Here is a 57,671-nt window from a genome sequence, read left to right as displayed (position 1 = left end):
GCCTTCGCCATAAATCTACCCTCACTTGACCCTCTTGGTAGGTGAAGTGGCGATTTCTAGAACAACCGGTTGTATCCGTTCAGCGCCGCCACGCGGTAGGCCTCGGCCATGGTCGGATAGTTGAACGTGGTGTTGATGAAATACAACAGCGAGTTCGCCTCGCCTGGCTGCGACATGATTGCCTGGCCGATGTGAATGATTTCGGACGCGCTCGATCCGAAGCAATGCACGCCCAGGATCTGCAGCGTCTCGCGATGAAAGAGGATCTTCAGCATGCCCACCTGTCGGCCCGTGATCTGAGCGCGGGCCAGGTGCTTGAAGAGCGAGTGGCCGATTTCGTAGGGGACCTTGTCGGCGGTTAGTTCGCGCTCGGTACGACCGATCGAGCTGATTTCGGGGCTGGTGTAAATGCCGGTCGGAATATCACGGATCAGAGCGCATTCGCTGCGCCCCGTAATGATGTGGGTCGAGGCGAATCGCCCTTGCACGTAGGCGGCGCTCGCCAGCGACGGGAAACCAATGACGTCCCCCACGGCGTAGATATGCGGCACCGCGGTTTGAAAGTTGCCGTTCACTTCCAATTGGCCGCGCTGATTGGGCTGCACGCCGACATCTTCCAGGCCCAGATCGGTCGCCTGGCCCGTGCGTCCGTTGGCCCACAACAGGATATCGGTTTTTAGCTGCTTACCGCTTTGCAGGTGCAGGACAACACCGTCATCGCGTGTTTCGACTTTTTCATAATGCTCGTCATGGCGAATCAATACGCCCAGATCGCGCATGTGATAAGCCATCGCGTCGATGATCTCGTCGTCGAGAAACTCCAGCAGCTTGGGGCGCGTGTTGATCAGATTGATCTTGATGCCCAGGTTGCGAAACATCGACGTGTATTCACAACCGATAACGCCGGCGCCGTAGATCGTCATCGACTGCGGTGTGAAGTCGAGATCGAGAATCGTGTCGCTATCGAATACGCGCGGATTGCCAAAATCGATATCGGACGGACGGTAAGGGCGCGAGCCGGTTGCGATGACAAAGGCGTTGGCCGTGAGGCGCTGCTTGCCCCCCGCGCCGTCAGAGACCTCGACGGTGTGCGAATCGATAAAGCGGCCACGCCCGACAAGAACGGGTACGTGATTGCGCTCGTAGAAGCTGGCGCGCATCTCGACTTGTTGCTCGATGACGCGGCGTGCCGAGCGGTGCAGTTCGGCGACGGAAAAGTGCAACGACGAGACGCCGCAATCGCGAAAGAGCGGATTCCGATTGGCCTCTGTCATCTGGAAAATGGCATAGCGAAGCGCCTTACTGGGGATGGTTCCCCAGTGGGTGCAGCCGCCGCCGACGCGATTGAATTGTTCGACGACCGCGACATGCTTGCCATGTTTCACGGCCTGCATCGCGGCCCCTTCGCCGCCAGGCCCGCTGCCGATTACCACGACGTCGAAATGCAGTTTGCTCATCAGGATCTCGCCACGCGGTTAGCAGGAGAAGAAAACAGTCCGTTGTTGCCGGTGATTCGCGCTTGCTTGGTCAATAATGACCTGTCCGGCGCGTATTCGTCCCCTCCTTGGGGGCATCTATGGGCGAGGGTATGCAGGGGTAATTCTAATCGGAAGGGGCGTCTTTGCCCACCGGGGCACCCACGCGCGGATCTCGCAGACTTAGCTGTTCGAGCCGCCAAACCAGCGGCGGACAGCGGTCCACCCGTGCCCCAGCAATTTGCCGCTGAGCAGTTCCTCGGTGATCGTTTCCTTGTCGGTGGAGAAGTTGTTCCATACGGCATCGACATACGGTCCGCTGGTTTCACGCACCGTGGCATACAGCCCGCGCTCGCGTATTTCGTTGATCGCGGACTCGTAATGATCGATCACGTGCCGATCGAAGAGTCGGCCGGCGACGCGCACTCCGGACAAGGCGCCACGCGCCACGGCCTGCATACGCGACAGTGTGAACATGGTCATCGCCCCGGAAACGGCCAGCGGGCTGACACCCTCGCGCTGCGCGATGTCGCGCATTTCGTCCCAGACGCGGGCTATCTCGGCCTGCGGAATGACGCTCTTGGGATCGATCGACTTGAGGGCCTCGCGCGTTTGCTCGATGGTTTCGCGTAAGCCTGCGATCGATAACGGGGGGGTATTGAAGGCATCGGCCGTTGTTTTCGAGGCATTGGCGACGGCGTTCAACAGGTCGTCGACGTGATGAATCGTACTCTCCTGGTCGATGACACCATCGCGCTTCAGCTCGTCGGCCAGTTCAGCCAGATAGGTTTGCGACCCATAGGCGACGTCACTGACCACGGCCAACAGCAGCGCCGGGGAAAGGTGAAACGTGGCCAGGTGGGCCATGTCGATAAAATTGCCGACGGCCTTGCGAGCGACGAAATTCTCGACGCGCGCCTCGCTCGTATCGGCTTCTCCCTTCTTTACCGTACCGCCGACATCCTCGGCCAGGAAGTCGAGCATCTGGCGGATCATTACCGAGTAGCTTTTGGAGTTCTGAAACGCTTGCGGCACCAACAGCGACGCCCCTTCGCGCGCGGCGCCAGCTACAACAGCCGTTCCGGAACGCAAGGCCCGCTCTGGCAGCGAGAGCGTGTAGCGCAGATAGCGCGAGATGGCGGTATAGCCGGGATCGGCATCGTCAGGCGGCCGGTTTTCGAGAGACATATTCTGCTCGGCACGCTCGCGGCGGAATTTTCGTTGCCGCGGCCGAACGGAATCGTTTCCCCCGGGCAAGCAACTGCCGGCAGTATAAGCGATCGGCAGAGAGCGAGCTGAACGGGAACTCGGGATAGCTGGCTTTCACCAAGTCCCCGGTATGAGATATTCGTGAACAGGCTCACGTCCTGGCGCCCGGGCACCGGGCCGCTACAGCATCAAAAAGAGTGCGACAGTCGCTAAAACACCAGCCAAAACATAAGCGGTGGACATGACATTTCTCACAGAAGGTTCAGCTTCGCGCCGGACTGCGCCCGGCTGCGAAGATGTGCAGACGCAAGCCACGTGCCGAATCGAAGTCGTACCGACTGGCAGCGGCCCGGGATGGGGCACCGAACCAACGTAAGTGTCTGTCCGCTGCGAGTCTACGAACGCCGTGGTGAATCGAAATGCAGAACGCACCGCGAGTAACGTGATTGACGGCGTGCCGCAAAACGACGTGTCAAAACGAGACACTGTCGCATGACGAGACGGTTGCCGCGATCAAGCCATCGGCTACGGTTGCGGCGGCAGCTTCGCTGGCAGACCGCCCCAGACCACTTGATCCAGTCGGCCGTCGTAGCCGTTCAAATTCTCGGCCGGGTTGTCGACGATGCTGCCCAGAATGATCACACGATCATGAACATTGATGGCCGGTTGGGCCGGGCGCCAACTGACGACGGTCACCACTTTCGGCAGGCCGAAGAGCACCACCTTCATCGCATACAGGTTGCCAACCTGCGACATTTCTTGCACGGTGCCGGCCAGGGCGATGCCCGGAGCGTTGTGTCGCGTCGGTTCGAGTTGAAAGCCGGCCAGGCGGCCGATGGATTCGGCCGACTTGGGGTCAGCACCCACATTAGACATTAGTTGCTGCACGGATTCGCGCTGGGTCCAACTGTTGGTGTCCCCCCGCGAAACAAATGTCACGACCTCGGCCAGATGGCACAGGCGCGTGTAAAGCTCCGGAGTCATCTTGGTGACGCTCTTTCCGGCGCAGACCGTGCATGGCAGGCGGCGATCGGCAATCGGCTCGGCCTTGATTCCCTTGCCATCGCGCGCGGCGGCTGACGCTTTGATATAGCCGGTTCCGTCGCAGGCCGAGCATCGCAGGGCCGAGGACATATCCGCCGTGGCCAACGAGAGATCTTCGGCCGAGTAGGCTGTGAAGTGCGCGGGGCCGTTGCGCGGCACTGGCGGGGTGCCAGACGGATTCTCTGGCGTCGGCGATGCAGCCGACGTTTCGGTCGGAGGAATCGGTTGAGCCGCAGTGGGCGAGGGCTCTGTCGCGGGCGGAAAATCACTGTCCGGATTTGCCTGCGGAGGAGTCGCGAAAGGGGGCGCCGCATCGGTGGGTGCCATCGGCGGCGCAGTAATACCCGGATCCGATGAAGGCGTAGCACGCCCTGGATCGAACGGGGACGGTGCAGTGCGGGACGGATCAAACGGCGGTGCCGCTCCGGCTGGATCGAACGGCGGGGCAACATTTTCCCCGGCTGGTCCTGGCGGAGCGTTCGGCATTTCTACGGGGGGCGGCTCGTCGGCCTTGTCGAGGAGCGCCTTCAGGCCACGATCGTTTGCGGGCTGGTCGTCGTCTTTCCCTTTGCCCTCCAGGAAGGGGAGGTTTATGGGGGCCGTTACCCAGGGGGGGAGTTTGTTCGCGATTTCGAGAAAGTCGTAGCGCGGTCCACCAAATCGCAGCAGGCCGATATAACCCAGCGACAGGCCGATCAAACCTCCGCCTACCACGCCGATGAGATGTGACAGCACGCCGGGCTGCCTTTTGGGGGGACGCGGCGCGATGTCGTCGATTGATTCAGTGTCGAGTTCCGCGGGAGCGGCGCTCGCGGCAGCACGAAACGCGGGAGCGCCCGTGATGCTGCCCGATGATCGCGGAACGAGGATCGCTTCTGGCGGGGCTGCAATACTGGCCGGAAGAATGTCCTGGACCGGGAATTGCGCATGGCACAGCGGACAGCGAACCTGATCCTGCGGCTGTGCAAGGCCGGGTATCAGGATATCGCCATGGCATGATGCGCAGGACGAAATGCGGGACATGCAGGGCTCCGGCACGAACCTTATCCATGTTCAGTCTATCAGCGACAGCGAAGATTCGCCTATACCGGCTTGGGGGTGCTCGCTTGCAAGAGGTGCAAGCAGTGCACGGTCGCGGATGCCGTTTAGGTCGATCGGGCGGTTCACGAATGCTGTCAGTGCGACGCTCCTATCCAATGACGTAATCAAATTGAGGGGTTAGTCATTCGGTGGTAGTCGGCGCGGCGCTCGCGAACGATTGCTGAGGTGTTTCTTTTTGCAGGGCCTGGTGAGTCAGGCGGCGACATCGTAGAGCGAAATTCCCGTTCGAAGTCTGGCCGCGATGACGTTCCAACGGGGAAGGGGAGTGCCATTCCCGACCTTCGGTCGCGTCGCGAAGGGCGTAATTGGACCTGAAGTCAATCGGGTCGAGTTGGCGTGCATGAATGGCCGTGAATGGCGAGACAAGTTTTTTGATCTCGCGCGGTGTCGCAAACTGCGGCGCGGCAGTTTGTCACAGTCGCCGCGCGGGGACGTTCACGGAGTGCGGCAGATTGGGTTAAAAACCCTAGCGATGCGCGAAGCGTAGAAAAGTTTCTAAGAATGCTGTTGAAATCGGTAATCGCGGTTTGGTAGAATCCGCTCACATTTCAAAGAACTAAATCGCGGTCGACCTGAAATTGTGCCTTTCCTAGGAAGATCGCTCGTCAGCCGGTGGTGGTGACACTAAAGGCGGTCGCCGTGATTGTCACAGCGTTAGCTGTTTTAAATAGCGCCGGTTGATCAGAGTCTCAATTGATCATGGCGAAAGTCCTTGTCGTTGATGACGAACTTGGCTATCGCGTCAGCTTGGAGTTCTTCCTTGCGCAGGCCGGGCACGAGGTGGCCGTCGTGGCGACCACGGCCGCTGCCATAGCACGTGCCCAGGATTTTCAGCCCGAGATTCTGGTCGTGGACTGGTTGCTGGGAGATAAGCAAACCGGTGCTGACCTGATCCGTGAGTTGCGGGTCCAATTGCCTGACATTCGGGTGATCGTGATGAGCGGATTGGGCCCTCAGATGGTGCGGCACCAGACCGAGGATCTGCGTATCTTTCGCATGGTCGAAAAGCCGTTCGAGCCCGGCGCGATTCTGGACGCCGTTCGCGAGGCGGGGGCCGGCTTGGATTCGGCTCATGGGTCGGTTGGCTCGTAACTGCAGCGCGATGCCTGTGCGCTCAACGCAAAACCGTGCGCACGGTCGGCAATCACGCCTTTCGCAAGTTGCCAGGGGCAATTTCCCCCCCCGTGGATCCAAAGTTGGCACGCATACACGCTTCTTTATACAATTGAGGTGTTGGCCGGCCGGTGCGTTCAAGAAGCGCGAACGCGCCCTCGAAATGCCGGCATCGCTGCTACCCTCCCGACGCGTACTCTCCCGCCAACGAATAGTCCCGCCGTTCGATCGTCATGCGTTTGTCTTTCGTGTCGCAATACATCGTTTGTTCACTGGCCTCAGTCGTGCTGTGCTGGATGCTGTTGTGCGCGCCGCGGGTGACCTGGGGAGCGGACACGTTTCTCGCCGAAAAGCTGCAGCCGTTTCTGGCAAAGTATTGCATCGATTGTCACGGAGGAGCCGAGCCCGAGGCCGATTTGGCCCTCGACCTGCTGAAGGACGAGAGTGTTATCAGTGAGGATCGAAACCGCTGGGCGCACGTCGTGGAATATCTCGAGGCGGGCATTATGCCGCCCGACGACCAGGTGCAGCCAACGCCCGAGGAAGTGGCGGCCGTAAACGCCTGGATCAGCACGCGATTGGCGAATCTGAAAGGCACCACAACGCGCGACCCGGGGCGAGTGACGATCCGCCGATTGAATCGCATCGAATACAACAACACGGTTCGCGATTTATTGGGTGTTGATTTTCAACCGGCCGATGATTTTCCATCGGATGATGTCGGTTACGGCTTCGACAACATTGGCGATGTATTGTCGATGCCGCCGATCTTGCTGGAAAAGTACCTGGCGGCAGCTGATAAAATCGCCGCCCGCGCCATCGTCGACCCGTGGCCCCCCGCGGCGGAAGTCCGCAAATTCACCGCCGCACAACTTATTTCGGGGCAACGCGGAAGCAAGGGGGTTGCGACCGGCCGGCTGGAGACCGAGGGAGAAGTCTTTGTCGCGCGCGAGTTTCTGGCCGAGGGAGATTATGTGCTGCGCGTCACGGCCCATGGCGAGCAAGCAGGGGACGAACCTCCGCGTATGGCAGTACGGTTGAATAACAAGGACCTGGCGACGTTTGATGTCCCGGCCGTGGCAGGTAGCCCGGCTGTCTTTGAAATGCGGGTTCGCATTCCGACAGGCAAGCAGCGCGTGGCGCTTGCCTACTTGAACAACTTCGTCGATCCGGAAAATCCTGATCCGGCGCGGCGCGACCGCAACCTGATTATTGATTCCCTCGAGATTGATGGGCCGCATGGCGAGGTTCTGCCGCCCGCTTCGCATCGGCAAGTGATCTTCCGCGAGCCGGCTGGGGATGACGAAGCGTGCGCCGAAGAAATCCTGACCCGGTTCGCCACGCGCGCTTATCGCCGGCCGGTCGCCGCCGAGGAAGTCGATCGGCTGATGGAGCTGGTGCGGCTGGCGCGCGATAGCGGCGACTCGTTCGAACGAGCGATTCGCCTAGCGGTACAGGCGGCACTTGTGTCGCCGCACTTTTTGTTCCGCGTCGAGCTCGATGCCGACAGCGGCGGCGACGTGCCGGTGCAGAAGATCGACAATCATCAGCTGGCTTCGCGGCTGTCGTACTTCCTGTGGAGCTCGATGCCTGACGAGGAGCTTTTTCGGTTGGCCGAGCAAGGAGCGCTCGGGCAGGACGAAGTGCTGGCCGCGCAGGTCCGTCGGATGATCGCGGATCCGCGTTCGCAGGCGATGGTTGAGAATTTTGCCGGCCAGTGGCTGCAAATCCGCAATCTCAGTATCGCGTCTCCGGATCGCAAACGCTTTAAAGGCTTCGACGAGTTCCTGCGCACCGCGATGCGTAAAGAGACCGAGCTGTTTTTCGCCTCGATCATGCGAGAAGATCGCAGCATCGTTGAATTAATCGATGCCGATTACACGTTCGTCAACGAACGTCTGGCAGAGCACTACGGAATCAAAGGCGTAAGCGGCGACGAGTTTCAACGCGTGAAGCTGACGGATCGACGCCGCGGCGGCGTCCTGACGCAGGCCAGCGTACTAATGGTCACGTCGAATCCGACGCGCACTTCGCCGGTGAAACGGGGCAAGTGGATCATGGAGCAGATTCTCGGCACGCCTCCTCCGCCTCCGCCCCCCGGCGTACAGGAGTTGGAACAAGTGAAGCTGGAAGGGACGTTGCGACAAAAGATGGAGCAGCATCGGGCAAACTCCTCCTGCGCGGTTTGCCATGCGCGGATGGATCCGCTCGGCTTCGCTTTCGAAAACTTTGACGCGATTGGCGCTTGGCGCGATCGTGACGACGAGCACGAGATCGATCCGTCGGGCATTCTGCCAGGGGGGCAAAAGTTCGCGGGCGCCGCGGAATTACGCGTTCTGCTGGCCGCGCGGCCCGAATTGTTCGCTCGCAGCCTGGTACGGAAGATGCTAACTTACGCGTTGGGCCGTGGGCTCGAAGCGTACGATACCCAGACAGTAGCCGAGATTGCCGAACGTTTGAAGTCGCAGGATTACAAGTTCTCGGCCTTGGTGCTGGAAATTGTACGCAGCGAACCTTTCCAAATGCGACGCGCGCGAGGAGCCGAGTGATGACTGAGCGCAGACACGTCACGCGACGAACGGTTCTCAAAGGGCTGGGCACGGCGCTCGCCTTGCCCATGTTCGATTCGATGTTGCCAGTGCGGGCACGGGCGGAAACAGCCGCGCTCACGGTTCTGCCGCGTCGGCTGGCGTTCATTTACATTCCTAACGGCGTACACCTGCCGGATTGGACGCCGAAGGCTGTGGGCACCGATTTCGACCTGCCGCCGATCCTGGCTCCGCTGGCCGAGCACAAGAACTACCTCACCATCTTAACGGGATTAGCCCAGGACAAAGGGCGCGCCAACGGAGATGGTCCCGGCGATCACGCCCGGGCGTTATCGAGCTTTCTGACCGGTTGCCAGGCTTTTAAGACCAACGGCGCGAATATTCGCATTGGCGTATCTGCCGACCAGGTCGCGGCCCAGCAGATTGGCCATCGGACGCGCTTCCCGTCTCTGGAATTGGGAGTCGATCGCGGCGCGCAGTCGGGGAATTGCGATTCGGGTTATAGCTGCGCGTATTCCTCGAATATGTCGTGGCGTTCGCCTAACACGCCGAATCCGAAGGAAGTCGACCCACGACTGGTCTTCGAGCGATTGTTTGGTGCCGGTACCAGCGTCGAGAGCGATCAGGCGCGCGCGACGCGTGCCAAGTACGAGAAAAGCGTTCTCGATTTCGTACGCGAGGACGCTGGGCGGTTACAAAAAAAGCTGGGCGCGACCGATCAGCGCAAGATGGACGAGTATCTGACGGCCGTGCGCGAAGTCGAACAGCGGATCGCGCATGCCGAGAAATCTTCGTCGCGCGAGTTGCCAAGCTACGCTCGCCCGGACGGTATTCCGCCGGATCATGCCGAGCACATGCGGCTGATGGCCGACTTGCTAGTGCTGGCGTTCCAGGCGGATTTGACGCGCGTGGCCACCTTCATGTTCGGCAATGCCGGCAGTAATCGTAGCTATTCGTTCATCGGTGTGCCTGAGGGGCATCATGATCTGTCACACCACGGCAGCGACGAGCAGAAGCAGGCCAAGATCAGCCAGATTAATCAGTTCCACACGCAAAGCCTGGCGTACCTGCTCGACAAATTGAAGTCGGTGCGCGAAGGGGATGCAACGCTGTTGGATCAGGCCATGATCGCCTATGGCAGTGGGTTGGGGGACGGCAACGCGCACAATCACGACAGGCTGCCGATTCTGGTCGCTGGTCGAGCCGGTGGCACCATCCAATCAGGCCGGCATCTGGAATTCGAAAAAGAAATGCCGCTCAACAATCTTTGGTTGTCGCTGTTGGATCGGGTCGACGCCCACGCCGATCATCTGGGCGACTCGACTGGCCGCCTCGCGGATCTGTAAAAAAGTTTTGGCCGCACGGCCATCTCGCTGGACGTAGGCTTTTCGCGCCGATAGGTTCAATGCGCATCGCGGCATTCTCGCCGCGGTCTTCGACGCATCACTTCTCGCACGTCAGGCGTTTTCATGCAAATCAAGGATCAAGTTGTCGTTGTCACCGGCGGGGCCCATGGAATCGGAAGGGCCATGTGCCTGCGCTTTGCCAGAGAGGGGGCCAAAGGAATTGTCGTGGCCGATCTGGACGAAGCGGCTGCTCGCGAGGTGGCGAAGGAAATCAACGGCCTGGCCGTGCAAACCGATGTCAGTAAACCGAATGACCTGGTGGCACTTGTTGGGCGGGCGATTGAAAAGTTCGGACCGATCGATTTGTTCTGCTCGAACGCGGGGATCGAAACCGGCGGCGGTATCGATGCGCCGCTCGATGCGTGGGAGCGTATCTGGCAAGTCAACGTCATGGCCCACGTGTACGGCGCGCGGGCTGTCCTGCCTGGCATGATCGCGCGCGGCAGCGGCTATCTGTTACAGACAGCATCGGCCGCCGGGTTGCTCACGCAAATGAGCTCGGCACCGTATTCAACCACCAAGCATGCCTCGGTCGGGCTGGCCGATTGGTTGGCGATTACCTATCGCGACGTGGGGATCAAAGTGTCGTGCCTGTGCCCGTTGGGCGTGCGGACGAACATGCTGATGTCGACCGATGATCCGATCGCAGTGTTCCTTCGTGAGGGAGCGATCGATGCCGAACAGGTTGCCGAGGCCGTGGTGCAGGGGCTGGCCACGGAGAAATTCCTGATCCTGCCGCACCCCGAGGTGGCCGAGTATTTTCGTCGCAAGGCGGACGATTACGACCGCTGGTTGCGCGGGATGATTCGGTTGCGTGCGAGCTTGCCGGGGATGCCCGATCCGAAGTCGTAAGCGCTTGGAACCAAACGATGCGCTTGGCTGCTACTCGCCGGTGGGGCCGCTCCAGCTATTGCCCCATTTCTTATAGAGCGACTGCAGCAACGATTCCCATTCCGCGGGGGTACGCGACTTCGGAAAGATCTCCGGCGCGACCGGGTTGCCGGAACTGGCCACCACGTCGAACTGTCCGTCGGCACGGACGCGTCCGATACGGGTGGTGCGGTGGGTATTGAGCAGCACCGGATCGACGAAAATCGGCCCGCCCGGACCGACGAAGCTCATGCCGCGTAGTGCCTGGCGAACTTTCACGACGTCGTCGGTGCCGGCTTTTTGTACGGCTTTTGCCCATAAATGGACGCCGACGTACGCCGATTCCATGGCGTCACTCACCACTCGTTGCCGGCCGTAGCGAGCCCAGAAACGTTCGAGGAATTTCTCGTTCTCGGGCCGATCGGTGGTTTGGAAGTAATTCCGCGCGGCGTAGTCGCCGACCACATCGTCAATCCGCATGCTGCGTAGCTCGGGCTCGCCGATTGAGAATGAGAGCACCGGTAACTTGTCAGGGCTCAGTCCGGCGGCGCGCATGCCGCGGAAGAATGCGATATTGCTGTCACCATTGATCGTGCTGAGCACGACGTCGGGCTTGCTCTCTTTAATCTGCCGAATCACTTCGGACGCGTCGTTGGTGCCCAGCGGCAGATAGCCTTCGCCGACCACCTCGCCCCCCATTGTCTTCAGTTCGTCGCTAATGACGGCATTCGCGATGTGCGGAAAGACATAGTCCGACCCGACGAGGAAGAATTTTCGCGCCGGACGATCCAAGAAGGCAAAGCACCACTTTACCGCCGGAATGATCTGCTGATTGGGCGTCGGGCCGACATACAGGATGTTGGGGCTTTGCTCGAGCCCTTCGAATTCGACAGGGTAGACCAGGAGATTGTCGTGCAGTTCGAAGATCGGCAGTACCGTCTTTCGGCTGGCCGAGGTCCAGCAGCCGAAGACCACCGCGACGTGATCCTCGTCGAGCAGCTTCTTTGCCTCGCGAGCGAACGTCGCCGGGTCGGAGCGGCCGTCGCGCACGATCGGTTCGATCTTGCGGCCTAGCAATCCGCCTTGCTCATTCAATTCGTCGATCGCCAAACGCGTCGTATCGACGACGGCCGATTCACTGATGGCCATCGTACCGGTCAGCGAGTGCAGGATGCCGACTTTGATCGGCTCGGAATCCACCGCGACTGGAAGATTCGTGAGACTGGCTTCGCTTTCCGGCATTTCGTCGTGGCGCAAATGCCGATAGCCGGCCGCGGCCATGACCACCACGAGCGTGGCCAGCACCAGGTTAGCGGTAAGTTGCCAATGCCGTTTTAGCCAGGGCTGCCGCCGCTTTGCGTTGGCCGTGGTAGCGCGGCGCTGCGTGCGACGGCGAACTCCGCTGGGGCGTTCGTTCTCGGCCGTGGGGTGGGCGCCATCTAAAAATAATGCCAGGTCATCGGCCAGGGCCTGAGCGCTCGCGTAACGATCCTGGGGGTGCTTTTGCAGGCACTTTAAACAGATTTTCTCGAGCCCGCGCGGTACCGTGGGTCGCAGCAAGCTGGGCCGGATCGGGTCTTCGGTCACGACTTGCCGCATTGTTTCAAAATTCGACTCGGCCGAAAACGGCGGGCGGCCGGTCAGCATTTCATATAGCAGGGCACCCAGGCCATAGACGTCGACGGCCGGCGAGATGTCGGCGGTGGGATTCTCGACCTGTTCGGGCGCCATGTAGCAGGGCGTCCCCAACACGACTCCGGACTGCGTTAAGCGAACGTCATCCTGCAGTTGGCGAGCCAACCCGAAATCGGTCAGCTTGGCAGTGCAGTCACGTAAGGACATGTCCTCGGCGCCGGCCATCAAGATGTTCGCCGGTTTCAAATCGCGATGGACGATGCCGCGCTGATGGGCATATTCGATCGCCAGGGCAACCGTCTCCATCACGGTTGCAGCCGTGACGTCATCGACGGGCTGTCCTTGCAGACGGCGGTGAAGGCTGGGGCCGTCGACAAACTCCATCGAGAAGTAGGGCGCACCGTCATGTTCGCCGACATCGTAGATTTGCACGATGTTCGGGTGCTGCAGACGTGCCACGGACTCGGCCTCGGCGGCGAAGCGGGCTCGCTCGCGAGCGCCGGCATGCGCGCCGGAAATGATCGTCTTAATCGCGACCGGCCGATTCAGCTTGATCTGCCGGGCTTTGTACACGACGCCCATCCCGCCGCGGCCAAGCTCGCCGACGATTTCATAGCCGGGTATCTCGGGATAGCGACTGCCGCTGGGACGAGGGGGCGGAGACAACTGCGCCGAGGGAGTCGAGCCGGCGGTCATATCTTCGGCCAGGGTCTCGTTCACCTGATCCGCGGGCTTTGCCAACAGCGCGACCTGTTTGCGCAACTCGTCGGCCAGCTCTGGGCAGTCGCCGCAGAGCTCTTCAATGCTGACGGGTTCGCCCCGGAAATTGAGCGATTCCCAGCGCGTGATGAGTTCGCTGATGCGAGAGTCGGTCGTCATTTGGTAGCGGTAACGGCAACTCGAGTCGTTAATCGACGCCTATCCTCGCTTCCTTCCTACATTTACGCAATGTATGTAAACCTAGCCCACGGCAAAGGCAAGAAATCCGCCAACGCGGCTGCACAGGCAGCAGAATGTGAATATTCGGCGGGACATCGCGAGACGAGCCAGATGTGCCCTGGAACCGGAGGATCAATCGGGGCTTGGGCTTAGGCGCAGAGTATTACCCGGAACCGATTCAAAAGTCTGAGTCGGCGCTAGGAAAGGCGATGCAACGGAGGCCGCGGCCGAGGCTTGCGATCGAGTAATCTCGAACCTCCGTAAGGGCCGTTTGTGAGCCCGCGGTGAGCAGCCAAGGCGCAGCACGGCCCGGGGGCGTTCGATCGAGCAGGGATCGCACGCCCGGCCAAGGTTTTGGCAGATTGGAAAAGTCGCCCCCTGGGGTGCGCTACTTCGTGGCTGGGGCCGGTTGATTGTTCTGCAAGTTGGCTTCAAGCACCTTGGCTTCGTCGATGACCTTCACCGCGGCTTGCTCGGCCTTTTGCTTGTCGACGGAGAACGTGGCGCTGCCGGTGTCCTTATTCCAACTGACGTGCAGAATGCCGGCGCTGACGAGAACCGCGCCGATGATGCCCAGAAAAACGATCGAACGAACCATGGGAGACCTCCTTGTCCAATGAAAGGCCGCTGGCGACGCGTGAAGCGCGACGGCAACCAGCGAGCGGGGCAGATTCTGGCGGATGGTCGCCCAACGGACAAGCCGAGTTTGCCGTGTCTGCGGACGAGTCGGCAAGGTAGGCTGAGAATGGCATGCTAGCGAGGGTTGCATGCTACGCATCGATCGCGAAATTCGCTCGATGCACTCGGAATTATGGGAAAGCCCGGGCCTAATCGCGTTCCCGCGAAAGATCACGGTTCAACAACCCGGTGGGGAGCACGAATTTTCGTTGCTCGAGTTCGTCGCTGGTGAGCAATTCGAACTCGTCGACGCTGAGTACGTGTTTACCTCGGAATAAGATGTCCAACTCGCTGGGTTTGGCGGCGCGCGGGGTGTGATTGGTTGTGGCTGATTTCAACAGCAGAGACTTACCACGCCCTGAAGGTTGGTAGCTGATGCGGAGATCATCAATCTGATCGCCTTGGTTGTTGATTGTGCGTCGATGCACGGGAAGAAAACGCGAGTTCGAGGCGAATTCGAAGATCGAACCGTTGCGCAGCCGGACGCGAATCGAATTCGGTCCAAACGCTTCGTCGTCGAAGCGTTCGGCCTTCGCAACCTTCTCCGATGTCAACACGTCCGTTAGGTACTGCCCCTGCCGGTCGGTGGCCAATTGACGCGGATCTGTCGGCCCAACATGCGCCAGCTGATGGGGACTCAACAGCACCAGGCGATTGCTAGCCGGCTGAAACTCGGTCCAGCGGCCTTTTTCCAGGCGAGATAGTTCGGCGAGTTCCCCTTTCGCATCGCGCCGGATGCATTCAAAGAAGCCGACATCCAATAAGAGCGGAAGCGTGCGAGACGAGCGCTCTTTCGCGATTTCAAATTCAATGCGACCGCCATTGCCAAACTCGCTAACGACCTTATCGGGAAGTTTCTTGGCGCTCTCATCAGGCAGGATCGTCCAGCGTAACTGAACGGCAACGGCGCCGAGTTCCTTCTCGTTCGCACGGTCGGCATCAATGACGACGTTTAGAAGATCACTCTCGGTCTCGGCACAGGACGGCGCTGCGAAACCGACCAAATAGCAAACGCCAACGCAGACGATCGCGACGTACTTGTGCATGTGCCGCGCCTGATAGATTGTGCATCGATTGCCGCTGCCCCCTGGCTGCGCGCTGGCGATGATTGTAACTTGTCGAGAGCCGTGGATACACGAATTTCACGAGTCGCCTGGGGATGGGAATATGACGACAATGGGGTTTAGTCGCGTAATCGTGCTGGTGGCCCTGACTTTGGCGGTTTTCAATACCTCTTCAATCGCGGCCGAACGAGCCATGCCCAAAATCGAATTTGCCATCGCCATTCACGGTGGAGCCGGCATCGAGCCGGAGAAGATACCGGCCGAGGAACGCCGACAAACTGAAGATGCCTTAGGCAAGGCGCTGGAGGTGGGCCATAAAATCCTGGCCGATGGCGGCACGTCACTCGATGCCGTCGAGAAGACGGTCCGTGTACTGGAGGATGATCCAATTTTCAACGCGGGCCGGGGGGCTGTCTTCAACAGCGCCGGCATGCACGAACTGGACGCCTCGATCATGGATGGCGCATCGCATAAAGGGGGGGGCGTGGCGGGCCTGATGACGGTTAAGAACCCGATTTCGCTGGCCCGTTTGGTGATGACGGAAACTCCGCACGTGCTGTTGATCGGCGCCGGCGCAGAACGCTTTGCGGACGAGATGCGCGATCGGCCGCAGATCGAACGCGTTCCGAATAGCTACTTCAGCACCGAAGCCAAACGCAAGCAGTGGTTGGAGGCGGTCGAACGCGAAAAACGAAAGCGTGCCAAGGCGAACAAGGGGACCGTCGGCTGTGTGGCCCTCGACAAGCAGGGCAACCTGGCGGCCGGCACCTCGACCGGCGGGCTAACGAATAAAAAATGGGGGCGCGTCGGGGATTCCCCCATTCTCAGTGCCGGCACTTATGCCGATAACGCGACCTGCGCCGTGAGCTGCACCGGCACCGGCGAATTCTTTATCCGCTCGAGCATTGCCTTCCACGTGTCAGCCTTGATGGCGTACAAAGGCCTGCCGTTGGACCAGGCGGTTGATTATGCAATCAACAAAGTCCTCGAGCCTGATACGGGCGGGCTGATCGCGGTCGATCACGATGGCCAGATCTCGATGCAATTCAATACGGCCGGCATGGCCCGGGCGGCCGCGGATTCGAGTGGTAAGAAGGAAATCAAACTGGGGAAATAGCTGCGTCCGTTGCCCGAGAAACAGGCCGGGACGAGTGAGTGAATCCCGTTCACGGCCAACCTGCCGAAAGCCCTGCTGTTACGAGGTTGGCCAGCGATCCATCACGATCAGCAGCACCGCCATCGCTACTCCGGCCACCGCAGATAATACGGCCAGGGCCAAAGCCAGCTTCCAGGTCGGCGGCAGGTCGGTTTCGCCCGTTCGCGTGCGGCGCAAATAGGGGAGATGCATCCAAGCAGCCAAGAGATTTACAAGCACTCCCAGCGCAAGCAGCATGATGCCGAACCAGAGCGAGACATGAAACGGCCGCGGATTCGCCTGCCGTGCGGACAACTCTTCGAGAAACAGCCCAAACCGCGCCAGCACGAATCCGAAGCCCATCAGCGCGAGCCCGGTGCGTATCCAAATCAAGAGCGTCGTTTCCATTCCCAGTCGGAGCCGCGAATCGGCCGGTTCGGCTGGCGAGAAGTTTGCTTTACCGCGGGCAGACGTTTTTGCCATTAATGATGCTCGCTGCTGGGGCTAACGCGTGTCGGCCTGCGCCATTCAGGTTGGAAGTAGCCCAATGGTCACACGCCGGCTCGCCGGAGTATAACAACAGCAGGACCGCGCAGGCGGGTATGCGCGATCACCGCGACAAGACTGTCCCGCGCTGTTGGTCGTTCCGAGTTTTCAGGCACGTATTCGATGTCGACCGCCAAACGTAAGCCCGCTGAACCCGCCGGAAAGCAACCGGCGGACTCACCTCGATCGGACGATTCGACTGCCAAGGGGGATGCATCTGCGCGGCAAGCCGGCGAAGGCTCGACAAAACCTGCACAACAACGCGATGCCGGCCTTGGATCCGGACATTCTTCGGGCGGTCGCGGGTTGCGGATTGTCGTATTGCTGGTGCTGGCAGCGCTCGCCGGTGGGGGCGCTTACGCCTGGTACCACTATGAGCAACAGCGGCAGGACGAACGGCAACTCGTACTGCAAGGGAACATCGACGTTCGCCAGGTGAACCTGGCCTTCAAGGTTGACGGTCGCATTGCGTCGCTGGCGGTCGATGAAGGGGACGAGGTCAAGGCGGGCCAGGTCATCGCAACGCTCGATAAGAAGTATTTCGACGATGACCTGCGCGTGTCTCACGCCCGCCGCGACAACGCGAAGGCGACGCTGGCCCGGCTGGAACATGGATCGCGCCCTGAGGAAATCGCCTCGGCCAAAGCGCAAGTCGCCGAGCAGCGCGCGGCGCTAAAACGCTCGGAGCAAGATTTCGAACGGGCCGAGCGATTGGTCGGGCAGGGGGCCGTCAGCCGTGAATCGTTCGATCAGGCCCACTCGGCTCTCGACGAAGCGCGGGCTCGCTTGAACTATTCGGAAGAGTCCGAACGGATGGCCGTAATCGGGCCGCGGCAAGAGGATATCGACGCTGCCCGCGCACAGCTCGCCGCCGAGGAGGCGGCCGTGGTCCAATCCGAGCGGAGGCAGGCGGATAGCGATTTGATCGCTCCCAGCGACGGCATCATTTTGACCCGCGCCCGGGAAAAAGGCGCAATCGTCGCGGCCGGAGAAACGGTCTTTACGCTCACGCTTTCTTCGCCGGTCTGGGTGCGCACGTACGTCAACGAGACCGACCTCGGTAAGATTCATCCCGGCATGGCCGCCGCCGTCACCACGGACTCGCAACCGGATAAATCGTATCCGGGCCGGATCGGGTTTATTTCGCCGGTGGCGGAGTTTACTCCCAAGACGGTCGAGACGCGTGAGCTGCGCACGAATCTTGTCTACCGATTGCGCGTTTTGGTCGACAATCCTGACAATGGCCTGCGCCAAGGGATGCCCGTCACGGTTACGCTGGACCTGACCTCGCGGGACTGAACGCCATGGCCGACGAAGCATTGGCTGTGGCCGTGGGCATCACGAAACGCTTTGGCGCCGACGCGCCGCCGGCGATCGACCATCTCGACATGCGCGTCGAGCCGGGACAGGTGACGGGGCTGGTTGGTCCCGACGGCGCAGGGAAAACGACCCTCTTGCGCTTGCTCGCCGGACTTATGGTTCCCGACGAAGGGCAAATTCGTATCTGCGGATACGATGCGTCAGGCGATCTCGCGCCGGTGCGCCGCGTGCTTAGTTACATGCCGCAGCGTTTCGGTCTGTACGAAGATCTGACCGTCCAAGAGAATCTGGACCTGTACGCTGATCTGCGCGGGGTCGTCGGCGAAGCCCGCCGCCAGGCATTCGATCGACTGTTATCGTTCACGGCCCTGCGACCATTTACCGATCGGCTGGCAGGCAAGCTGTCGGGCGGGATGAAGCAAAAGCTGGGACTTGCTTGCTCGCTAATCCATGCGCCGCGCGTGTTGTTGCTCGACGAACCGAGTGTCGGAGTGGACCCGATTTCGCGCCGCGAATTGTGGCAAATGGTTTACGACCTGGTCGATACCGGCATCGGCGTGGTGTGGAGCACCGCCTATTTGGACGAGGCCGAACGTTGCGCCACGGTGCTAACGCTCAACGAAGGAAAGGTCGTCTACGACGGCCCGCCGAAGGAACTGACCGATAGTGTCAGTGGCCGCACTTTTTTGATCCAAAATCTGGGAGCCGAGCGGCGCAAGGTGCTCGCGAAAGTTCTCACCGAACCTGGCGTGATCGATGGCGTCATTCAGGGGAGCAGCGTCAGGCTGGTGATGGCTCATGAAGGCCAAACGCCGGACCTGCGTGCATTCGGTATCTCGGCCGATTCGGTGGTGGCGACGCCGCCCCGTTTCGAAGATGCATTTGTTGGACTGCTGGGGGGCGGCCCAAAAGGGGAGGTCGCACCCGTCGTTGAAAAGACAACGAGCGCAGCTGTCTCGACTGAAATTATGGTGGAAGCCAAGTCGCTGACGAAGCGCTTCGGTGATTTTACGGCGGCCGACAACATCTCGTTCCGTATCAGTCGCGGCGAGATTTTCGGTCTGCTCGGCCCCAATGGTGCAGGCAAGTCGACGACATTCAAAATGATGTGCGGCCTGTTACGCCCCACGGCCGGCAGCGCGCGTGTCGCCGGTTTTGACCTGTACCGCGCGGGCGGCCGTGCCCGTCGCCGGCTGGGATACATGGCACAAAAGTTCTCGCTCTACGCCGATCTAAGCGTGCGACAGAATCTGAATTTCTTCGCGGGCGTTTATGGCCTGTCCGGCTCGCGGCGCTCGGCAGCGATCGAGCGTGTCATCGAGGCATTCAAGCTCGGCGTTTATTTGGAACAAAACGCCGGCGAGTTGCCGCTGGGTTTCAAGCAGCGGTTGGCGCTGGCCTGCGCGCTGATGCACGAACCGGCGGTACTGTTCCTCGACGAGCCGACGTCCGGCGTGGATCCACTGACACGGCGAGAATTTTGGGGGCATATCAACGCCATGGTCGATCATGGCGTGACGGTGATGGTCACGACCCATTTTCTCGACGAAGCCGAATATTGCGATCGCATCGGCCTGGTTTACCAGGGGCACGTCATTGCCGAAGGGTCGCCAGATGATTTAAAGGAGTCGGTCCGTCGCGACGACCGCACCGAGCCCACGCTGGAAGATGCCTTCATCGACCTCGTCGAAGCGTACGACCAGCGACGGGAGGCATCATGACCAGCACATTGACCGGGTCTGCCGCCTGGCTGCGCCGCGTCGCGGGCCTGGTGCGTAAAGAGACGTTGCAGATTCGCCGCGATCCAAGCAGCTATCTGATCGCTGGACTGCTGCCGCTATTGTTGCTCTTTATTTTCGGCTATGGCGTGACCCTCGACTTGAGGCGCGTACCGGTGGCCGTCGTGATCGAGCAATCGAATCCCGAAGCCGCCAGCTTGCTGGCCTCGTTCCGCAATTCTCCTTACTTCCATGTCATTCCGGCACATGATCGGCGCGACGTCGAGGATGAACTGGTCGCTGGAAGCGTGAAGGGGGTGATCGTGTTGGCCGCGGATTTTGCCGAACGCCTGGGACGTGGCGAATCGGCCCCCGTGCAAGTCCTGGTCGATGGCAGCGATCCCAATACGGCCGGCCTGGTCTTGAACTATGTGGAAGGCGTATGGAGCAACTGGCTAGAGCAAGAAACCGTTGCGCGCAGCGGCATGGTGGCCGGTCGCGCGCTGCCTGGCCTGGTGACGATCGAGCCTCGCTATTGGTTCAATCCCGATGTGCGCAGCCAGAACTTTCTGATTCCTGGTTCGATCGCGATCATTATGACCTTGATCGGCACGTTGCTGACGGCGCTAGTCGTGGCGCGCGAGTGGGAACGTGGCACGATCGAGGCCCTGATGTCGACGCCCGTCGGGCGGTCGGAATTCTTGATCGGCAAGTTGCTTCCCTATTTCCTGCTGGGCATGGGGGCGATGGGGTTGTCGGTCATTGCCGCGGTGTGGGTGTTCAGTGTGCCGTTTCGAGGTTCGATTCTGGCGCTGGTCATCGTTTCTGCCGCATTTCTATGCGCGATGTTGCCCCTGGGGCTGTTGATCTCGACATTGACTCGCAATCAATTCGCGGCCAGCCAGGCGGCACTGGTCAGTGGTTTCTTGCCGGCGTTCGAGCTGTCAGGTTTTATTTTCGAAATCGACGCCATGCCGTGGCCGATCCGCTGGTCGACCTACTTGTTGCCGCCGCGGTATTTCGTCGCCAGCCTGCAGACGATGTTCCTGGCCGGCGATGTGCTGTCGGTGTTGGTCCCGAATACGTTGGCGCTATTGACGATGGGTGCGGTGTTACTTGCTTTGTTGATACGTTCAACCCGGATGCGGCTGGAGTAGGACACCATGTGGCAGCGCATCTATACGTTGATCGTGAAAGAGTTTCTCGCCGTCTGGCGCGATCCAAAGAGCCGGATGATTCTGATCGTACCGCCGCTGGTCGAGCTCTTAATCTTTTCGTTTGCGGCTACGCAGGAAGTCAAGAACGTCCGCATCGCGATCCTGAATCGGGACCTGGGGACCAATGGCCGCGACCTCGTGGCGCTCTTCTCAGGCTCGCCGAATTTTTCCGAGATCGATTATCTCGACGACGAGAGTCAGATTGCGCCGGCCATCGACTCGCGTACGGCGCTCGTGGTCTTGTACATTCAGCCTGATTTTTCCCGCGAGTTGGCGGCCCATCGACCGGCCAATGTGCAGTTGCTACTGGATGGTCGCCGCTCGAACGCGGCGCAGATCGTCGAGGGCTACGCCAACGCGATTGTCGCGACCTACAATCAGCAACTTATGTCGGCGTCCCGGGCGTCGCCGCCGTCGACCATTGTCATCGGGCGGCTGTGGTTCAATCCCAACCAGACGGTCACGTGGAACACGGTTCCGAGCCTGGTGGCCATCCTTACGACGCTGATGGGATTGCTGGTCACGGCGCTCTCGGTGGCGCGCGAACGCGAGCTGGGGACGTTCGAACAGTTGCTGGTGTCGCCGCTGGGGCCGCTCGAAATCATTATCGGTAAGACCGTGCCGGCGCTCATTCTGGGCATCGCGCAGGCCAGCGGCATGATCGCCGTGGGCGTGGCCCTGTTCCGCGTCCCTTTCCAGGGTTCGTTACTGCTCCTATATGGCAGCATGATCGTTTACCTGTTCGCCGTGATCGGCGTGGGGTTGTTTGTTTCGAGCCTGGCAAAGACGCAGCAGCAGGCCATCCTGGGCGCCTTTGTATTCATGGTCCCGGCGATGTGTCTCTCGGGGTTTGCCAGCCCGATCGAGAACATGCCGGACTGGCTGCAGTATGCGACCTTGGCGAATCCGATCCGCTATTACATCGTGATCGTGAAGGGGATTTTCTTGAAGAACGCCCCCCTTTCCGTTGTCGTGGCAAACCTTTGGCCGATGGCGATTATCGCTCTGGTTACGTTGTCGAGTGCCGCCTGGCTCTTCCGGCACCGGATGGAGTAATGGGCCGACCGGACCTTGGCCTTTGATCATCGTGTTTTTGCGTCGGCGTCCTTGCCCTGTGGGCTGCCGTCGAGACAATACAGTCGCCACGGCGGGCTGCGGTGGCCTGATCTCAGTGTCGTGAGCCGAACCCGCGCCCTTGGGGCTAACCCATTACGTCTTCCGCCTGTTAGTGCCGAGGAGCGACCCATGACTCCGCACGATTCCCACGCGTCGCAAACGCCGGTGGCCGATCCGGCGCACGGCCCCACGACGGCAAGCGATAGTCACACGCCGCAATCCCCCGGCGGTCATGCGGCGCCTCCTGCGACGCCCATCGCGCCTGGACAGGTTAATGCACCAGCCAAGAAATCGCGCCGCGGGCTGTGGATCGGCTTAGGTATCGTGGCCCTCGCCGTCGGAGGATACCTGCTGGCGCCGATGGTGGTTCGTGCGTTCACCACCGTTTCGACCGACGATGCCTATGTGAATGGTCACGTGACGGTCGTGGCGGCTCGCGTCCCCGGCCAGGTCACCGAGGTGCTGGTCGACGATAACAATCGCGTTCACAAGGGGGATGTGCTCGTCAAGCTGGATCGGGAACCGTATGAGATTCAACTGGCGCTCAAGAAGGCGGCGCTGGAAAACGCCCATGCTGACATGGTGGCGACGCAAGATCGTCTGCGCGGTATTGCCGCTCAGGCACGCAGTTCGCGATTCCGCTTAGAGCACGCCATGGAGGATGTACGCAATCAGTTGGCATTGCTGCAATCGAATGTGGCACAACTCAAGGCCGAGCAGGCAAATCTCGCGCTCGCCGAACGCGATTTCGCACGTGGCGAATCGTTGGTTGGCAGTGGCGCGATCAGCAAACAACAATTCGATCAGTATCGCGCGGCGTTCGATGTCGCCAAAAATCGGGTCGCCAGCGCCAATCAAGCGGTACAGCAAACGCGCGCCGGTCTGGGGCTGCCCGGCAATAATGACGATCCGTTGAATGTCCCTGAAAACCTCGATCAAACGTTCTCAACCGTGCGCCAGGCACTGGCCGACGTGCTGGTCAATGCTGCGCCGCTAGGCATTGTGCCGACGACGTACGATGCCTCGCCCAAGCAGATCATTGAGGAGTTCTACAAGCGCGATCCCCAGGGAAACGTCGACAAAATCTACGCGAAGCTCGTCGCCGACGCGGCGCCGATCAAGCAAGCTGACGCCAAGATTCACCAAGCCGAGGCCGACCTGGCTCAGGCTGAGTTGAACTTGCGGTACTGCGACGTCCTGGCGGAAATCGATGGCGTGATCACACGCCGCAACGTGAATCCGGGCAACAATGTACAAGCTGGTCAGGCGGTCATGGCCATCCGCTCGCTGACGGACATCTGGATCGACGCCAATTTCAAGGAAACACAACTGGCCCGCCTGCGCATCGGTCAGCCGGTCGATGTGGAAGTCGACATGTATCGCAGCCGTCAACATTTCAAGGGACGGATCACTGGCTTTACGATGGGTACTGGATCAACGTTGGCGCTATTGCCACCGCAAAACGCGACCGGCAACTTCGTTAAGGTTGTGCAACGCCTGCCGGTGCGCATCGATCTCGAGGATTACAATCCCGACGAGCACACGCTGTTTGTTGGGCTTTCGGTCGTTCCCTATGTGCGCTATCGCGAAGCGCCAACCGGCCCCAACGCCGGTAAGAGATTGCAGGACATTCGTCCCGAGATGGCCCCGTAAGGCTCGACCGATTCATGAGCAGTCCGGCCCTTGCCCTGTCGACTTCCGCGGCGCCGCGCACGATCAATCCGTGGTTCGTGGCCGCGGCCGTGGTCGTGCCGACGTTCATGGAAGTGCTCGATACGACGATCGCGAACGTAGCGCTGCGCTACATCGCCGGAGGTTTGTCCGCGGCCGTCATCGACAGCGAGTGGGTCATCACCAGCTACCTGGCCGCCAACGCCATTATCCTGCCCATTTCCGGTTGGCTGGCCGCGCATTTCGGCCGCCGAAATTATTTTCTGGCCTCGATCGCGGTCTTCACGCTCAGCTCGGGGCTATGTGGCATGTCGACCAGCCTGGGGCAGTTGATCCTGTTCCGCGTGCTGCAAGGTTTGGCCGGCGGGGGATTGCAACCGTGTACCCAGGGGGTGCTGCTGGACGCTTTCCCGCCGGAAAAGCAGGGATCAGCGATGACACTGTTTGCCGTGGCCGGCTTGCTCGCGCCGATTCTCGGTCCTTCGTTGGGCGGGTACATCACGGACAATTATTCCTGGCGCTGGATTTTCTATATCAACATACCGATGGGGGCAATCGCGTTCGCAGCGTCTTACTTTCTGTTGCAAGATCCCGAATATCTGAAGAAAGAGCGCGCCGACTTGCGGCGGGGCCCGCTGAATTTCGATACGATCGGCCTGGTGCTGTTGGCCACGGTGATGATCTGTTGGGAAGTGGTGCTGAGCAAAGGGCAGCAATGGGACTGGTTTGGCGATCCCTTTTGGCGCGTGCAAACACTGACCGCGATGATGGTAGTGTCGTTGGTGCTGCTCATCTATCGCTCGCAAAGTGTCGCCGCGCCGATCGTCAACTTTCGGCCACTGGCCGAGCGCAATTTTGCGGTGGCCTCGATCGTGATCTTTTGCGCCTATGGCGTTTTATACGCCATCAGCACTTCGCTGCCGGGCTTACTGCAGTCGTTGTTTAACTACGACGCTACCAGTTCAGGCTTCGTCATGTCTCCGTCAGGTTTCTTCTCAGTGGCGCTGTTACCGATCGTTGCCATCCTGCTCGGCCGGGGTGTCGACGCCCGAAAGCTGATCATCGCCGGCCTGCTGGTGATGGGGGCCGGGTGCTACTGGATGTCGCAGATGAATCTGTCGATCAGCCCGTTCCTGGTGGTTTGGCCGCGCGTGCTATCGATCATGGGTTTGTCGCTGATTTTCGCGCCGATCAACGTGGCGGCCTACATGTACACGCCGAAACATTTGCGCGGGGCCGCCGTGGGCTTATTCAGCTTGTTACGCAACGAGGGAGGAAGCGTCGGCACCTCGATGGCGCAAACCATTCACGAGCGGCGCGACCAGTTTCATGCGTTGCGCTTGGGGGAATCGCTCGACCCGTTCAGTCCGAACGTCAACTCGTTTCTCGAAGGGGCTCAGACTTTTTTCTACGAGCACACAGGCGATGCCGCCACGTCGCAGGATATGGCGCTAGAGATGCTTGCCAATATTCGAGAGCAGCAATCCTCCTCGCTGGCCTACTTTGACGTCTTCTGGCTGGCCTCGATCCTGGCCCTTGCGCTCGTGGGCTTGGTCTTCTTCATGAAACGCTCGGTCGCCGAAAAGGGCGCCCACATCGGGGCCGAGTAGCGCGGCGATCGATCCGTGTCGGACTTCTCTCGGTGACTTGGCTGCTAGCAGAGCTTGCGCAGGCGGTAAGGTGGGGACACTTTGGCGGTCCTGGGGGGGCGGGCCGGTCCTGTCATGCCGGCTTTCGCGGATTGCCGAGTAATTCTGAGAGAAGCGCATTTAGCGACATTGTCAGCATCCTGCCTACGGCTGTCTTCACGGCCGCGCCATCCGCTTTCCTTACTCGCGAGTCATCCGGGGCCTGCCTGCTTCGACGTTGCCAACCGAATTGTGATCCGCTATGCGTAAACCGTCTTCGTCATCCGCACAGCGCCGGCGCGCCGCGCAACACTTGCGCCCGAAGCGCGCGCTCCGTGCGCGAGTCGCCGTTGCCCTGTTGTTGGTCATCGCGACGGGCATGGCCTGCGGCTGCACTTCGCTGCGTCAATGGTGGCGCAATGGGTTGAAGGTCGGTCCGAATTATGCCCGACCTCCCGCGCCGGTGGCGCCAGCCTGGATCGATAGCGCGGATCCACGCGTAATTAGCGAGCCCGCGGCTGACTGCGCGTGGTGGACCGTGTTCAATGATGCCACGCTGAACGGCATGATCGAGCAAGCCCGAGCGCAGAATCTCGACTTGCGCGCGGCGGGCACGCGCATCCTGGAAGCGCGGGCGCAGCGTGGCATCGCGGTGGGGAATCTGTTTCCGCAACAGCAAACCGCGGCCGCCACTTACTTCCACGGGCAATTGACTAACAATCTGGGCATTGCGCTTCCCACCTCGATCAGTTTGTATTCCACGGGCTTCAACGCCTCGTGGGAACTGGATTTCTGGGGTCGATATCGACGTTCGATCGAAGGGGCCACGGCGCAGGTCGATGCTGCCTTCGAGGGTTACGGCGAGACATTGGTCCTAATGCTCTCGGAAGTGGCGTCGAACTACGTGCGGATGCGCACCTTTGAGCAGCGATTATCGTTTGCCCGCCGCAATGTCGAGATTCAGCGAGGCTCGACTCAACTGGCTGAGCAGAGATTCAAAAACGGTGCCGCTACCGAGCTCGACGTCCGCCAGGCGCGTACCAGCCTGGCCCAGACCGAATCGCTTATTCCGCCGCTGATCGCCGGCCGGCGTCAGGCCGCCAATCAGTTGTGCATCTTGTTAGGAATGCCGGTTACGGATCTGGCCTCGTCGCTGTCACCGGCGCCCATCCCGCGGGCGCCGAGCGAGGTCGCGATCGGCATTCCGGCTGATTTGTTGCGTCGCCGTCCAGACGTGCGCCGTGCCGAACGCGAGGTCGCGGCGCAAAGCGCGCAAATCGGCGTGGCCGAGGCGGATCTCTATCCGCGCCTGCAGTTAAACGGGTTTCTGGGCTACGCGGCCAACAGCTTTCCGGCGCTGTTCCGCACGGACAGCTTTACGGCATTCATTCTGCCCAGCCTGCAATGGAATGTGCTCAACTATGGCCGCATCGCCAACAACATCGCCACGCAAGATATTCGCTTGCAACGCGAGGCGCTTGAGTATCAGCAAGCTGCCCTGACCGCGGGGCGCGAGGTCGAGGACGCCCTGATAGGCTTTCTGCAGTCGCAGCAGCAGGCCATGAGCCTAGGGCAAAGCGTGTTCGAAGCGAATCGGGCCGTCGAGCTGGTACTGCTGCAATACGAAGGGGGCGTCACCGATTTCAATCGCGTTTTTAACGCGCAATCGACACTTGTCGTTCAGCAGGACTCGCTGGCCCAAACGCAAGGCGACATCGGCCTACGGTTAATCGACGTGTATCGGTCGCTCGGCGGCGGATGGCGCTACTTTATCGGTGGCCAGATGCCGATGCCCACGGCACCTCCCGAGGCCGAGGTCGTGCCGCAAGGTCCGGCGAATGCGGCGCCGATCAATGGTGCCGACGGTAATCCGGTCGAGCCTGTAGAGAGAGTGCCCGCGCCAGCCGGGCCGGTCATCAATGGACCGGTGCTGGACAACGACAAGAAGCGACCGTAGTTAAAGCACTCGAAGTGAACCCCGTCGATACGCCTACGCGGCGATCTAGAATCGCGTGACATCGATCACTTCGCCGCCGGACCGCGTCACAATCGCATCGTAAGACGCCGGGTCGATCGTGTCAGAGATAAAACGCGCGGATCCGTCCCCGATCAAATGAACGGCGCCGCGCGGATGCATGCTCGACGGGCCGAACTGGGCGTCGATCCCTTGTCCGTTGCCGGCGAAGTAGGGCTGAAAGTTCAAGGCCACCTGCGGCAAGGCATAGCCCGGCGTGTTGGATTCGTCGTAAGGGTGCGCAGCGACGGCCGCCGTGCCACCATCGATCCATACGGCCACATCCGGTTCGCAGGTCTCGACCAGGATCACCGTGTTCGACAATCCGTCCGTCACGTCTATGTACCGCGTGCTCACACGCGGATAGATCACGCCATCGGGCTGTTGCCACAGGCTGCCGATCGTGGTCGCCCCGAGGGCCGCGTAATTGCGCGTGGCATATTGCGCCGATAGCTTCGTGTAAACGTCCGCTGTGCTGAAGTCGTTCCCCGTGAATGATGGGCAGCGGTAGATGGGAATCTGTTGCGCTGCGATTACGTAGTTCGAGGGCGCCAGCGCCGACACGTTGTAATTCACCTGGTCGTGCAGATTCGCTTGTTCCAAAAGCGGCAATATCAGGCTCGCCCAACTGTGCAGGTGGTAACCTGCCGGGTTGGGACTCCAGACACCGAAATCGATCTGGCTGGTGCTACTGGGCGGAAATCCGCCGTACGCGTCGGCGTACTGTATCAGGGCCAACCCTAGTTGCTTGAGATTGTTGGTGCAGGCCGAGCGGCGTCCGGCTTCGCGCGCTGCCTGAACAGCCGGCAGCAGAAGGGCCACGAGTCCGCCGATAATGGCGATGACCACCAACAACTCGACCAATGTGAAGGCACGCTTTCGCGCTAGGGATCGGCTCATAGACACGCCTCGCTCGTGTGCGGACCGCCACTGGGTGCTGCTTCCAGAACCGATGACGTGCCGCGATATGCCGCTCCTGACCTGATTGTAGAGAGGGCCTACGACACTGCCCAGCAATTTGTCGTCAGCAGGCTTGGCCGGCGCGGACATGCACCGGGGGTAGGTTTGCCGAGCCACTTCGAGTACAAACACCAGAATCCTTCTGGAAGGCGAGCTATGACTGAATCCAAGAATCTCGCGGCAACGACGAGCAACAGTTTCGACGGCGGGGGCCATAACGCTGACAGCGCGCCGCGACATTTGTTGCTCGTTTTGTGGATCGCGTGGGCCGTGTGCCTGGCATTTGCCATGGTTTGGGGGAATACCGCGGCGGGGCATAGCTCGTTGCCCGCTACCTGGGGACGAATGGGGGCGTCGCTGGCTTTGGTCGCTGCGTCGCTTGTGGGCTATCGCTCGTGGCGCACGACTTCCGCGGGAAGGTTTATTGGCTTGATCGCCGTGGGGATGGCACTGGGAACCCTGGGTGATTTTTTTAATGCCGATCTGCTCACCAAGATTGTGCCGCTGCCGGACCCGGTGTTGGGCGGGATGGTGTCCTTCGGCCTCGGGCACATCGCTTACATCGGGGCTTGTTTCGTGGCGGCGCGGGTGGCCAACTTACGCGACCGATGGGCTCGCAATGTCTCTCTGATTGCCTGGTTGCTGATCGCCACAGTTGGCTGGTACGGGATCGTCTACCTGGCGCCGAACGAAAAAACGAAACCGCTGGTATTTCCCGCACTACCGTACTCGCTTCTGCTGGCGTCTACCGCGGGTTTTGCGACGGGCCTGGCTTGGCAGAATCGCCTGTTCAGTTTCATGGCGGTTGGGGCCGGCCTATTCTTCCTCAGCGACATGTTACTGGCGATTGGCCTATTTCGCGGTTCGCTGCCCTATTCGACGGAGCTGGTCTGGCTGTCGTACTCGCCGGGGCAGATGCTGATCGTCTTTGGAGCGTTGGCGGTATGCCCCTTTTTAGAAGTTCACCAGTACGCCCCTGACGTCGCGCCCCCCGACATCGGGAACCGGATATGAAGCAGGACTCTCGCGCCCCGTCGCATGCCGCGCCCGCCTGGCGGCAGCGCGTGATCGGCGCGGTTGGTTCCCTGGCCGTCGTCGCGATTTTCTCGGCCGCGATATTCGTGCTTCATCGCGAATTGCGAGATTATTCGCTGCGCGATATCGAAGCAAGATTATCGCTGTTGTCCTGGAGTCAATTAGGCGCGGCGCTGGCGATGACGGCGCTCAGCTATACGTTGCTGACCGGTTATGACTGGCTGGCACTACATTACATCGATCGATCGCTTTCCTATTCACGCATTGCGCTGGCCTCGTTCGTCAGCTACGTCTCGAGCTACAACTTCGGGGCGATCCTGGGGGGCTCGACGATGCGCTATCGGCTATATTCGATCTTCGGGCTGTCGGCCGTTGAAGTCGTGAAGATCATCGCCGTTTGCACGTTGACCTTCGTGCTGGGCTTTTGCACGTTGGCCGGTCTGGTTTTCACGTTCGATCCGTTGCCTTTGCCCGACCTGGTCAAAGTGCAGTTGCCCTTTACCACGGTGTTTCCGATCGGCGTCGGATTATTGGCGTTTGTCGGGGCGTATTTAGTTCTGAGCATGTTGCGGCTGAAGCCGTTCACGGTGTGGGGCTGGGAGTTCTCGCTTCCTCCGCCGGGCTTCACGCTGATGCAGATGCTGGTGGCGACGGCCGATCTGATGGCGGCGGCCGCTGTGCTGTATGCGCTGTTGCCAGCCGAGATCAAGGTTTCTTACCCGATGTTCTTGGGAATGTTTCTGACGGCGCAGGTGGCAGGCATCATGAGCCACGTGCCCGGCGGCCTGGGAGTCGTCGAAGCGATCTTGCTGCACACGCTTGCGCCGCAGGATCCGGCATCGGTGATGGGATCGTTGGTCGTCTATCGTTTGACGTACTACTTGTTGCCGCTAGTGCTCGCCACGGTGCTGCTGGCCGGGCACGAAGCGTTTATGCGCTGGGAGACCGTGACACGTTATGCGGGCGTGTTTGGCCGCTGGGCGCCCGAGGTCGTGCCGCGCGTGCTGGCCTGCACGACTTTTGCCGGTGGTACAGCCTTGTTGATTTACGGCGCTCTGCCACGCACGGTGTCGCGTTGGCACTGGCTGGCGGATTTTGTGCCGCTGCCTGTTGTTGAGCTGTCGCACTTGTTCGGCAGTGTCGCCGGGATGGGGCTGCTGCTGTTGGCGCGCGGCCTGTTGCAGCGTTTGGACGCAGCTTATCACTTGTCGGTCGGGTTGCTGGCCGGTGGGATTGTTGTCTCGCTGTTGCGCGGTTTCAACCTGGAAGAGGCGGCGATCCTGACCTTGATGCTTTTGGCACTTTTGCCGTCACGGCGCTATTTCGATCGAAAGGCGTCGTTGTTGCATGAAACATTCACGCCGGGGTGGGTGACGTCGATCATTCTGGTGTTTTTGGGAAGTCTGTGGCTGGGGGTGTTTGCTCACAAGCACGTCGAGTACGCCCACTCGCTGTGGTGGCGATTCGCGCTAGCCGAGGACGCGCCGCGGTCGTTGCGGGCGATGGTCGGCGCGGCGGCGGTGCTGGTGGCCGCGGGACTGGCTCGCTTGCTACGGCCGGCCGATCCGGAAGCGCACGTGCCCGACGAAGACGAACTGACGGCCGCGGCGCGAATCGCCGCGACCTCCCGGCGAACGACGGCGTACTTGGCATTGGCGGCCGACAAATCGTTGCTATTCAACGAAAACCGCTCGGCGTTCCTGATGTATGCGATCGAGGGTTCGAGCTGGGTTTCGCTAGGGGACCCGGTCGGGGCGCCGGCCGACGCCAATGAACTGGCCTGGCGCTTTCGCGAACTGTGCGATCGACACGCCGGCTCGCCGGTTTTTTACCAGGTGGCCGCTGCCAACCTGCCACGTTACCTGGACCTCGGGTTGTCGCTATTGAAGCTGGGGGAAGAAGGTCGCGTATCACTCTCGCAGTTCAGTACGGACGGGAGCGCGCGGCGCCATTTGCGCGAAACCGTGAACAAGGCGACGCATGCCGGCTGCTCGTTCGAAGTGGTGCCGCCGGAGTCGGTGCCTGCCATCATGCCCGAACTGAAGCAGATCTCGGATGAATGGCTGGCCACCCGGCATGCACGCGAAAAAGGATTCTCGCTGGGCTTCTTTCGCGAAGATTACCTGCAGCGTTTTCCGATGGCGCTCGTGCGCCAGGAGCAAAAGATCGTCGGCTTCGCCAACGTGTTGCGCGGCGCGGAAAAACACGAACTCTCGATCGACCTGATGCGTTACCGGCCCAACGGCCCGGCAGGCATCATGGAATACCTGTTCGTGAATTTGATGCTGTGGGGACGCAGCGAAGGTTATGAATGGTTCAACATGGGAATGGCGCCGCTGTCAGGTTTGGACGTGGGGCCGCTCGCGCCGCTGTGGAATAAAGTGGGGACGCTGGTGTTTCGGCACGGCGAGCACTTCTACAACTTTCAAGGGCTGCGGCAATACAAGGAAAAGTTCCACCCGCAATGGGAGCCGCGCTATCTGGCCTCGCCGGGCGGACTGCGACTGCCGCGCATCCTGGCCAATGTGGCGACATTAATCTCGGCCGGCGCGACACGGGCTGATGATTAGGCCACACGTTTCACGCGTCTGCATCGCCCAACGTTTTCTCGTTTTCTTCAAAGACCTGAATCAGCGCGCCGCACGTATCTTGCGGATGCAAGTAGCAATGCCGCCAATTTGGGTTGTCGTAGTTCGCGGCCAGCACGCGTATGTCCTGCGATTCGAAATATTTGATCGCGTCAGGCAGATTTTCGACGCTGATCGACAGATGGTGAAAACCCTCGCCGTGGCGAGCAATGTAACGACCGACGCCCCCTTCGCCGGGAATGGTCGGCGAGACCAACTCCAGTTTCTTGCCGCCAAGGCGGAAGGTGGCCCACTGAAAACCTTCGGACGAGGTCTCGCCGCGATCGGCCAGAGGCTCTCCACCTAAAACGTCGACGAACAATCGCCAGGCGCGATCTATATCGATGACGCCGATCGACACGTGATCCAGGCGTTTGAAGATTCCCATGATTTCCCTACCGAGTTTGAAAAGAGGAAACGCGATCCGTGCCACCAGCGGCCATCTTATCATTGGTCGCAGTAAGCCGAACCAGGATCGTGTGACGATTGTGACGACGGTTCCGGCGACAGTACCGCGAGGCGATAGTACACTTTTCTATTCGTAGCTTCTCGACGACGATTTGCATGGCGTGCGGCTATCGTTCGAATTGAATGACGAGATCGCGAGCAGCTTGTTCCGCCCGATTATCGCCGCCGATGACCCCTTACGATTTCGCGTGTTCGCATGAAGCCTGATCCGCGGTCGAAACAGGAGAGCCTGTATGATTCGGTTATCACGCAGAATATTTCGCTCGATGCGAACCTGAACGAAGTCGTGCGCTTGCTGGTGGCGTTGGGAACGGCGCTGCATCAAATGGGGCAGGCGGCGCACAAGGTCGAACGAACTTTGGTGCAGGTTGCCGAGCGGTTCCAGGTTCCACTTCAAGCCTTCATTCTGCCGACGGGGCATTTTCTGTCGATTCATCGGGCGGAAGGGCCGATCACCTTTGTCTTGCGCATGAAGCCGAGCGCGGTCGACTTGGATCGGTTGTCGCAGATCATGCTCGTGGCTGATCGTTTGATCGACGGTTCGATGACGCCGGTGGCGGGCGAGGCCAAAATCGCCAAGATCATGCAATCCGCGATACCGCGCGGTTTTCTACCAACCGTGGCTGCCTACACGCTCAGTGCCGCGCCGTTTTCCGTTTTCTTCGGCGGCGGCTGGCAAGAGCTGATCGTCTCGACCTGCGTCGGATTGGCAGTGGGCATCCTGGCGTTTGTGATGGAGCGGTATCGTCGCGCGGGACGGCCGTTTGAACTCATCGCCGCGGCTGCCGCGGCTTTCATCGCCGGATCGGCCGATGAGATCTTCGGCGCCTATGGGGGCTGGATTCCATTGGCGGCGGGACTGGTTGTCTTGTTGCCTGGCATCGCGCTTGTCGATTCGCTCGAGGAATTGGCCAATGGCCAACTCACTGCCGGCGCCAGCCGGCTGGCCAACGTGGGCACGGTATTTCTCGCGCTGACGTTGGGTTCCGTGACTGGGTATCAGTTGGCCGAGATATGGCCGAAGATTCGCGACGTCGAACCGGCTCATCTACCGGAGTGGTTTTTATTGCCAGCTCTACTCATCGTGGCCGTGGGATCGTTGCTGCGGTTTCGCGCCCGCGCGAGTGACTTCAGTATCATCCTGTGTGCTTCGATCGTTGCGCTGGTCGGCTCGCGATTCGGCAAAACGTACGTCGGTGAGTTGGCCGGCCCGTTTCTGGCAGCGACGTTGCTGGGAATCGCTGGCAACCTTTATGCGCGCTTCAGTCGTCGCGCCGCCGAGCTTGTGATCGTGCCTGGCATTGCGCTATTGGTGCCGGGATCGATCGGGTATCGCAGTCTCGAGGCGTTCCTCAGCCAGGATACCGACCACGGCGTGGACTCGGCTTTTCAGATGTTCCTGGTCGGAATCGCGCTGGTTGCCGGACTGTTGTTCAGCAATTCGCTCTTGGGCGAACGAAACGCCGCTTCTTGATCGCGGAGCCACGGCATTCCGGCCGGCGCATGGATATCTGAGTCGCCCCCTCTACCCCTAAATCGCGGCCGCTATCTGCTGCACCAGGACGGGGCCGGTTTTTATTCAGCCAGATGTCCGGCCCCTTCGGGAGGCTCGCGATGGCCATAAAAGCTGTAGAGCACGGGGATCAAGTTGAACATCAGCAGGGTCGTCACCATGCCCCCCACGACCACGATAGCCAGCGGACGTTGTGACTGGGCGCCGATCTTGGTCGACAACGCGGCGGGTAACAACCCCAAGATGGCAGTCAGCGCGGTCATCGTCAAAGGTCGGATCCGGTTCAGCGAGCCGGTGCGGATTGCCGAGTGAAGAGGAACTCCGCTGGCGCGCAGGGCATTGAATGACGAAACGAGCAACAGGCCATTCATGACCGCCACGCCGAGAATCGACACAAAGCCGACCGCGGCCGAGACGTTGAAGTTCAATCCAGTGAGCCAGAGGGTCCAGACCCCTCCCATCGACATGATGGCCACATTGGCCAGGACCACGATGGCATCGAGCAAAGATCGAAACGCCAAATAGAGCATGACCATGATGAGCACCATCGCCAAACCGACGATGATCGCCATGCGCTGCTCGGCTTCTTGCATTTGCTGGAACTCACCGCTCCACACGGCGCGGTAGGGAGGCTTGAGCAGGCTGGCCGTTTTGGCCTGCGCTTCGGCGACGGCGCTGGCCAGGTCGCGCCCGCGAACGCCAAACTTCACTGCGATGAGACGGTTTCCTTGCTCGCGAGAAATGATAGCGGCGCCGGGACGCACGAATGTGCCATGCGGATCGGGGACACCTTGGACATCGATCGGGGTCACGAGATCCTTCAACCGGCGGCGCGGCACACGGCTGACGGTGCCACCGGTGGCGCTGTACGAGCTGCCAGTGATGTTCGGCTGCGCGACACTCGTGCCGATGGCGGACAGCGTGCCAGAGCCTGTCGTGTTGTCGGCGACGGGGATGTTGTTTTTTACGACGTCGACGGGAATATCTAGAATCTGTTCCTCGGTTTGGCGCAGATCCTTGGGCCAACGAAGGGTGACATCGAACGAACGTTCTCCTTCGACCATGTCGGTAAACGGTTTGCCACCCACGGCCGTTTGAATGACGTCCTCGACGTCGGCCACGCTGACGCCCCACAAGGCGCATTTTTCGCGATCGACGGGAAAGGCCAGGTTCGATTGGCCGCGGATGTGGAATACGCCGGGATCGACGATGCCAGGCACGCTGGAAAGAACGCTATTGAATTGACCGGCCAGGTCTTCCAACTCGTCGAGCTGGGGGCCGATAATCTTCACCGAGTTCTCGCCTTTGACGCCGGACAATGATTCCATGACGTTGTCGCGGATCATTTGCGAAAAATCCCAACTGATCCCGACCAGGTTGCGCGACAATTCTTCGTTCATGTCGCGGATCAATTCCTCTTTGTTGCGCCGGCGACCGTCGATCTTTGGCCATTCATCAGGCGGATAGAGCGGTACGAAGCACTCCACGTTGTAGTAGCCCGTCGGATCGGTACCGTCGTCCGGACGTCCGATTTGCGACGTCGCCAGACGGACTTCCGGGTACTTGGTCATGATGCTGCGCGCGATCTTGGCCTTTTCCACCGCTTCGTCCAACGACACATTCACGGGGAACGTGCCACGTACGATCATATTTCCCTCTTCGAGTTCGGGCATGAACTCACGACCGAGGAAGGGCAAGTAGCAGATCGTTCCCACGGAAATGAAGCCGAAGAACAGCATCGTCAGGAAGCGGTGTTTGAGCAGCACTTCCAATTCGGCCAGCGTGAACGCCTTGAGGGCGCGGACCAGGATATTGTCGTGTCCGGGTTTGAGCCGCTTGAAAAGAATCGAGCAAAGCACTGGCGAAACGGTGAGCGCCAACACGAGGGCACCGGCCAAGGCAAAAGCATAGGTGTCTGCCATCGGGCCGAAGATCTGGCCTTCAGGACCCGTCATAGTGAACAGCGGGAGCATGGCGCAGATCATGATGATCGTCGAGAAGAACAGGCTGCGCTCGACCTCGCGCGAGGCGCGGAGGATGCGATCCTTGAGCGGCAAGTTGGCGTTCTCGCCCGCGCTGAGTCGACGGTAGATGTTCTCGACCATGATCACCGACGAGTCGACGATGATGCCGAAGTCGACGGCGCCGATCGACAGCAGGTTGGCCGATTTGTTGCGCAGGAACAAAATGGCGAACGCGAACAGCAAGGCCAGGGGGATGTTGATGGCCACAATCAGGGCTGCGCGGACGTTGCTGAGGAACATCAGCAAAATCACGGACACCAGTAGCATTCCCACGACCAGGTTCTCGCGCACCGTCTCGGTCGTAACGCTGATCAGTCGCGACCGGTCGTAGAAAGGCTCGATACGCACGCCGGGCAGCAGACGCCCTGGCGTATTGTTCATGTCTTCGATCTTGGCCAGCACGTCAGTCAGTGCCGGGATCGATTGTTCCCCTTTGCGCAGCAGGATGATGCCCTGGATTTCGTCTTCCAGGTCCACCCATTGCCGCTGCCCCTGAGCGTCGAGAATGTCCTCTTCATGCTCATTCTGCAGCGGTCTGGTCATGGCCAGCCGTCCTTGGCGAGTTTGATGGTTGACGACGACTCCGCGCTCGCCGAGCGCGCCGCCGGTCTTTACCGGGCCTCCTTCGACGACGTGCTCGACACGGATCGGCACGTTGTTGGTGGCCGCGATAACGATGCGGCGGATTTCCTGGATGCGGCGGTTTTCCTCGGAGCGCAAATACGCCGCGGCCTCCTCGGGGGTCTTCATTTGCATGGCGACCAGCATCGGATCTTCGCCGCCGCCGATCAGCCCGATACCACGCACGATCTGGATCGTATCTCCTTGAACGACATAGTCGCCGCCGACGTTGGCGTTGCTCTGCTTGACGGCGTCCTGCAACTGGCTGAGGGTGATGCCGTATTCCTTCAAGCGATCGGGATCGGGGCGGATCTCATAGCGTTTCACCTCGCCACCCGTGCTGACGACGCCGGCAATGCGCGGCACGCGGCGAAACTCGCGCTGCAGCGTCCAATCTTGCAGCGACTTTAAGTCATTGAGCGTATAGATCGGCCGTCCATGCGAGTCGCGTGGACTGGTTAGGGTGTAGCGAACGATTTCGCCGATGGGGGAAGCGGGCGAGATCTGCGGCGTCACACCCGGCGGTAGATCGACCGATTGCAAGCGGTTGATGACCTGTTGCCGCGCGTATTCGTAGTCGACGCCATACTCGAACTGGTTGCGCAAGTGGGACAGACCGAACATCGACTTGGCGCGCGTGTACTTCAGGCCGGGTATGCCGGCCAGGGCCACTTCCAGGGGAATCGTAACTTGGCGCTCGATTTCCTCGGCGCTCGCGCCGGGATATTGTGCCACGACCTCGACGATGGCCGGCGCGGGGTCGGGATAGGCTTCGACGTTGACGTGCGTAAATGCGTAACCGCCAACCAGCACCAGCGCCAGCGCGACGAGCAGCACCACGACCGGGCTATTGAGAGCCCATTGAACGAGTTTCGCTACCATGACAGTTTGCCTGTCGCACGAGTACGCCGTTGGTGACAAGGCTTCTGGCGAAATGTTAAATAAGCATGGGTCGCCAGCGCGGGTGAGGGAAGCAAGGAACCCTCTGACTTTCTACGCATCGCGGTCCCTCCCTGTGAGCGTCCGTGTCGGAAAGCGCGGCAAATTTGGCGCTTGCTTAGCGAAATGTAATCCGTCACTCGCCGGCCGGCCGCAGCAGCAAATTCAAAGGATGCGGCGCCTGCGCCTGGACCTGCGGCTGCGAGGCTTTGAGAACTGCGAGTTCGGCGCTCAGCTCGGGGACGCCCGAGGCCAGCACCCGCTCGCCTGCCTTCAACGACGAAGCTCCCAAGGCTCGCTCGGCTTCGTGCGGCTCGCTTCGAACAAATACTTTTCCTGGCAGGCGGCTGGTGATGGCCACGAGCCGTCGCGTGAAATCATCGGGATGACGATTGTCCTGAACGAAGACGGCCACCAGGCTGCCATCTTCGATCACGGCTTTGGCCGGCACGGCAACCATTGCCGGATCGGCCGCCATGGCAATGTTGGCCGTGACGAACTGGCCCAGGTTCATGCGGCCGCTCTTATTCTCCAACTTGCCCATCACAATGCCCGTATGATCTGCAGGGTCGATGATTCCGCCGACCAATTCGAACCGGCCTTCGATGGGCTCATCGAAGGGATCCGAAATCAAGTCGATCTTCCAGCGACGCTTCTCCAAGGGTACGTGACGGAGCGTCGGTAAGTCTTCTTCGTAGACGCGGGCAGATATGCGGACGTGGCTCGTATCGGCGATCTTGAAGAGATCGTCCGAAGGGTCGACAAGATCGCCGACGTTGAAGTTCTTTTCCAGTATCTGGCCGTCGATCGGGGACCGCAGCTCGGTGTTGGCCCAGCTTTTTTCAATACCTACTTCGCGGACGTCGCGCGGTGCTTCGCCGATCTTATTACCGTCCTGCGGTTTCTGGTGTTCGAGCTTTTTCGCCTCGCCGTAGACCTCATCAAGGTCTTTCTCGAGCAGCCCCCACGAGAGGAGCGTGCGTTCGGCATCCTGCACGGCGACCATCGCCTGCTGATATTCACGATTGGCATCGATAATGGCGCGCTGAGCGATGGCGCCCTGTTCGGCACGTTCAAGGCGCGCCAGAATTTCCTTGTTAGTGTGCAGTTTCGAAAGAGCGTCGACGAGTTCGCTCTTCTTGGCTCCCACCTCGGTGCTCCAGATCACGGCCAGAACCTGATCCTTGCGTACCGGATCGCCGTAGCGCAATGTGCGCGGTGGTTCACCGGGAGGCCCCTCCTCGAACTTGCCCGTTTCAACCACCTTGCCCGCGAAACGGGGCTTCACATGCACCAAGGACTCCGGGTCGAGGTCGACGCGGCCTTGCAGTCGCAAGGGGGGGGGCGGGGGAGCGGGTTCAACGGTCGCCATGCGATAGCCCATCTTTTTCAGAGCCTCGGGCGCGAATCGCAGAGTGTCCGTTTGACCGGGCGCCAAGGTGACGAGCGCTTGCGGGTCATGATCCGGATCGAAGACCTGTGGCGGATTCTCCCACTGTTCGTACCCGCGCAAGGCGATCGCACTGACCGTCAGGATGGGAATCCCGACGACGATCCAAGGCACAATCTTGCGTATAGAGAATCTGCGATTCATGCCGCCACGCGCGACCAGAAGGATACCTAAATCGAAGTATCGTTGAAGGTTTCGTCTACTGTCAAGCGCGATTGCGGCATCCGTCACAACGCACTTTTTCGAGGCCTATGTGGCGCACTCCGTAGCGCGCCGACCGCGCCACAATGCCCGCATACCTCGCCAATTGTAGTACGAACCCGGCGGGCGCGTCGGTTCTGGTCTCTACATAAAAGAAGCATACTGGCGAGATCGGAGCGCTCGGCCGTTTGGTTACAATGCCGTTAGGGAAAGAGTTCAACCTGCAATAAACCGGCCAAGGTTGCCGCGTTTTCCCAAGAACTCTCCAGCGCTTCGATGTAGTCGAGGTTGACCTGCGTGAGCGCCTTTTGCGCCTGCAAGACCGGCGCCACGTCGACCTGTCCGACCTCGTAGGCGTTTTGCATTAAACGCCAAGTGCGCTCGGCGGTGGGGAGAATCTTCTCGCCAATGTATCGCGCCCGGTCGCGGGCTGATCGGTAAGCGGCCAGAGTCTCGGCCGACTGGCGCAGCAAATCGTTCTGTAGTACGCCTATCGATGCGCGGGCGTCGCGAATGTTGGCGTTGGCGGCTCGAATTCCGCCCTGGTTGAGATTCCAGACCGGCACATTCATCTGCAAATTGTACCAGAATTGACTTCCCGACGTGCCGCCGCTTCCTGAGCTTGGGCCCCAGGCCACCGCGGGACCCGTGTAAGGATTCGGATACGGTTCGACTTGCGCGCGCTGCAGCAGGATCTGATTCTGCGTCACTTGCAACCGGGCCTCTTGGATCTGGGCATTTTGCGTGGCGACAAACTCGCGCATCGGCCCTTCCTCGAATTCGGGCAGCCGGCTGGTGAGTTCTCCCAGCGTGTCTTGAATCGACAGCATGGGCAGGCCCATTGTGGCCGCGAGCGCGCGACGGGTGCCGGCCAATATGACCTGCGAGTTTTCCAAGGCGATGCGCGCTTGCTGCAATTCGATGAGCAACAGCAGCACATCCGTTTCCGCGACCTGACCTGCTTTCTCGCGCTGCTGCGCTGCCGCGTGCGAGCGGGTGGCGATTTCGACCAACTCACCGAGTACTGCCACGCGCCGTTCCTGGGCGAGAACTCGATAGAACTGCTGGCGCACCGCCGTCAGTAGCTCGAAACGCTGATGGATGTAGGCAAATCGTGCCTGGTAGACGTCCTGCATCGCGGCAGCACGATCCAAACGCAGCTTGCCCATGACCGGAATCTCTTGCTGGAACCCCACGTTGTATTGGCTCAGGTTGCCGGCGAAGACTTGCGGGTTGTTGGAGTCGTAGCGCGGATTGGCCCAGATGCCGGCCTGAATCGCGGTGCCGATCTTGGAATCGATTTGAGCGCGCGACCGTGCCAACAACGGATTGTTTTGGACAGCCAGATCGGTGGCCTGATCCAAAGTCAAAGAGGCTCCCGGCGGACCACGCATGGCGACGGCTGCGCCACCGGCGGCGGGCGCCGGGACCGCTTCATAGGTTTGCTCCGGCGGCACGAGCCGTTGCACGACCGGACGGCTGGGCAGATGCGCAATCGCACCTTGCTGCGATTGCTGTGCTAGCAGACTGTGCGGCAACCCCAGGGCAATTCCGAGAGCGCCGAACAGAAGCCGCATCGCACGACTCACGAGATGAGTCCTTGGACCGAGGTGATGTGCCCTGAAGCTAATCTCGACCCCGTAAATTCATCAATCAAGTCAAAGCCGGCCTTTCGGTGTAGAGACCCCAAGTTGCCGTGGTTACTAAATGCTTTCAATCTCGGGAGACTACGTCGAGTCACGGGCCAGTTGGCAAGCCATTGCGGACGAGTTTCGGCCTGGAACCTGTCAAAGCCGTTTGTTAGACTCCGCCACCTTTCCCATGCCGGCGCGAATCGTGTGTCGGCGAGCCTTTCGAAATAATTCCCCAGTTTGCATGGTGAGCTTGCGCTCCGATAGCAGGCCGTTGAAACGCGTTGCGCGTTTGCGGACGGTGCGAATCGGTCCGATTGCTGGCTTACCGCCGGGAGATGCCATGTCGACGAGAGTTGCGGTCCTGGGCCTGATGCTTGCCGTGACAGCAAGTCGGTTTGCGTTGGCGGCGGCGCCGTGGAGCAAGCTTGACCTGTTCCATCACCTCGAAGCGGATCCGGAAAGCAGCTATCCGCTGGGTGAGCGAAACGGTCCGTGGACGATCATGGCCATGACTTTCTCAGGCCCGTATGCAGAGGATCAGGCGCGCGAGTTGGTTTTCGAGCTGCGCAGCCGCTTCAAGGTGCCGGCCTACACGCACACCATGCACTTCGACCATCGGGCCGAAGGATCGAACAAGTCACCCAGCGCCGCCAATCGCAAGGTGCGCTACCGCTTGAACGAAATGCGCGAGATCGCGGTGCTGGTCGGAGATTTTACCAGCGTCGACGATCATGCCGCGCAGAAGACGTTGGACAAACTCAAGAACGCTCACCCGGATTGCCTGGATATCGAGAAACGCACCAAGGAGGGCAAACCGGACAGTCGCACGCTGGGGGCGATGCGCGCGATTCAACAGGCGGTTCTGCCCGATGGGAATCCGAAGAAGAAACGCGGGCCGATGCGCAATGCCTTTATTACAACCAACCCCTTACTGCCGGACGAATACTTCGTGCCGAAGGGGGTCGATCGGTTGGTGCTGGATATGAATCAGCCGGTGAAGTACAGCCTGCTGGACTGCCCGGGAAAATACACGGTGAAGGTGGCCACGTTTACGGGCCGAGTCGTGATCGATCAAAAGCAGATCGAAGAGATCGAAAGGAAGAACAAGCCTTTCGATAGCCAACTGGCGGAAGCCGCCGACAAGGCGCATCGTCTGACGATGGCGCTGCGTCAGAAGGGATACGAGGCCTACGAATTCCATGATCGCTACGCGAGCATGGTGACGATCGGCAGCTTTAATTCTGTAGGCACGCCGCGGCCGGACGGTAAGATCGAAATCAATCCGCAGGCTCATGCGTTGATCGAGACGTTCGGTGCCGACCGTAAGGTTGCGCCCGGCCAGTCGGTGGCGCAGGTGGGCAAGCCGAAATCGGAAGCCGGGATCAGCCTGGACATTCAGCCGATGCTGGTCGAGGTGCCGAAGCGTTCGCTGGCCGCGCAATACGAGCGTCCGGCGCTCACCGTGAAATAGCTATTGGCTGCAGGGGTCACGGAATGCCCTTTCGCAACGGAAGAGTCGAATCGCTTTTTGATCGGACCTGAAATTCGCGAAGGCCCGTATCATGCCCGCCCCCATTGCTGTTGAATTACAGCCGTACGATCCGGCATGGGCGGAGAATGCTCGCGACGAATCGGCGCGGTTGGCCGGCGCGCTCGGCTCAGCGTTGCTCACCGTGCATCACATTGGCTCGACGGCTATTCCCGGTATCCGAGCCAAACCGATTCTCGATCTGATCCCGGTAATTGCCACGGTCGAAGCGCTCGATGAGGCGCGTGGCCAAATCGAATCGCTGGGGTACGACTGGTGGGGAGAATATGGTTTGCCGGGTCGGCGATATTGCACTTGGGACGATCCTCGAACAGGCCGCCGCAAAATGCAATTGCACGGCTACGTCGCCGGCTCGGCCGAGATTGCCAGGCACGTTGCCTTTCGAGATTTTCTCCGCGCTCGCCCAGAAATCGCCCGGGCATACGATGCGGAAAAAGAGCGCTGCCAAAAATTGCATCCCCTGGACTCGCACGCCTATAGCGATTGCAAATACGATTGGATTCAACGCATCCAGGAAGAGGCGTTGCGCGAACGATCGTGATGTGGCGCACCGCGTTCATGCACCGACAAGGCTTATTCCCACGCGACGTGCGTTACAATGCGCGATCGCGAAGACATCCCAGGCGGAATGGCCTGAGGAAATCGTGGATGAGGAATTTTGCATAACAACATGCGGAACTTGATGGCTGCGCCGCTGGTCTTAGGAACGCACAATCGCAAGAAGGGGCTGGAATTAGCCGCTTTGGTGGCCCCGCTGGGGATCGAAGTGCGCACACTGGCGGACTATCCGCAAGCGATCGTCGTGGTCGAGGATGGCGAAACCTTCGCGGACAACGCGCACCGTAAGGCAGTGCAGCAAGCCGTGCATCTGGGCGCTTGGGTGCTGGGCGAAGATAGCGGCTTGGTCGTCGATTCCCTCGGCGGCGCGCCCGGCGTTTACTCGGCCCGTTATTCAGGCGAAGGGGCCACGGACGAATCGAATAATGCACGCTTGTTGGCCGAGTTGGGGACGCTGCCGCTCGAACGTCGCGCGGCGCATTACGTTTGCTGGGTGGTCTTGGCCGATCCAACCGGGACAGCTATTGCCGAGGTCGACGGTGAGTGCCACGGTCGTATTTTGTACGAGCCGCGCGGTTCAGGAGGTTTCGGCTACGATCCGCTGTTCGAGATTCCCGAGTACCATCACACGTTCGCCGAACTGGGGACAACCGTGAAAGGATGTCTCAGCCATCGCGCGCGGGCTTTACGAAAATTATTGCCGCGCCTGCCGGAGCTGCTGAACGCTCAGCGTTGAGTCGCGCGTGTCGCGCAAAAAAAACGGGCGGCTTCACGCTCGAACGTGAAACCGCCCGCTTGGTAACTATTAATCTCTATCAGATTACCACTATCGGGTAGTCACTGCCGGACGAAACCCGAATCATGAACGGGAGTCCTCCTAGCAGGTGCAGCAGCAGCAGGGCATGCCACCCATGCAGATGCAGCACATGCAGCCTGACTTCATGCAGGCGTTCATGCAATCGCAGCAGGCTTGCAGCATGTCGCAGCAGGCCTTATCGCCGGAGGTGCATGTAATGCAGACTCCGTCCTTGGTCATTTCGCATTTGCAATTGCACATGGCGAAGTTGCATTGGCACATGACCATGCCGTTCATCATGCAGCAGCAGCTGCACATGCCGCCGGCCAACATGCGACAGATATTCTGCAGGGTGCTGCACGACACTTCGTCGTCGCACATGCAGCTCATCTTGATGCCGCCAGCGCACTTCTCCATCTTCAGCTTGCACTGAGGCACCATAGCCATGGTGGGCATGCCGGGGGCCATCGAGGGCATTCCGGACATGGGCATCCCGGGTGCGGGCATGCCAGACATCGACATCGGACGATCGACCATCATCATCGACATAGCAGACTCCTTTCGCTTTGGAAGAGCGGCCGGGCAAACTGCGTAGCGCTTCAGCGCTCGCAGTCTGCCTCGGCCGGCAACTCGCACGCGGTCCTCTGGCTCGTCCAGTCGGAATCGCGACGTTTGTTGAGTACGGCCTCCCGATCGTTGGGTCAGCGTCTCCTGTCAATTCAGCTGACCAAATCTACAGCGACGGCAGAAATATTCGCAAGTCGTTTTTCCGGAACCAGTTAAAGCGCCACTCGCCGAATCAACATGGTGAACAATCGCGGTGACGCGAGGTTTTGGGCCGGATTGGCGGAGTTTTGGTCTCCGATGATCCTCATGTCGGTGGCAAAGTTTTCTCGATATAGGAATCGGGGCGGTCGTGCCTGACATGCCTTGTTTACAGGTTGTCGCGGCCCTCCAGCGCCCTTCGTGAGACGCCACAAATGGCGTTTTTGGCGTCTTGGTATCGCAGTTTTCTGGCGAACGAACCATGAGCATCGCACTCGCTCCGGTCGACGTTTTGAATCTGATTGGCAACACGCCGTTGGTCGAGGTCCGCACGTTCGACGTGGGGCGTTGCCAGTTGTTCATTAAGCTCGAAAGCCACAACCCGGGCGGCTCGATCAAGGATCGCATCGGGCGCTCGATGATCGAAGCGGCTGAGCGGGCGGGCCTGATTGGACCGGGCTCGACCTTGGTCGAGGCGACGGCCGGCAATACCGGGTTGGGCCTGGCGCTGGTCGCGGCGCGGAAAGCGTACCGCCTGGTGCTGGTCATACCTGACAAGATGAGTCGCGAGAAGGTATTTCACTTGCGCGCCTTGGGGGCCGAAGTCGTCATGACGCGCAGCGACGTGGGACGCGGCCACCCGCAGTATTATCAAGACCTGGCCGAGCGGATCACGCGCGAAACACCGGGCGCGTACTACATCAATCAATTCAACAATCCGGCGAATCCGCAGGCGCACGAAACCACGACCGGGCCCGAGATCTGGGATCAGACCGGCCATGACTTGGATGCCGTGGTCTGCGGTGTCGGGTCGGGCGGAACATTGACCGGGCTGAGCCGGTTCTTCGCCGAACATGCGCCACACGTTGAAATGGTGTTGGCCGATCCAACCGGCTCGGTGTTGGCCGAATACATTCGCACCGGTTTCATGGGCGAGGCGGGTTCGTGGGTCGTGGAGGGCATCGGCGAGGACTTCATTCCGCCGATCGCCGACCTGACGCGCGTCCGCCAGGCCTTCACGGTCACCGACCTCGAAAGCCTGTCGACGGCTCGCGCCCTGTTGCGTAAAGAGGGAATTCTGGCCGGTTCCAGTTCCGGTACGCTCGTGGCCGCGGCAGTTCGATATTGCCGCCAGCAGAGCGAACCGAAACGCGTCGTGACGTTCGTCTGCGACTCGGGCAACAAGTATCTGTCGAAGATGTTCAACGACTTCTGGCTGGCCGATCACGGCTTTGCCAAGACGCAACCGCTGGGAGATCTGCGCGATGTGATCTCGCGCCGCTTCGCCGACGGCGCGGTGGTGAGCGTGTCGCCTGACGAGCCCTTGGCGATCGCTTATCAGCGCATGCGGATGTACGACATCTCGCAGTTGCCGGTCATCGATCAGAAGCAGATCGTCGGCATTCTCGACGAATCGGATCTGCTGCTGGCGGCCTCGGCCGAGGTCGACGCCTTTACCCATCCTTGTCGCGCGCGGATGACCACCCAGTTGGAGACCGTTTCTCGGCAGGCCGCGCTACCGGAATTGCTGGTGATACTGAATGCCGGCAAAGTCGCGATCGTGGTCGACGGGGGCGAGTTCCACGGCCTGATCACGCGGGTCGACTTATTGAACTATCTGCGCCGCGAACGCCGCGCCGCCTAATTTCTTACAACAACCGAGCGATAAAGCTGCAAACAGGATTTACGACATGAGCACCGTAGGTGATTTGATTTCGACCGTCGCGACCTGGCCCGCCATGGTGTGGAATCGCGCAGGCGTTGCGCCGTATCCCGAAGAGACTACACCGGCGGTCGTGGGGCGCACCGCATTCGCCACCCGCGCCATTCATGCCGGTCAATCTCCTGACCCGACCACCGGCGCCGTAATGACGCCGATCTACGCCACGAGCACCTACGCGCAACAATCTCCGGGCGTACACAAGGGATTCGACTACGGGCGGAGCCACAATCCGACGCGGTTTGCGTTGGAACGTTGTCTGGCCGATCTCGAGGATGGCAAGCAAGGGTTTGCCTTTGCCTCGGGACTGGCGGCGATTGCCACGGTTCTGGAATTGCTCGACCACGGCTCGCACGTCGTGGTGTGCGATGACATTTACGGCGGCACGTTTCGCTTGTTCGAGCGAGTACGACGCCGCTCGGCGAATTTGGATTTCTCGTTCGTTGATCCTACAAATCTCGATGCGTTTCGCGCGGCGCTTCGCCCGCACACGCGGATGATTTGGATCGAAAGCCCCTCGAATCCGCTGCTGAAGCTGGCCGACCTGCGCACGATCGCAAATCTGGCCCGCGAGCGCGGCATCATCAGTGTGGCCGACAATACCTTTGCAACGCCTTTCGTGCAGCGGCCGCTTTCGATGGGATTCGATATCGTCGTGCATTCGGTCACGAAGTATCTCAACGGCCACTCGGATGTGATCGGCGGCGCCGCGATCGTAGGAGATAACCCGGCGCTTGCTGAACGGCTCGGTTTCTTGCAGAACGCCGTTGGCGCGATCGCCGGGCCGTTCGATAGCTTTCTCGCGCTGCGGGGGCTGAAGACGCTGGCTCTGCGCATGGAACGGCATTGTTCGAATGCCCAGACCATTGCCGAGTGGCTTGAAGCGCGCTCGGATGTGAAGCTGGTGCATTACCCTGGCTTGCCGACACACCCACAGCACGAGCTGGCGCAGCGGCAAATGCACGGCTTTGGCGGCATGATCTCGGCCGTGGTCGCGGGAGGTGCGCCACGCGCGAAGAGAATGCTCGAACGCTGCCAGATCTTTACGCTGGCCGAAAGTCTGGGGGGCGTCGAGAGCCTGATCGAGCATCCGGCCTTGATGACGCATGCCACGATTCCGGCCGATAAGCGCGCGGCACTGGGGATCGACGATGGGCTGGTGCGTCTATCGGTTGGCGTCGAAGACGTACGCGATCTGATCGCGGATCTGGAAAACGCGCTTTCCTAGCGAGTCCCTCCGTGACGTTGACCCGTCCGTGCCAGCGCGCGACAATCGATCGGCAGTTCGATGACCTTCGATCGATCGTCGGCACGGAGTCCGTACGATGCTGCGCTTTTATGGCGAATTCGCGGCGGCGTTTGGGACCCTAGTTTTGTCGGTCTTCGCGTTCGCGCTGCTGGCCCAGCAAGATTTCCGCACCGGAATGCCCGGGTTTATCATGATGATCTTGGTGGCACTCGCCTACGCGATCGTGCGCACGGTTCATCGCGAGAGCCTGCGGCATGAACGGGAGATTCTTGCGGCGCGAGCCCGGCGCGAGTCGCCGAGCTGAGGCATTTCGCAACATTGGTCAGGCAACGTTTAATTTTCGAGGTGTATGCGGATCGCCATGGCAGAAGCGTTTGCCTTCGAAGCTCGTCGCTATGACACCGGTGAGCCGGTGCGCATCTCAATTTCCGGCGCGAGAATTGAGAGTATCGAGGCCGTTGGCCAGAACCCTCGACTCGGCGGCCACACATCCGAGTTCGGCGACTTGCCCTGGGTCGCGCCGGGGCTGGTGGACATTCAGATCAACGGTTACGGCGGACAGGAATTCAGTTCGCTCGATTTAACGCCCGAGCGTGTGGCCGGCATCGTGCGGCAACATTTCTCGTTTGGCGTGACACGCGTCTGTCCGACGTTGACGACGCAAAGCTTCGAGGTCATGCGGCACGGCGTGGCGATGATCGCCGCGAGTTGCGAGCGCTGGCACGACGTCGCGCTCGCCGTTGCGGGCATTCATCTCGAGGGCCCGTACTTTTCGACAGAGGATGGCCCCCGTGGCGCTCACCCGGCCGAGCATTGTCGTCGACCTGACCTGGCTGAGTTTCACTCCTGGCAGCAGGCATCCGGCGGTCGCGTCCGGCTGTTAACCATGTCGCCTGAGTTCGACGAGGCGCCTGATTTCATCGCACGAGTGGTCGCCGGCGGCGTCGTCGTGGCCATCGGTCACACGGGCGCGACGGGCACCCAGATTCGGGCGGCCGTCGACGCCGGCGCGAGATTGAGCACGCACTTGGGAAACGGCGCGCATCGGATGTTGCGCCGGCATCCGAATTACTTGTGGGATCAACTGGCCGAAGATCGTCTCTATGCCAGTCTGATCGTCGACGGTCATCACCTGCCCCCCGAGGTTGTGAGAACGTTCGTGCGCGCCAAGACGCCGGCCCGATGCCTGTTGGTCAGCGATGTGTCGGGGCTCGCGGGATTGCCCGTGGGACGTTACGCGAGTAGTGGTTGTGAGTTGGAAATCCTTCCCGACGGTCGGCTGGTTATCGCGGGACAGGATCAACTCCTGGCGGGAGCCAGTCTGCCGATCGGCGTGGGAGTCGCTAACGTCATGCGATTCGCCGGCGTGGATTTGCCGACCGCGATTGCGATGGCTTCGACGACTCCGGCTGCATTGCTGGGCATGGAGACGCCATCGCTGAAAGCCGGCGAGCTGGCCGACCTTGTTCTATTCGACCTGCCGGATGATCTGAGGCGCGAGGCCAGCCGGTTGTCACCGCAGGCTAGCGGCAAAGGAAATGTGACGCGGGACGTCGACGTGGGCGGGGGGCTGATCGTGCTCGCCACGATCCTTGCCGGAAATGTCGTTCACGGCACTGTCGATACGGCGAGCGACCGTTAACGACGATCGGCCGATTTTTTCGGCGGTTCGGCCGTGGCCGCGGTCGCCGAATAGATTGGCAACTGCTTGACCCGAGTGCGCACGGCGTCTAATTCTTCCTTGAAGCGCGGATCGGATGTCGAGCCAAAGAGCTCGAGGAACCGGGCATGATCGAGCCCTTCGCGCAGGCCGTCGATCGGGGGCATGAATTCGGTGACGGAATAACTACGCGCCACTTGCGCCAATCGGCTTTCCGATTCTTTGAGGAAATTGCCCAGCGCAATGCCGGCCAGATCGGCGGCGAGATCGGCGAAGCTGAAGCCGCTTTCGCCCTGCGAGTCGCGCATCTCCTTGAGCAGGCCGGCCGACTCGGCGATCGGCGCGCTGGAAAGGGCGGTCATCGCGGCTGAAAAGAAGTAATGCCGCGCCAGGTCGTTGCGCCCCAGAAGCGTCGGAGCGCCGATAACTTCCAGTCGTCGCTCGCGCTGCTCCGGCGTTTCGAGGCTGGCCAGCAGGTCGCGAGTCAGACTGTTCGACAGAAACAGATCCGTGTCGCCGAGCGCCACCGCCAGCCCCAGCGTAAAGGCCTTGGTGCGCTGCGCGACAGGCAATTGCATGGCGGAATAGGCCGCGGTCCGCACGTATTTTTCCGTCAGTGCGTCACCGGCCACCCGCACCATCCCCCCCTCGGCAGGCGCCGTGCGCGGCAGCCGACGATTTCGATCGGCCACGTTGACGATCGCGTCGCGCACGCGCTGGGCGCCTTCGACGTAGGTCTTGGACGTCGAATGACTGGTGCGCGTCGCGGTCGGAGGCGCTTCGCCGAGCATGGCCAGGTAACTGTTGGCGGCCGGATCCTGGGCTAAGGCTTTGCCGAGCGTCAGATAGATCGAAACCAACGTGTCGCGGGTATGCGGGCTGACCTGGTAGATTCGCTCGATTTGATGGTCGCGGATTTCCGACGCCACCAGGTTCATGGCCAACGCATTGACCGGATCGAAGGTGATCATAAACCGCTTCGCGAGTGCCTTTCGATCGGCCAGGATCGGCCGCATGACCGACGTCGGCTCGGGGCTGTGCGCGGCGCCGAAGTGGTGCCCCAGCTCGTGAACCAGGAGCTCCAGTCGTTCCGGTTCCGAGACCTGCTTTGACCATTCGCGAAGCATGATGTGCTTCGCAAGAGGTCCGCGCGTTCCGCCCAGGTGCGTACGGCCGGTAACCGCGGAGAATTGGCTGGCAAACCCAATCGCGAGGTCGGCCGGATCGGGGTTTACGTTGGCTTCGAATTCGCGCAATTGCGCGTCGAAATCCTGAATCTTGTTGTCGGTGACCCAGGTATCACAGGCCACGACTTCGAGCTTGATGCCGGCGTACTTCTCGAAGATCTTCGAAGCGTCGTCGATGCGTTTCCGCAAACGTTCTTCCCAAACGGAGCGGACCCCCTTTTCGTCGTCGTCGACCAGAATCTTTACTTTGACCGTGGCCATCCGCGGGCGGTCGTCGGTCTCGGTGGGGGAGCGATCGGTTTTGCCGAACGACGCCTTGGGCGGGGCCGTAGCGTCCGCCTGGTCGTGCTCGCCTAAGGCGATCTGCTCCAATTGCAGCCGCTCGCTATCCTTGGCGCGATGAAAGAAATAGATCGAATTGGGAGAGAGCGTGAAGTCCTTACGCCTTCCTTCGTTCATGTAGGCGAGCCGAATGCGATCCGTGGGACGGCAGTTCAGGCGCATTAGGTCGCCGGCGGCCAGCTCGTAGGCTTTACCTTTCGCCTGCCCACAAACGGCCGCGAACTTCACCGGGGCCGGCGAGCGATTCGACAGGATCACGACGTCGGCCGCGGCGCGGTCGTCGTTTAGTCCAAGCCAGAGCGTCGAGGCGATGCTCAACACCAAGATGACTCGTACGCGGAATCGCACGAAAGCTCCCCAACGAGGCGATGGCAATTGTGCCAACACAGGGGCCTGACGGTTGGTAGCCTTGGTATCCAGTGCCGCCTGGCCAAGCGAATCCCCACGCGTCAAGTTTACCGGCCCTTATCACGGCTGTCAGCGATTCGCCCGGGACTTCGAGACATCAGCAGGCCTGAGCGGCCAGAATCAACGAATTCCGGAGCGGAAACACACTTGTCCGGGAAGCCGACAGGAAGCACGGGAACACCCGGCAGATGAAGCCGACCGTGTAGAGAAAAAAGAGACGCCCGAAGCCGCTATGAGGGGGGGGCGAAGGGGGACTCAGGGTCTGAATCCAGCGGCTTCGGGCGCCAAGGTCGTATTGTTTGGTTTTCGGGCGCCAGCGAAACGCGATACCGCACTCGCCGACGCTACTGCGAAAACAGACTAGAACATGATCGCCGCGGCAACGGCCACCAACAGTCCTGCCAAGATATATGCGGGTGACACAGTTTGGTTACCTTTTAGGTCGGACACGTTACTACCCCCGGACGCACGCTTGTAAGGTTATTTTTCTAGACTCATCGACACTTCAAATCGCGTCGAGCGATCGCTAGGCGACGACCACGGCATCGACGATTTGCACAACGCCGGCCACACGGCAAACGTTTTGACAAAGTTGCTTTTCGTAAAAACTGCGGACGCGTCCGCGAAGTGTTACCGTGCCATTATTGGCGGCAACTTTCACCTGACGCAGTCCTGGCATTTGACGATCAGCCAGAGATGTTGCGATCCGTCGCTCTAAGTCCCTGTCGCTTAACTCACTCAGGTTTACCCCGGACGATTGCATCGCGTCACATCCTCTCGAACAGGCGGTTAAGACGTAGAAGTTGGCTCCGTGCGCCCCGCCAGACCGCCTGTGGACTTAACCCTCCGTGGGTGTCCGATTTGGATGGGCGATTTTGGGTAGTAGCAAGGGTCGTGCCAGTTAGTACTGGCCGCCTAGCTGGAGATTTCGTAAGTTATTACTGCGTAGCAAGCTACGAATTTTCGGGAGGCATAAATTCCGCATCCGATCGGGGCGTGATGGCGAAGCTTGCACACCGATCAGGCAATGGCATGCCCCGAGTCTGGGCAAAAAGGCAACGCCCCTGCGAACACCACGCGACTCCCTGGCTCGCCTAATTGATCGCCAGCAGCTCAAAAGCCGAGGCCCGGGCCGTTGAGTGAGGCCGTGTCGAGAGAGCCATTGGAGATTCGGAACATGCCAGGGAAACGGACTTCCCAGCCGCGATTGCCTGCCGGGCAGTATTGCCGAGCATTTCCCTCGATCGCCGCGATGGTCGGCAGCCGCGCCGAGAGGGTGGCCGAATGTAGAAATGACCGGCCCGGGCAGGTCAGGTCCTGAACGCACAGGAACATGCCGAACTTTTGCGCCGCTGCGCCCATGAGCAGCGCTTCGCTATGCCCCTTGCACGCTTTCAACGCCACACCGGAATATCCCAGATCGCGCGAGAGGAGCAAGCTTTCCAGGTCGACCAAAGATTCGTCGATCACGACGGGCTTGATCTTGGCCGCCGCATGCATGCGATTGTCAGGATGCGCCTTCAGGTCGCGATGCGTCGGTTGCTCTATGTACTGCACGCGCGCCAGGGCGGCCGGTGAGCGCTCAGCGACCTGGGCCAGGAAATCCAGCACGTACTCGACGTTGGCACAGCGCTCGTTGAAATCGAGCGAATAGCACCACTCCGCGCAGCCACGGCCTTGCTGCGCCGCGGCCGCGACACGCTCGATGGCCACGACGCGGTTAACGTCCCAAGCGAGGTCGTCGCCGTTAAGTTTCAGTTTCAAATGTGTCAGGCCGTCCTGGCGAATCCATTCGGGGAGCGTCTCGGGCAGCCCGTCGTTAATGCGCTGCGTTATGTCAGCATTCGTTAAAGGATCGAGAGCGCCGACCAGGTGATACAGCGGCATCCGCGGCTTTGGCGCGCGCAGCGTATAACGGTCCAGGTATTCGCCTTTGAACTCCGGCGTCAAATACGTTGCCAGATCGCGGTTGACGAACTCCGGCCCGAGCAGATCGTACGAATTGCGGCCCAATACCTTGCCGTAGGCATCATGGATCGCGGCCTCGAGCGGGCTGGCGGCCAGTAGCTGTGGCAGGCGGGGCATCGCTTCGGCCAGAGCCAGTTCGGTTTTGACCTGGGTGGCGATCGGTGCGTGACGCGCCGATAAATCGTGAGTAATTTCCAGCGGATGTCCCGGTTCGCGGTAGTGCCGGGCATCCTCCATCAGTAGCTCGGCCATCCGCATAACGGCGCGCAGCGTGTCCTCGCCGCTGACGGCGCTGCTGGGCCAGGCCCAGGCGTTGCCGAGCGACATCGAGCCGACGCCCTGGGTTCGACGCCCATCACGAGTCTCGACGTCGACCGTGATGTCAAGCACGACCGCATCGGTCACGACGCGACCGCCGAATTTAATCGGCGTGCGATAGGCGAATTTTTCGGTACTGCTGCCGATTTCCAGCAGGCGAATATCGGTGGATTTCGACATGACAAATGGTTGGAGCTTCTTGCAGCATTGGGGCGGTTGCAGGCGTTTATTGGACCATTCACGTAGCTTACTGTCGACCGTGGCGATTGTTGGCGAACCGGGCGGGTGGAACGGATGTCCATAAGCTCCGTAATTCGAACCCGGGGCGCGGAGCAGGGGCCCGGCCCACTTGTCACTAGAGAGGGCGAATCGCACAATGGCGGATTGTCCTTTTGGCCCTGTTTCGTGCTGGTGCGAACGGGCTGTATCTTGAAATCGTTGAACGGGATCATCTGATGCCAAGTTGCGTGCTCGCGTATTCCGGGGGACTCGATACTTCCGTGATCCTGGGGTGGCTGCAGGAAGAGGGGTACGACGTCCATTGCGTGTACGTCGATCTGGGGCAACCTTGCGAAGATCGCCAGGCGGTCCTGGAGAAAGCCCACGCGTGCGGCGCTAAATCGGCGCGGATCGTGGACGCTCGCGAGGAGTTGTGCCGCGACTTCGCGTTCCCCGTTTTGCAATGGCAAGCAAAGTACGAGGGGATTTACCTGCTGGGAACGTCCATCGCACGGCCGCTGATCTCGAAGGTTTGCCTGGCCGTGGCTCGCGAAGTTGGCGCTGATGCCTACGCACATGGTGCAACGGGCAAGGGGAACGATCAGTGCCGGTTTCAACTGGCTGCCGAGGCGCTCGATCCGACGGTGAAAGTGATCGCACCCTGGCGGATCGAAAAGTACCGGCAACGTTTTCCGGGCCGCACCGAGATGATCGCGTTTTGCGAGCAGAAGAAAATTCCGGTCAAGGCCTCGATCGCCAAACCATATAGCTCGGACGAGAACTGCCTGCACATCAGCTACGAGGCAGGTCGACTCGAGGATCTGACCGTCAATGGCGTGGAATTGGTTGACTTCGGCATGACGGTTTCTCCGCGCCAGGCGCCCGATAAGACCGAGGCGGTGACAATCAGCTTCGAAGCAGGCATACCGGTCGCGGTGAACGGCAAAAAGCTTGGCGCGTTCGAAATCGTGTCGGAATTGAATGACATCGGCGGCCGCAACGGCATCGGCCGGATCGACATGGTCGAAAATCGCTTTGTAGGCATGAAAAGCCGCGGCGTTTACGAATCGCCGGGCATGACGCTGCTCTACTCCGGACATCGCGTCGTGGAGCAATTAACGCTGGATCGGGACCTGATGCACCTGCGCGATCGGCTGGCCCCGGAAGTCGCCGAGATGGTGTATTACGGCTTTTGGTATCACGCCAAGTTCGACGCGTTGTTGGCGTTTATCCGGCAGGCACAGAAGCCGGTGACGGGCGAGGTGACTCTGAGCCTATACAAGGGCAACATCGATGTTGCCAGCCGGTCAAGTTCGCGAAGTCTGTACGACGAAGGGATCGCCAGCATGGAAGGGGGCGGATCCTACAATCAGACCGACGCCGAAGGATTCCTGCGCATCCAGGGCCTGCCGCTGCGCGTGCAGGGTCGCGTCAATCCTCGCGGCTAGTCGCTGCGATTCACCGGCGAGTCGTACTCAAGAAAGATCGGCTTTCGTCACCGCCAGAAATCGTTCGAGTTCCGCGGCCACCAGCGGCTTCGAGAAACGAAAATCGAATCCGGCAGCACGGCATGCCGCGAGCGTCTCGCTAGAATTGTCCAGCGTCACGGCTACGAACCGCACCGGTTGAACGTCACCTTCGCGCAGATCTCGGCACATCTGACTGCCATCGGTCGGCGAGGTGGTTTGATCGACGAAGACGACATGTGATGGGATGATGCGCGCCGCCTCGATCGCCGCCGGTTCGTCGTCGTGAACCTCGACCTCATGTCCAAAGGCGCGCACGAGCGCGCCAAAAGAATTGGCGAATTCTCGATCGCCGGTCAGCAGAAGAACCCGCAGAGACTCCATGCCGCGCGCGACTTAGAAAGGACTAGCCGCGTCTCCCCAAGAAGATGTAGCGCAATCGGTGCTCCTGCCCATTCATAGGCAAGCGGCGCAAGGCTGCCAAGGGGCGGTGCGCATCGAATGCGCAGTCGAGGGAAAATGTTCGACTCGCACCTCGGAATGCCGTGCTCGCACTCAACGTACTCTCTGGCTTAATTCTTTGCCAGCTAATGGTTTGTAACGGATGCGGAGCTTTGCAAAACCTGACAGAGTGTTTCAAGAAATATTTTTAATTTCCCCCAATGGTGGCATTTTTTTCTTGACGCAGGATTTTCCCGTTCCTACGATCAACGGGTCTATGCAGTTTAAACGGGGGGGGGCGCGATTCCTTGCCGGAGCGGCTGGAGTTCACTGAGCCTCGACAGGATCACTTTGACAAGTCACTCTGCGGCCGAGATTTTGCATGCAGAGGCAGCCGACGTCGGATCGTTGGCTAAGAGACAAAGGAGACGCTAATGAGTCGGAATTTACGATGGTTCTTTGCCCGAATGGGCACAACGGCAGTGTGCGCAAGTATGCTCACATTCAGTCTGCCACAATCGTCGCATGCTGCGGCGATCGTTATCGACACCACGAATGGTTTGATCAATGGATCGGCCACGAGTTCGATCAATGGTGTCACGGTTTCTTACACTGGCACCGTTGGGGGCGTCGCTGATTTCACTGTCTACGGTGATCTCGATTTGCTGTCGACCGACTCGCTGACCGCGATCGGCAACAACGGTGTCGATCTTATTGTTGGCAATAACGTCAACATCGCCGCGGGAGCCACGGTCAACATTGCGGCTGGCTCGGCTGGCGGTGGTGCGGGCGCTTCAGGCGGGGCGACGGGTGGCTCGGCAGGCTCGGGAGGAGCCGCGGGCGGGGCGGACGGTTCAATCAATGGCGCTGCCGGCCCTAACAGCAGCACGAGCACGCCAAATAACGGCGGTGGTACTAGCCCCAAGGGAGGCGCGGGCGGTAAGAGCGGTAGCGGACTCTCGGCAGGTGCCGGGGGCGCTCAAGGCGCAGCCAGTGTGGCCGGCGGTGTCGGCTCCGGTGGTGGGACCGGAAGCGTTGGTGCGGTGGGCGGTGCGGCGGTCCTCGGCGGTGGCGGTGCAGGCGCGGCTGGTACCGGATCGACAGGATCAGGTGCGGCTGCGGCGGGCACCGGTGCCGGTGCCGGTGGCACCGGCGGTGGCGGCCAAGCTGTCGGCGGCAGCGCGAGCGTCGGTAATCCTGGCGCCGCAGGAAACAACGGCGGCACGGCTGCGACCGGCAGCGCCGGTGGCAAGGGCGGTGCCGGTACGAATGCTGGTGGAAATTCCCTGTCGCTCACCGGTGGTGGTGGCGGTGGCTCCGGCGGCGGCGGTGGTGGTGGTGGCGGCGGCGGCGGTGCCTCGAGCGGTAGCGCTGGCGGCGGCGGCGGCGGCGGTCAAAGCTTCCTCGGCACTGGTGGTGGAGGTGGTGGTGGTGGCGGCGGCGGCCAAGGAACCGCGGGCGGTGTTGGTGGCGTTGGCGGTACGGGCGGCGCCGGCGGCGATGGTGGTGGTGCCATCCAAATCCAGGCCCTGGGTACCGTTACCGTTGATAGCACTGTTGCTGCGACCGGCGGCAATGGCTCCACGGGCTCAAATGGAGCGGGTGGAGCAGCGGGTGTGTCGGGCCAAACGGGAGGCACCGGCGGTAATGGCGGCACCGCATCGAACGGTGGCGGAGCTGGTCAAAAGGGCGGTAACGGCGGCAATGGCGGCCAGGGCGGCACCGGTGGTATTGGCGGTACGGGCGGCCAAGGCGGCGGTGGTGCTGGTGGTACGGTGGCTTTGATCGGAACCACGGTCGGCGGAGCTGGTGGCGTGAACGTCGCCGGCGGCACCGGCGGCAACGCTGGTGGCGGCGGCCGCTTCATCCTTGGCTCAAACCTCGGCAGCGTTTCGGCCACGGGTGCAGCCAACACGCCGACCACGGTCGGCTCACAAGATGCCAACCCGTTCGTCGGTGGCACGCCTGCGACGCCGTTCATTCCGAACCTGCCGACGGTGGGTGCGGAAATCTACGGTCTCACGAGCCTCACGGCAGCCGGCTTGTACGGCAGCCTGCCGGCGACCGACGTCAATGGTACGTTGCTCTCGAGCGCTGTCGGTGCT

41 protein-coding genes are annotated in these 57,671 nt (G+C 60.6%); 25 read left to right on the top strand and 16 right to left on the bottom strand.

What is annotated here, in order from left to right:
• Window positions 1-56: 56 nt before the first annotated feature.
• The 3 genes from sthA to VGN12_20445 form a co-directional block, all read right to left on the bottom strand.
• Window positions 57-1,457: a Si-specific NAD(P)(+) transhydrogenase gene (gene sthA / locus VGN12_20455; GenBank protein ID HEY4311831.1), complete on the bottom strand. Its 1,401-nt coding sequence runs from the start codon at window positions 1,455-1,457 to the stop codon at window positions 57-59.
• A 201-nt stretch (window positions 1,458-1,658) separates the two neighbouring features.
• Complete coding sequence (locus VGN12_20450) at window positions 1,659-2,663, bottom strand: hypothetical protein (GenBank protein HEY4311830.1); 1,005 nt, start codon at window positions 2,661-2,663, stop codon at window positions 1,659-1,661.
• Between the two features lie 546 nt (window positions 2,664-3,209).
• Entirely contained in the window at window positions 3,210-4,751 is a 1,542-nt protein-coding gene (locus tag VGN12_20445; GenBank protein HEY4311829.1) for a hypothetical protein, read from the bottom strand.
• 777 nt (window positions 4,752-5,528) lie between these two features.
• Between VGN12_20445 and VGN12_20440 the strand changes: the two genes are divergently transcribed.
• The 4 genes from VGN12_20440 to VGN12_20425 all read left to right on the top strand — a co-directional run bounded on the left by VGN12_20440 (window position 5,529) and on the right by VGN12_20425 (window position 10,749).
• Window positions 5,529-5,921 carry a response regulator gene (locus tag VGN12_20440; protein HEY4311828.1) on the top strand — a complete coding sequence of 131 codons (393 nt, stop codon included), beginning with the start codon at window positions 5,529-5,531 and terminating at the stop codon, window positions 5,919-5,921.
• Between the two features lie 254 nt (window positions 5,922-6,175).
• Entirely contained in the window at window positions 6,176-8,491 is a 2,316-nt protein-coding gene (locus tag VGN12_20435) for a DUF1592 domain-containing protein (protein HEY4311827.1), read from the top strand.
• A complete protein-coding gene (locus VGN12_20430; protein ID HEY4311826.1) occupies window positions 8,491-9,837 on the top strand; it encodes a DUF1552 domain-containing protein in 1,347 nt (448 codons plus the stop codon). The genes VGN12_20435 and VGN12_20430 overlap by 1 nt, the downstream gene beginning before the upstream one ends.
• Window positions 9,838-9,960: 123 nt before the next feature.
• A complete protein-coding gene (locus VGN12_20425; protein HEY4311825.1) occupies window positions 9,961-10,749 on the top strand; it encodes an SDR family oxidoreductase in 789 nt (262 codons plus the stop codon).
• 30 nt (window positions 10,750-10,779) lie between these two features.
• Here the strand turns inward: VGN12_20425 and VGN12_20420 are convergent, their stop codons facing one another.
• The 3 genes from VGN12_20420 to VGN12_20410 form a co-directional block, all read right to left on the bottom strand.
• A complete protein-coding gene (locus VGN12_20420; GenBank protein HEY4311824.1) occupies window positions 10,780-13,281 on the bottom strand; it encodes a transporter substrate-binding protein in 2,502 nt (833 codons plus the stop codon).
• Between the two features lie 448 nt (window positions 13,282-13,729).
• The gene (locus tag VGN12_20415; protein ID HEY4311823.1) at window positions 13,730-13,939 is read right to left on the bottom strand and encodes a hypothetical protein; all 210 of its coding nucleotides are present in this window, start codon (window positions 13,937-13,939) and stop codon (window positions 13,730-13,732) included.
• A 229-nt stretch (window positions 13,940-14,168) separates the two neighbouring features.
• Window positions 14,169-15,065 (bottom strand): hypothetical protein, encoded by an 897-nt coding sequence (locus VGN12_20410; protein ID HEY4311822.1) that lies wholly within the window; start codon window positions 15,063-15,065, stop codon window positions 14,169-14,171.
• A gap of 130 nt (window positions 15,066-15,195) precedes the next feature.
• Here VGN12_20410 and VGN12_20405 point away from each other — a divergent pair, with 130 nt between their 5' ends.
• Window positions 15,196-16,200, top strand: a complete 1,005-nt coding sequence (locus VGN12_20405; protein ID HEY4311821.1) for an isoaspartyl peptidase/L-asparaginase — start codon at window positions 15,196-15,198, stop codon at window positions 16,198-16,200.
• A 78-nt stretch (window positions 16,201-16,278) separates the two neighbouring features.
• Here the strand turns inward: VGN12_20405 and VGN12_20400 are convergent, their stop codons facing one another.
• Window positions 16,279-16,701, bottom strand: coding sequence for a DUF202 domain-containing protein (locus VGN12_20400; protein HEY4311820.1), 423 nt, complete (start codon window positions 16,699-16,701; stop codon window positions 16,279-16,281).
• Between the two features lie 186 nt (window positions 16,702-16,887).
• Here VGN12_20400 and hlyD point away from each other — a divergent pair, with 186 nt between their 5' ends.
• From hlyD to VGN12_20365, 7 genes are all read left to right on the top strand, one after another.
• Entirely contained in the window at window positions 16,888-18,063 is a 1,176-nt protein-coding gene (hlyD, locus tag VGN12_20395) for a secretion protein HlyD (GenBank protein ID HEY4311819.1), read from the top strand.
• A 5-nt stretch (window positions 18,064-18,068) separates the two neighbouring features.
• Entirely contained in the window at window positions 18,069-19,805 is a 1,737-nt protein-coding gene (locus VGN12_20390) for an ATP-binding cassette domain-containing protein (GenBank protein ID HEY4311818.1), read from the top strand.
• A complete protein-coding gene (locus VGN12_20385) occupies window positions 19,802-20,959 on the top strand; it encodes an ABC transporter permease (GenBank protein ID HEY4311817.1) in 1,158 nt (385 codons plus the stop codon). The genes VGN12_20390 and VGN12_20385 overlap by 4 nt, the downstream gene beginning before the upstream one ends.
• Window positions 20,960-20,965: 6 nt before the next feature.
• Window positions 20,966-22,075, top strand: a complete 1,110-nt coding sequence (locus VGN12_20380) for an ABC transporter permease (GenBank protein ID HEY4311816.1) — start codon at window positions 20,966-20,968, stop codon at window positions 22,073-22,075.
• A gap of 189 nt (window positions 22,076-22,264) precedes the next feature.
• A complete protein-coding gene (locus VGN12_20375) occupies window positions 22,265-23,788 on the top strand; it encodes an HlyD family secretion protein (protein ID HEY4311815.1) in 1,524 nt (507 codons plus the stop codon).
• Between the two features lie 14 nt (window positions 23,789-23,802).
• Window positions 23,803-25,416: a DHA2 family efflux MFS transporter permease subunit gene (locus VGN12_20370; GenBank protein ID HEY4311814.1), complete on the top strand. Its 1,614-nt coding sequence runs from the start codon at window positions 23,803-23,805 to the stop codon at window positions 25,414-25,416.
• 280 nt (window positions 25,417-25,696) lie between these two features.
• A complete protein-coding gene (locus VGN12_20365; GenBank protein ID HEY4311813.1) occupies window positions 25,697-27,391 on the top strand; it encodes a TolC family protein in 1,695 nt (564 codons plus the stop codon).
• A gap of 45 nt (window positions 27,392-27,436) precedes the next feature.
• Here the strand turns inward: VGN12_20365 and VGN12_20360 are convergent, their stop codons facing one another.
• A complete protein-coding gene (locus tag VGN12_20360) occupies window positions 27,437-28,348 on the bottom strand; it encodes a DUF1559 domain-containing protein (protein ID HEY4311812.1) in 912 nt (303 codons plus the stop codon).
• A 216-nt stretch (window positions 28,349-28,564) separates the two neighbouring features.
• Between VGN12_20360 and VGN12_20355 the strand changes: the two genes are divergently transcribed.
• Both VGN12_20355 and mprF read left to right on the top strand, forming a co-directional pair.
• Window positions 28,565-29,422, top strand: a complete 858-nt coding sequence (locus VGN12_20355; GenBank protein HEY4311811.1) for a lysoplasmalogenase — start codon at window positions 28,565-28,567, stop codon at window positions 29,420-29,422.
• Window positions 29,419-32,013 (top strand): bifunctional lysylphosphatidylglycerol flippase/synthetase MprF, encoded by a 2,595-nt coding sequence (gene mprF / locus VGN12_20350; GenBank protein ID HEY4311810.1) that lies wholly within the window; start codon window positions 29,419-29,421, stop codon window positions 32,011-32,013. Before VGN12_20355 ends, mprF begins: the two co-directional genes overlap by 4 nt.
• A 10-nt stretch (window positions 32,014-32,023) precedes the next feature.
• Here the strand turns inward: mprF and VGN12_20345 are convergent, their stop codons facing one another.
• Complete coding sequence (locus tag VGN12_20345; GenBank protein ID HEY4311809.1) at window positions 32,024-32,458, bottom strand: VOC family protein; 435 nt, start codon at window positions 32,456-32,458, stop codon at window positions 32,024-32,026.
• Between the two features lie 276 nt (window positions 32,459-32,734).
• Here VGN12_20345 and VGN12_20340 point away from each other — a divergent pair, with 276 nt between their 5' ends.
• Window positions 32,735-34,012, top strand: a complete 1,278-nt coding sequence (locus VGN12_20340; protein HEY4311808.1) for a threonine/serine exporter family protein — start codon at window positions 32,735-32,737, stop codon at window positions 34,010-34,012.
• Between the two features lie 101 nt (window positions 34,013-34,113).
• Here the strand turns inward: VGN12_20340 and VGN12_20335 are convergent, their stop codons facing one another.
• The 3 genes from VGN12_20335 to VGN12_20325 all read right to left on the bottom strand — a co-directional run bounded on the left by VGN12_20335 (window position 34,114) and on the right by VGN12_20325 (window position 40,875).
• Window positions 34,114-37,578 carry an efflux RND transporter permease subunit gene (locus VGN12_20335; GenBank protein HEY4311807.1) on the bottom strand — a complete coding sequence of 1,155 codons (3,465 nt, stop codon included), beginning with the start codon at window positions 37,576-37,578 and terminating at the stop codon, window positions 34,114-34,116.
• Between the two features lie 193 nt (window positions 37,579-37,771).
• Entirely contained in the window at window positions 37,772-39,229 is a 1,458-nt protein-coding gene (locus tag VGN12_20330; GenBank protein ID HEY4311806.1) for an efflux RND transporter periplasmic adaptor subunit, read from the bottom strand.
• A gap of 260 nt (window positions 39,230-39,489) precedes the next feature.
• Window positions 39,490-40,875, bottom strand: a complete 1,386-nt coding sequence (locus VGN12_20325) for a TolC family protein (protein ID HEY4311805.1) — start codon at window positions 40,873-40,875, stop codon at window positions 39,490-39,492.
• 385 nt (window positions 40,876-41,260) lie between these two features.
• On the opposite strand from VGN12_20325, the gene VGN12_20320 reads away from it, so the two are divergent.
• The 8 genes from VGN12_20320 to VGN12_20285 all read left to right on the top strand — a co-directional run bounded on the left by VGN12_20320 (window position 41,261) and on the right by VGN12_20285 (window position 49,199).
• Window positions 41,261-42,391, top strand: a complete 1,131-nt coding sequence (locus tag VGN12_20320; protein HEY4311804.1) for a hypothetical protein — start codon at window positions 41,261-41,263, stop codon at window positions 42,389-42,391.
• A gap of 91 nt (window positions 42,392-42,482) precedes the next feature.
• Complete coding sequence (locus VGN12_20315; GenBank protein ID HEY4311803.1) at window positions 42,483-43,010, top strand: GrpB family protein; 528 nt, start codon at window positions 42,483-42,485, stop codon at window positions 43,008-43,010.
• A gap of 129 nt (window positions 43,011-43,139) precedes the next feature.
• Window positions 43,140-43,763, top strand: coding sequence for a non-canonical purine NTP pyrophosphatase (locus VGN12_20310; GenBank protein HEY4311802.1), 624 nt, complete (start codon window positions 43,140-43,142; stop codon window positions 43,761-43,763).
• A gap of 166 nt (window positions 43,764-43,929) precedes the next feature.
• Window positions 43,930-44,256 (top strand): hypothetical protein, encoded by a 327-nt coding sequence (locus tag VGN12_20305; GenBank protein HEY4311801.1) that lies wholly within the window; start codon window positions 43,930-43,932, stop codon window positions 44,254-44,256.
• A 594-nt stretch (window positions 44,257-44,850) separates the two neighbouring features.
• Window positions 44,851-46,233: a cystathionine beta-synthase gene (locus tag VGN12_20300; protein HEY4311800.1), complete on the top strand. Its 1,383-nt coding sequence runs from the start codon at window positions 44,851-44,853 to the stop codon at window positions 46,231-46,233.
• A gap of 46 nt (window positions 46,234-46,279) precedes the next feature.
• The gene (locus VGN12_20295; protein ID HEY4311799.1) at window positions 46,280-47,536 is read left to right on the top strand and encodes a cystathionine gamma-synthase; all 1,257 of its coding nucleotides are present in this window, start codon (window positions 46,280-46,282) and stop codon (window positions 47,534-47,536) included.
• A 97-nt stretch (window positions 47,537-47,633) separates the two neighbouring features.
• Entirely contained in the window at window positions 47,634-47,861 is a 228-nt protein-coding gene (locus VGN12_20290; GenBank protein ID HEY4311798.1) for a hypothetical protein, read from the top strand.
• Window positions 47,862-47,918: 57 nt separating this feature from the next.
• Window positions 47,919-49,199, top strand: coding sequence for an amidohydrolase family protein (locus tag VGN12_20285; GenBank protein HEY4311797.1), 1,281 nt, complete (start codon window positions 47,919-47,921; stop codon window positions 49,197-49,199).
• Here the strand turns inward: VGN12_20285 and VGN12_20280 are convergent.
• The 3 genes from VGN12_20280 to VGN12_20270 form a co-directional block, all read right to left on the bottom strand.
• On the bottom strand, window positions 49,196-51,094 hold the full coding sequence (locus VGN12_20280; GenBank protein HEY4311796.1) for a M12 family metallo-peptidase: 1,899 nt from the start codon (window positions 51,092-51,094) through the stop codon (window positions 49,196-49,198). The two genes, VGN12_20285 and VGN12_20280, sit on opposite strands and share 4 nt — an antisense overlap.
• Before the next feature lie 586 nt (window positions 51,095-51,680).
• Window positions 51,681-51,917, bottom strand: coding sequence for a BON domain-containing protein (locus tag VGN12_20275; protein HEY4311795.1), 237 nt, complete (start codon window positions 51,915-51,917; stop codon window positions 51,681-51,683).
• A gap of 350 nt (window positions 51,918-52,267) precedes the next feature.
• Entirely contained in the window at window positions 52,268-53,620 is a 1,353-nt protein-coding gene (locus VGN12_20270) for a mandelate racemase/muconate lactonizing enzyme family protein (protein HEY4311794.1), read from the bottom strand.
• 275 nt (window positions 53,621-53,895) lie between these two features.
• On the opposite strand from VGN12_20270, the gene VGN12_20265 reads away from it, so the two are divergent.
• A complete protein-coding gene (locus tag VGN12_20265; protein HEY4311793.1) occupies window positions 53,896-55,107 on the top strand; it encodes an argininosuccinate synthase in 1,212 nt (403 codons plus the stop codon).
• A gap of 27 nt (window positions 55,108-55,134) precedes the next feature.
• On the opposite strand, the gene VGN12_20260 is transcribed toward VGN12_20265, so the two are convergent.
• The gene (locus VGN12_20260) at window positions 55,135-55,509 is read right to left on the bottom strand and encodes a hypothetical protein (GenBank protein ID HEY4311792.1); all 375 of its coding nucleotides are present in this window, start codon (window positions 55,507-55,509) and stop codon (window positions 55,135-55,137) included.
• Between the two features lie 491 nt (window positions 55,510-56,000).
• On the opposite strand from VGN12_20260, the gene VGN12_20255 reads away from it, so the two are divergent.
• A partial coding sequence (locus VGN12_20255) for a hypothetical protein (GenBank protein HEY4311791.1) occupies window positions 56,001-57,671 on the top strand: 1,671 nt, incomplete at its 3' end.

Source organism: Pirellulales bacterium, from assembly GCA_036499395.1.
Taxonomy (GTDB): domain Bacteria; phylum Planctomycetota; class Planctomycetia; order Pirellulales; family JACPPG01; genus JACPPG01.
The sequence above is the reverse complement of the archived record's forward strand: the minus strand, read 5'-3'. Positions and strand labels throughout refer to the sequence as shown.

Coding starts and splice junctions, on each gene's coding strand:
- sthA (HEY4311831.1), bottom strand. CDS start 1,457: ATGAGCAAACTGCATTTCGACGTCGTGGTAATCGGCAGCGGGCCTGGC.
- VGN12_20450 (HEY4311830.1), bottom strand. CDS start 2,663: ATGTCTCTCGAAAACCGGCCGCCTGACGATGCCGATCCCGGCTATACC.
- VGN12_20445 (HEY4311829.1), bottom strand. CDS start 4,751: ATGTCCCGCATTTCGTCCTGCGCATCATGCCATGGCGATATCCTGATA.
- VGN12_20440 (HEY4311828.1), top strand. CDS start 5,529: ATGGCGAAAGTCCTTGTCGTTGATGACGAACTTGGCTATCGCGTCAGC.
- VGN12_20435 (HEY4311827.1), top strand. CDS start 6,176: ATGCGTTTGTCTTTCGTGTCGCAATACATCGTTTGTTCACTGGCCTCA.
- VGN12_20430 (HEY4311826.1), top strand. CDS start 8,491: ATGACTGAGCGCAGACACGTCACGCGACGAACGGTTCTCAAAGGGCTG.
- VGN12_20425 (HEY4311825.1), top strand. CDS start 9,961: ATGCAAATCAAGGATCAAGTTGTCGTTGTCACCGGCGGGGCCCATGGA.
- VGN12_20420 (HEY4311824.1), bottom strand. CDS start 13,281: ATGACGACCGACTCTCGCATCAGCGAACTCATCACGCGCTGGGAATCG.
- VGN12_20415 (HEY4311823.1), bottom strand. CDS start 13,939: ATGGTTCGTTCGATCGTTTTTCTGGGCATCATCGGCGCGGTTCTCGTC.
- VGN12_20410 (HEY4311822.1), bottom strand. CDS start 15,065: ATGCACAAGTACGTCGCGATCGTCTGCGTTGGCGTTTGCTATTTGGTC.
- VGN12_20405 (HEY4311821.1), top strand. CDS start 15,196: ATGGGGTTTAGTCGCGTAATCGTGCTGGTGGCCCTGACTTTGGCGGTT.
- VGN12_20400 (HEY4311820.1), bottom strand. CDS start 16,701: ATGGCAAAAACGTCTGCCCGCGGTAAAGCAAACTTCTCGCCAGCCGAA.
- hlyD (HEY4311819.1), top strand. CDS start 16,888: ATGTCGACCGCCAAACGTAAGCCCGCTGAACCCGCCGGAAAGCAACCG.
- VGN12_20390 (HEY4311818.1), top strand. CDS start 18,069: ATGGCCGACGAAGCATTGGCTGTGGCCGTGGGCATCACGAAACGCTTT.
- VGN12_20385 (HEY4311817.1), top strand. CDS start 19,802: ATGACCAGCACATTGACCGGGTCTGCCGCCTGGCTGCGCCGCGTCGCG.
- VGN12_20380 (HEY4311816.1), top strand. CDS start 20,966: ATGTGGCAGCGCATCTATACGTTGATCGTGAAAGAGTTTCTCGCCGTC.
- VGN12_20375 (HEY4311815.1), top strand. CDS start 22,265: ATGACTCCGCACGATTCCCACGCGTCGCAAACGCCGGTGGCCGATCCG.
- VGN12_20370 (HEY4311814.1), top strand. CDS start 23,803: ATGAGCAGTCCGGCCCTTGCCCTGTCGACTTCCGCGGCGCCGCGCACG.
- VGN12_20365 (HEY4311813.1), top strand. CDS start 25,697: ATGCGTAAACCGTCTTCGTCATCCGCACAGCGCCGGCGCGCCGCGCAA.
- VGN12_20360 (HEY4311812.1), bottom strand. CDS start 28,348: ATGAGCCGATCCCTAGCGCGAAAGCGTGCCTTCACATTGGTCGAGTTG.
- VGN12_20355 (HEY4311811.1), top strand. CDS start 28,565: ATGACTGAATCCAAGAATCTCGCGGCAACGACGAGCAACAGTTTCGAC.
- mprF (HEY4311810.1), top strand. CDS start 29,419: ATGAAGCAGGACTCTCGCGCCCCGTCGCATGCCGCGCCCGCCTGGCGG.
- VGN12_20345 (HEY4311809.1), bottom strand. CDS start 32,458: ATGGGAATCTTCAAACGCCTGGATCACGTGTCGATCGGCGTCATCGAT.
- VGN12_20340 (HEY4311808.1), top strand. CDS start 32,735: ATGAAGCCTGATCCGCGGTCGAAACAGGAGAGCCTGTATGATTCGGTT.
- VGN12_20335 (HEY4311807.1), bottom strand. CDS start 37,578: ATGGTAGCGAAACTCGTTCAATGGGCTCTCAATAGCCCGGTCGTGGTG.
- VGN12_20330 (HEY4311806.1), bottom strand. CDS start 39,229: ATGAATCGCAGATTCTCTATACGCAAGATTGTGCCTTGGATCGTCGTC.
- VGN12_20320 (HEY4311804.1), top strand. CDS start 41,261: ATGTCGACGAGAGTTGCGGTCCTGGGCCTGATGCTTGCCGTGACAGCA.
- VGN12_20315 (HEY4311803.1), top strand. CDS start 42,483: ATGCCCGCCCCCATTGCTGTTGAATTACAGCCGTACGATCCGGCATGG.
- VGN12_20310 (HEY4311802.1), top strand. CDS start 43,140: ATGCGGAACTTGATGGCTGCGCCGCTGGTCTTAGGAACGCACAATCGC.
- VGN12_20305 (HEY4311801.1), top strand. CDS start 43,930: ATGCCACCCATGCAGATGCAGCACATGCAGCCTGACTTCATGCAGGCG.
- VGN12_20300 (HEY4311800.1), top strand. CDS start 44,851: ATGAGCATCGCACTCGCTCCGGTCGACGTTTTGAATCTGATTGGCAAC.
- VGN12_20295 (HEY4311799.1), top strand. CDS start 46,280: ATGAGCACCGTAGGTGATTTGATTTCGACCGTCGCGACCTGGCCCGCC.
- VGN12_20290 (HEY4311798.1), top strand. CDS start 47,634: ATGCTGCGCTTTTATGGCGAATTCGCGGCGGCGTTTGGGACCCTAGTT.
- VGN12_20285 (HEY4311797.1), top strand. CDS start 47,919: ATGGCAGAAGCGTTTGCCTTCGAAGCTCGTCGCTATGACACCGGTGAG.
- VGN12_20275 (HEY4311795.1), bottom strand. CDS start 51,917: ATGCAATCGTCCGGGGTAAACCTGAGTGAGTTAAGCGACAGGGACTTA.
- VGN12_20270 (HEY4311794.1), bottom strand. CDS start 53,620: ATGTCGAAATCCACCGATATTCGCCTGCTGGAAATCGGCAGCAGTACC.
- VGN12_20265 (HEY4311793.1), top strand. CDS start 53,896: ATGCCAAGTTGCGTGCTCGCGTATTCCGGGGGACTCGATACTTCCGTG.
- VGN12_20260 (HEY4311792.1), bottom strand. CDS start 55,509: ATGGAGTCTCTGCGGGTTCTTCTGCTGACCGGCGATCGAGAATTCGCC.